Raw genomic sequence first — 54,817 nt, 5'->3', positions numbered from 1 at the left:
AGTGCTCGGCATCGATCAGGGTGATGATCGAATCAAGCCGAAGCTGGTCGCGGAAATCACCGGCCATGAAGGTCATGGCGACCGGCAGGGGATCGGCCAGACCAGTGGTTTCCACCACGATGTAGTCGATCGGATCCGGGCGCTCCAGCACCCGCTGCACGGCCTCCTGCAGCTCGCCGTTGATCGAGCAGCAGATGCAGCCGTTGCTCAGCTCCACCATGGTGTCGCTGGTGGTCACCACCAGTTCGTTGTCGATGCCGACCTCGCCGAACTCGTTCACCAGCACCGCGATGCGCAGCCCCTGCTGGTTGCTGAGGATGTGATTGAGCAGGGTGGTCTTGCCGGCACCGAGGAAGCCGGTAAGCAGGGTGACGGGAAGCTGGGCCATGGAGATGGTGCGGTCAGCCACTCGGCTCCATACCATAACTGAGAACCGTTCTCATTCCGAACCGCCAACCGATCCGACCTCGCCAGCAACGTCAGCAGCCCTGATTCAGGTGCTCCTGCTGGTGGGGTCGAGCCGCTCGCCCAACCAGGCCACCGGCAGCATCAGCAGCATCGGCAGGGCACAGATCAGCAGATCCCCTGAATCGAGGGGTGCCGTGTCAAAGAAGCGATTCATCCACTCCGTCTGGCTGAAGATCCACTGCACCGTGATGGTGCCCGCGATCCCCAGCGGAACAGCTGGAGCCTGGGCGAGGGCTCGCCAGCCCAGGCTCGGCAGAGCCAGCAGGCCTCTGCGCAGCTGGCTGATGCTGACCAGATACACCAGGTGGGCCAGCACCAGGCCTTGCACCGCCATGGTGCGGGCCAGGGACAGGTCACCGCTGCGCCGTTCGCTCCAGAAGAACAGCCCGAAGATCAGCGCCCAGTTGAACAGCGACACCACCAGCACCCGGCGGATCAGCCCGCCGGTGAGCAGGGGCTGATTCGGTGGGCGGGGCGGCTGCTGCATCAGTCCCGGCACGATCGGCTCGAACGCCAGGGCGATCGACATGGTGAGCGAGCAGATCATGTTGAGCCAGAGCACCTGCAGCGCCGTCACCGGCAGGGGCGTGCCCAGCACTGCCCCCAGCAGGATCGTCATCGAGGCGCCACCGTTCACAGGCAGCACGAAGGCAAGCGTCTTGCGGAGGTTGAGATACACCGTGCGGCCTTCTTCCACCGCCGCCTCGATCGTGGCGAAGTTGTCATCGGTGAGCAGCATGTCGGCCGCTTCGCGGGCCACCTCGGTGCCACCAGCGCCCATGGCGATGCCGATATCGGCCTGCTTGAGAGCCGGAGCGTCATTGACACCATCGCCGGTCATCGCCACCACTTCACCGTTCGCCTGCAGGGCCTGAACCAGCTGCAACTTCTGGGCCGGCGCCACCCGGGCGAACACATCCACCCGATCCACCAGCTCGGCGATCCCGTCGGCAGCCATGGCCTCCAGCTGGCGGCCATCGATCGCCGCCACTTCGGCCCCGCCGATGCCCATCTCGCGGGCGATCGCCCGGGCAGTTTCCACATGGTCGCCGGTGATCATCTTCACCGTGATGCCAGCCGCCTGGCAGGCCGCCACGGCCAGGATCGCCTCCGGCCGGGGTGGATCCAGCATCCCCTGCAGACCCAGGAAATCCAGGTCGGCCGCCACGTGGTGGTGCTCTAGCCGCTGCTGGGTGGGATGGGCCTGGCCGATGGCGAAGGCCAGCACCCGCTCGCCGCGGGCCGCCATCGCCGCCACCGCCGCCTCGATCGCCCGGCGATCGAGAGGCTGGGGTTGACCTTCGCCATCCAGTTGACGGCTGCAGCGCCCCAGCACCACCTCCACCGACCCCTTCAACAGGATGCGCTCGCTGCCGTGGAGGGTGGCCATGAACTGCTGTTCCGATTCGAAAGGGATGGCATCTCGGCGGGGATGGCGATCCAGGGCCCCCTGCCGATCGATGCCGGCCTCCTTGGCCGCCACCAGCAACGCCGTTTCGGTGGGGTCGCCCACCAGGAGGCCCTCGCGGCTGCTGGGGCGGGCGTCGTTGCAGAGAAGCCCGGCCAGCAGGGTTTCCTGCAGGGCCACGTTCACGCTGCCGGGGGCACTGCCGGTGGCCTCGCCCGGCCAGAGATCCTCGATCGCCGACAGCTCAGCGCCGGCGTAGAGGTGCTGCACCGTCATCCGGTTCTGGGTAAGGGTGCCGGTTTTGTCGGAGCAGATCACCGTGGTGCTGCCGAGGGCCTCCACCGCCGGAAGCTTGCGGATGATCGCCCGCCGCCGGGCCATGCGGTGAACGCCGATCGCAAGGGTGATGGTCACGATCGCCGGCAGCTCCTCTGGAATCGCCCCCACCGCCAGGGCCACTGCTCCGTCGAACATCTCGTCGGCCCCGCGGCCGCGCGCCAGACCAACCAGAAAGGTGAGGCTGGCCATCACCAGGATCACCTGCAACAAGGTGCGGCTGAACCGCCCGAACTTGCGCGTCAGCGGCGTGGTGAGATCCACCTGATCCTGCAGGGACGTGGAGATCCGGCCCACTTCGGTGGCATCACCGCACGCCACCACCAGGCCCATCCCCTGGCCGGAGGTCACGTAACTGCCGGCATAGGCCATGCCGATGCGCTCCGCCAGGGGCGCACTGGCCTCCACGGAGGTGCTGCCCTTGCCCACCGGCACCGATTCCCCTGTGAGGGCAGATTCATCGGTGTGCAGGTTGCGCCCCACCACCAGGCGCAGATCGGCCGGAACCCGTGCGCCCGCCTCCAGCCGCACCAGATCACCCACCACCAGCAATTCTGAAGGCAGCCTCTGGCGCACCCCACCGCGCACCACCTCCACCTCCGTACGCACGGCCCGCGCCAGAGCCGCAATGGCGCTCTCGGCCTTGCTCTCCTGCACGAACCCGATCACGGCGTTGATCACCGTGACGCTCCAGATCACCAGGGCATCGCGGGGGTGGCCGAGCAGCGCCTTCACAGCGCCCACCACCAGCAGGGTGATCAACAGCGGGTTGTTGAACTGCAGCAGAAACTTGAGCCAGGCGGGCTTGCCGCCACGGTTGGTGAGGCTGTTGGGGCCGAAGGCCACCAGCCGCCGCTGGGCTTCCGCCGGGTTGAGCCCCTCGGCGGCATCGCTGCCCAGGCCGGCGACCACCTCAGCCACCGGCAGAGCATGGGCTGGCGCGGACAGCAGCACCATCACTCGGCGTAGCAAGACTCGCGCTCAACCTTGCCGCAAGCTGGCGGATCCAGCCGAGCGCCTGGCCTGAGGGTTCACGTTGCCACGACGCTTAGCAACCTGTTACAGTTGTCGCAACAATCCGTTACACACATGGCTGACTCCGCTTCCCGCTTCGGTTTCGTCGCTTTCGCCGAAACCTGGAATGGCCGCCTCGCCATGCTCGGCTTCGTGATCGGTCTGGGCACCGAACTGCTCACCGGCCAGGGCATCCTCTCCCAGATCGGCCTGGGCTGATCGCCATGAGCACCGACTACACCGCAGCCACCGCCGCCGTCATCGGCCTTGTCGTTGTTCTGACCGGCATGGTCACTTACCTGCTCAGCCGTCCCAGCGACCTCTCTCAGTCATCACGATGATTGCCACCCTCACCGTCGTCCTGTTCAGCACCTGGCTCGCCGGCGCCCTCCTGCAGCCAGATCTTGCGGACTGACGCTTCAGTCCTTTTCCATTCACCCCAGGAACCCATGACCAACACTCCAGCCGACGGCACACGCTTCCAGCAGCCCACCGAACGGCAGATCCATCTGGACCAGCTCAAGCGCGCCGAGCTCTTCAATGGCCGCGCCGCCATGGTCGGCATCGTGATCGGCGTGGTGGTCGAAGGCCTCACGGGTTTCGGGATTGCCCATCAGATCGGCCTCGGCCCCCTGGTCGACGGTTACGCCGCCTGCCGCACCCAGTTTCTGCCTTTCTGCTTCTGACGCTCACGCCAAATGGCAAACACTTCGAATCCCCGGGCACTGCCTGGGGTTTTGCTGTCTGTGCCGACAGTGCCTCACGGTCGGCATCGCTGAGCGTGGCGATGCGGTAAATCCAGCTTTCATGAGGGACCTCGATACCAGGACATGACCCTGCCCCAGACCCCCGATCTCCTGGTGATCGCCGCCAGCAATGGAGAGAACCTCAAACTGGCTGAGCGCTTTGCCTCCGCTGCCAGGGAACAGGGACATTCCGCCGAGGTGCTCGACCTCACCACCGTTGCGCTGCCTCTGTTCACGCCGCGCGCCCAGGCAGCCGGCACACCGCCTGGGCTGGCCGATCTGGAGGCACTTCTCAGTTCATACCCCCGCTGGGTGATCTGTGCTCCGGAGTACAACGGCTCGATACCGCCGGTGCTCACCAGTGCCATTGCCTGGCTGTCGGTGCAGGGCGACGACTTCAGAGCCCTGTTCAATGGTCGTCCCGTAGCGATCGCCACGCACTCCGGCGGTGGCGGCCACACCGTGCTGACGGCCCTGCGGCTGCAGCTCGCCCACCTGGGTGCCCATGTGGTGGGCCGTCAGCTGGTGAGCAACAGCAGCCATCCAGCCAAAGACGACTCCATTGCCGACCTGATCAAGCGACTGCACCACCTTCGCGTGCCCCACCCCCAACCATGACCCTCTCAGCGAGTGGCGCGTAAGTAAGGACTCGGCGGAAAGGTCAGCTTTGCTTGCCGGTCAGTTGATCGAGAGCATCACCCAAAGCACCTGCAGCCTCGTGGGCTTGCCCTTCAGGGTTCCGGCGGTCGCCTGAAGACAGCTGATGTCTTACAGCTGATGGCTGAACTCTGAACTCTGAACTCTGAACTCTGAACTCTGACAATCAGCCTTGTCCGTGTGCCTCTGCAGGCTGGGAGCGCAGCTGATTCAGGTCAGCCATGATCAGCTCCGCGGCCCGCTCGGCGGCGTCGAGAAAGGGCAGCAAGGTGCGCTGGGCTCCCATGAATTCGAGCTTGGCCACCTCCGCTTCGTCATGGGCGGTGGCGATGAAGTGGCCCTGGAAACCGGCCGTTTCCAGCCCATGGCGGATGGCGGCGTTGGCCTTCAGCGAGGGCAAGGTGCTCACCACCACCGTGGCGGAGGAAAGCGGCAGTGAGGCCGTGAATTCCGGATCCTCGGAATCGCCGTATTGCACCGGCAGGCCATGTGCTTCTGCCAGCCGCAGGGCCTGAGGGTCGAAGTCGATGCCGAGAATCGAGAGGTTGTGGGGCTGCAGCTGGCGATAGATCGCGCTGCCGAAACGGCCCAGGCCCAGCAGGATCACATCCACCTGGACCGGACCGCTGATGGTGTCGCCGAGCTCGCTGAAAGGCATGGCGCGCTGAAACAGGCGCAGCGGCCCCTGCAGCCAGCCGTAGAGCTGTTCGGAGCCAAGGATCATGTAGGTGGAGATGGCGATGGTGATCACCCCCACCAGGGTGATCAGACTCACTTCCGCTTCGCCAAGCTGGCCGAGACGCAGCCCCAGCGCCGCCAGGATCAGCGAGAACTCCGAAATCTGGGCCACGGTCAGACCGGCCAGAAATCCTGTTCTGCGCCTGTAGCCCATCGCGCCCATGATCGCCACCACGATCAATGGGTTGCCCACCAGCACGAACACCGACAGCACCAGGGCCGGTCCGAGCTGAAGGCCAGCGGCCGAGAGGTTGAGGCCGGAGCCCAGGTCAATGAAGAAAAAGAGCAGCAGAAAATCGCGCAGCCCGGTCAGGCGCGAGGCAATCGCCTCCCGGTAGGCCGTGGAGGCGATCGAAACCCCACCCAGAAAGGCACCCACCTCCTTGCTGAAATTCACGCCGTCAGCCAGGGCCGCCAGACCCACCGCCCAGGCCACGGCGAACAGCACCAGCAGTTCCTGGTTCTGGGCCAGGCGGCTCAGCAGCGGCGGCATCACCCAGCGCATCGTGACTGCGGTGCCGAGCACAAAGGCAGTGCCCACCAGCAGCAGCCGGATCGCCTGGCCAACGATTCCGCCATCCGCCTGGCTGGTGAAGGAGGTGAGCAGGATCATCGCCAGGATCACGGCGATGTCCTGCACCACCAGGAAGCCGACTGCAATTCGCCCGTGCAGTGAGTCGATCTCCCGCTTGTCCGAGAGCAGCTTCACGATGATGATCGTGCTGGAGAAAGTGAGGCAGACAGCGATGTAGATCGCCTTCACCGGTGCAAACCCCAGCGCCAGACTCAACAGAAAGCCGAACAGAGCCGTGAACACGATCTGGCCCAGCCCGGTGGCCAGGGCCACTGGTCCCACCGAGCGGATCAAGCCCACATCCAGCTTGAGGCCGACCACAAACAGCAGCACCGAGATGCCGATGCTGGATAACAGCTTCAGTTCGCTGCCGCCCGAGGCCCAGCCCAATCCCGCTGGTCCGACCACGATGCCGGTGAGGATGTAGCCGATGAGCAGGGGCTGGCGCAGTTTCAGCGCCACGATTCCGATGACGCCAGCAATCATCAGGATGGCGGCCAGCTCGTGAAAGACGGTGCTGAAGGTCATCGTCGTCATCGGGGCGGGCATGGCCTCAGCTGCCGGCTGTGGCAGGTGAATGATGAGTGTGGCCTGGATTCCTGATGTTGTGGGGCATCCTTGCTGGGGCTGATCATGATCTGGTCACCGCACGCTGCCTCGTTGATGCGTCTTGACCGTCCACGCCTCCAGAGCCTGTTGGTGATCGTCTGTCTCCTCAGCGGAACCATGCAGCCTGGCCATGCCGAACCATGGAAGGCCTGCGCTTTCAACGACAAGACGATCCCCTGCCGTGACAGCCACTCCCCTGATGGGACGGTGCGCATTGTCTGGCAGGACGGCAAGGCCATGACCTATCGCCTGGTGAAAGCCGGCTTCCCCCTCTCCAGCTTGCGAGACTCCCTCGGCGGGATCTGGGAGCGGCAGATCTTCGTACAGGGCAATGCCGTGTTCACCAACAAGCTGAACGGCAATCGGATCCTTGTGCCCTTGCGCCCAGAAACCAAGAGGCCATGAATGGCCTCGATGCGTTCCTGCGCTGGAGGCAGTGAGTAGCTGCGCAAGCCTGAACAGAGCTGTTGCTGGCAGAGCTCCGGACTCGTTGAGTGAATCGTCAGCCGATGCTGCCTAGATCGGACCCCGGAAGAATGAAGATTCTTGTCTGTACCACTCATCCGTTGATTCGACAAGCCAAGAATTGGTGAATACGGAAGCGAGGAAGAGCACACGGGGGTTCCCCGGGCTTTCTTCGCGAGATGGTCAACACGTTTTTCTTTCAAGCCCAGGAGCTGAGCGCGATGACAACTTCAATCCTTTGTTCCATCATCAATCGTTTTAGCTGATCCAGTTCATATCGGTGCAGTCGAAATTTGCGGCAGACCAGGATCTGCGCGGATTCCCCGGCTTGGATACCGATAGACCCAAGAGATAGTCAGTCGGTGAAGATGCGCAGGCGCATCGGTGGCGATCTTCGTGAGGAGCTGAAAACTCAATTCTCCCAGTGAACCCATGTCAATCCTTCCTCATTCACGCCTGGCTCTCCTTCCCCTGCTGGTGGGACTCACCCTGCAAGCGCCGATCAGCCTTGCCCAGGTTCAAGCACCTCCCCTTTACGACAACCTCGGCTCGCACCACTACCCCCTTTCCATCCGGGATCGCCGGGCTCAGGCGTACTTCAATCAGGGGCTGCGTCTCTACTACGCGTTCAACCACGCGGAAGCGATCCGGGCCTTCCGCCACGCCTCCAGCCTCGATCCGGGCTGCGCACTCTGCCACTGGGGAGAAGCCCTGGCGTGGGGTCCCAACATCAACCTGGCGATGGACCGCGACGCAGGACTGCAGGCGTGGGCCGCTCTCAAGAAGGCACAAGCCAACCTGGCCACAGCCTCTCCGAAGGAGCGGGATCTGATTGAGGCTCTCTCCCGGCGCTACGCGGCTGATCCTCCGCAGGAGCGGAGCATGCTGGACGCCGCCTGGGCAGACGCATTGCAAAAGCTCGTTCGGAAGTACCCGAACGACATGGATCTCCGCACGCTCCACGCGGAGGCACTGATGGGTCTGAGTCCCTGGCAATACTGGAACAAGGACGGCTCAGCCCGTGAGAACACGGCAGAGATCCTGCGCCAACTCGAGACAGTTCTCCGGATCGCACCCAACCATCCAGGTGCCAATCACTTCTATATCCATGCGATCGAGGAAGTGCAGCCCGAGCGTGCACTGCAGGCCGCCGAGCGCCTGGCCGGCTTGATGCCTGGTGCAGGACACATCGTGCACATGCCTGGTCACATCTATGTCAGGGTTGGACGCTATCGCGATGCCATCACTGCCAATGAACATGCAATCCATGCCGATGAAACCTACATTCGGGCTCAACGTCCTGGCTTCGGAGTGTATCTGGCCGGCTATTTCCCCCACAATTACGACTTTCTGGCCTTCGCAGCCAGCATGATCGGCCGGCGCGAGGAGGCCCTGGCCGCCACCGAGACAATGCGCACGCTCGCCCCTGCAGACATGCTGGGCGCACCGGGGATGACCTTCCTGCAGCATCACCTCACCCGCCATCTGCAGATGAAGGTGCGCTTCGCTCTCTGGGAGTCGATCCTGGCGGAGGAGGCACCACCTGCGGATCTCGGACATGCCCGCGGGCTATGGGCCTATGCCCGCGGTCGTGCCCTGACCGCCCAGGGAAACCTTGTGGAAGCACGCGGACTCCTGGCGGAGCTCAAGGCCCTGGCTGCGGACCCCGAGCTGTCCGCTCAGCGGCTCGAGTTCAATACGTCCGGCACCGTGCTCTCCATCGCCTCTGAAGTGCTGGCGGCCCATCTCGCTGCGGCGGCCGGGGACTCCGCTGCGGCAAGGACGCACTTTGAGAATGCGGTATCACTGGAAGACGGGATGGTCTATGGAGAACCACCGGAATGGTCGATTCCCGTCAGACAGGACTTCGGTTTCTTCCTTCTGAAGGTGGGTGAATATTCCGCAGCAGAGCGAATCTTCCGTGAGGATCTGAAGCGCTTCCCCGCAAACGGCTGGTCCCTGCACGGGCTGGCCACGACCCTCCGCTCCGAGGGACGCCCAGACGAAGCCTCCTCCACCAGCGCCGAATTTCAGCGGATGTGGGAGGGAAACGAGCCGCCACCACTCGGGTCAGCCTTGAGCGTGCAAGCACCGGTCAGCGCCAACCTTTCCGCTCGTTGATCACCAGAGGCACTATCGGCTGCTGGCCTTTAGGTGCCCCCAGAGCCGAGCCGTGCCGTGCCGTGGCTCAACGGGCCTGCTAATGCCGACCCCGTGACCCACAGTTAGGCTAGAGATCTGATAAATGGGAATGATGATGGCAAAGAACATGCTCACTCTGCTGAAGTACAGCACCCATGACTGCTCAATCTGCCAGCGGATGGCCACCTTTGATGCCAAAGTAGCCGATGACCTGGGATTGGCTTTTGTGGATGTCGACATGAAGAATCCACTGATCTATGGGCGATACCGCAAGATATTGCTGCATCACTATCCCCTCAAGCAGAATCTGGGGCTGCCCACCTATCTGCTGGTGGAAAGCCCTGAGGGGGATTTCAGCATTCACGGCGAAATCGCCGGTGGCCTGCCTGAGGACAGATTTCAGGCACGCCTGCAGGAACTGTTGCGTGAATCCGCCAACAACTAAGACTGCTCATCAAGAGCGATATGACTCAACAAGGTGGTCACGAAGGCAAACATCAGAAACGGTAACGACAGCACGAAAATCAGCCCGATCACGGCGATGCCTGCCACGGGATGGGTGGCACCCATCAGCGCCATGCCTGCTGCAAGGCTCAGGAAGGTGACCAGCAACCACACAAGGATCTGCCCATAGATATCTCCATAGGTGAGTGTGCAGCGAAATGCGTAGCCTCTTGTTGAAGTCATGTTATCCAGTCCACTGAACGGAATTGATTGTCAACCGAAGATGCAGACCTGAAGTTGCAGGACTGCCGTTTCAGGAATACCAGTTGCGGTACCAGCGCTGCATCGTATTGATCTCGTCACTTTGCACGCGCACCATGTCTTCAGCGAGCTTGCGCATTTCAGGGCGCTGGCTGCTGTTGAGCTCCATGGTCGCCATCATCACGCCCATCTGGTGATGGGGAATCATCTGCTCGATGATCACCCGATCGAAGTCGGACGCCTGCCTGAGAGCCTCGAGGTTGGTACCCATCCAAGGCCCTCTCCCTCGATCAGCACTACCTGGAATTCCAATTCCTCCCATCATCCCGCCATGGTGCCAGCCCCAGCCAATCCCTGGTTCCCACTTGGGGAGATCGGCGTTGAACCACTGCCGGTACCAGCGCCGCATCTGTTCATTTTCGCGAGTCTGGCTGGCCTTGATGCTGCGGGCCATCTCCTTGATTTCCGGTCGGCGGGCGCGGGTCAGAGCCAGATCGGCCATCGCGATGGCTCCATCGTGATGCGAAACCATCATCTCGATGAAACGCTGATCACTGGGACCCATCCGGGCACTCCAGTGTGGTGCAACAACCTGCGCTTGCAGCACAGAGGGTTCTGATGTCTGAGTCCGAGCCACCGGCATCGCTCCGGAGAGCACGGCGAGGGCAAGCCCTGCACCCGCCAGCCGCAGCGTTGTGGATCCAAGTCTGCAGATGGAGCCGCAATTGAAGTCGAGCATGGTCTTCTCCCCAATGACGACCGTTCATCCCTCAAGCGTTGCTGCGCCCCCGGCCAGCAGTTGCGTTGCTTTACAAGATTTAGTGGCCGGATATCCACACGCATGCAATTAGAGAATAGGGCATAGAATTCGCGAAAGCTATTTTTATCTACAGCAGGCTACAGGTGCTGACTCGTCGGGCTCGACGCCTGGGATCTCTTCAAGTGGGTGGGGTTATCCCCTGTGCCACTGCGCCAGTCGTGAGGCACGATGAAAGCAGCCTTGTTGAATGTCAACCAAATGGCCCTACGCGACGAAATCTGTGTGCCTTGCCGAGATGGTGGCCCCACCCTTGAGGCGGAGGAACTGGCCTCCTTGCAGGCCGAGCTGCCCGATTGGGAGGTGCTTGAAGGCCACCACCTCCACAGGCGCATCAGCTTCCCCGACTTCAGTACGGCATTGGCCTGGCTGAATCAGGCGGGCGCCATCTGTGAAGACCAGGGCCACCACGGCGACTTCCGGGTGGGCTGGGGCTACGTGGAGATCGACATCTACACCCACAAAGCCGATGGCCTGACACGAGCCGATGCCGTCCTGGCGGCCAAGTTCGACGCCATCAACACCTGATGGGGCAGCACGCTGTGACACCTATCGCAAGCGGCTCCCCGTTCTGATTGAGTGGTTGGCCCACTGCGACGAGAGGGAGGGAGAACTGGTCCGGGCCGACCACCGGGAATGGGTCCCAGCCTGCTCCTGCGCGCCGAGGGGCTCAAGCGTCAGTTGGGGGATCGACTCCTCTGGAGTCAGCTGAATCTGGTGCTGGCCGCCGGTGATCGCCTGGGGCTGGTGGCACCCTCGGGGGCGGGCAAGACCTTGTTGCTGCGAGCCCTGGCTCTGCTCGATCCCCTGCAGGCCGGCACGATCAGCCTGCAGGGTCGCCCGCCGGCCACCTGGGGGCTGCCACGCTGGCGCTCGATGGTGCTGTATCTCGCCCAGCGGCCCACCGCCCATGGGGGAACGGTGGAGGCGAACCTGCGCTCGCCCTGGGAGTTCCAGGAGCTGCGGGGGCGTGGTGGCTGGCGTTATGAGCGGATCAAGGGCTGGTTGCAGGCCCTGGGGCGCGATCCCTCTTTCCTGGCCTACGACGCCGAGCGGCTCTCCGGTGGCGAGCTGCAGTTGTTGGCGCTGCTGCGGGCCCTGCAGTTCGATCCGAGCGTGCTGCTGCTTGATGAACCAACGGCCTCCCTCGATGGGGCCACCACCGCCGCGCTTGAGGCTCTGCTGATCGAGTGGCTCGCCGCGGGCCAGCGCGCCTGCGTGTTCACCAGCCACGACAGCGAGCAGATCCAACGCTTCGCCACCCGCACCCTGGAGCTCCGCCCATGACGCCCATGACCTCAGGAGCCCTGACGATCAGCGATGGCCGCCTGGCGCTTTCCGCCCTGCTGATCCTGGTGAACGTGGGGCTTTCGGCGGCGTTGCGCCTGGGCCTGACGCGCAGCCTGCTGGTGGCCTCGCTGCGCATGGTGGTGCAGTTGCTGCTGGTGGGCTTCGTGCTCGAGTGGCTGTTCCGCCAGGACCATGCGCCGCTGATCGTGCTGGTGGGTGCGGCCATGGCCATGATCGCGGGGATTTCGGCCGTCCAGCGCACCCGGCGCCGCTTCGCCGGCATCTACCTCAACAGCCTGCTCTCGGTGATGGCCTCCTCGGCGCTGGTCACGGGCCTGGCGGTGACGGGGCTGATCCAGCCCCAGCCCTGGTATGACCCCCAATATCTGATCCCCCTGCTGGGGATGGTTCTGGGCAACACGCTCAACGGCATCTCCCTGGGGCTCGATCGCTTCATGGAGGGTTTGCGCAGCGGGCGCGATCAGGTTGAAACAGCCCTGGCCCTGGGAGCGACCCGCTGGGAGGCCTGCCAGGAGGTGGTGCGTGACGCGATCCGCGTGGCAATGATCCCGACGATCAACTCGATGATGGTGATGGGGCTGGTGAGCCTGCCGGGGATGATGACCGGCCAGATCCTCCAGGGAGCGACGCCGGATGCGGCTGTTCGCTACCAGATCGTGATCCTGTTCATGATCGCTTCGGCGACAGCGCTGGGCGTGTTCGGCGTCGTTGGCCTGGCCTACGGACGGCTCACCAGCGCTGACCATCAGTTGCGGCTCGATCGGTTGGTCGGCTGAACGAGGTGATCGGGGTGGTGAACCTGGCGCTGATGATCTTCTGGAACCCATTCAGGCTGGGTCAGCTACGACAAGCTGCATCGCGAGTTCACAAGCGAGCTCCAGGCAGCGGTCGCCACCATCGAAGGCGGCGACTACGAAGATCTGTTCATTCCCTGAACACTTCAGCGCTGCAGCAGCCAGCGCAGCAGTGACAGGCCGATGATCAGGCCGATGCCGGTGTTCCACAGCAGTGAGGGCCGCTGGGAGAGGCGTTGGAGCCAGCGAGGCATTCGATCATCCCAATGCTCCTGCACCGTAAGCAGCAGCAGGGCCTTGGGGAGTCTGATGGCCTCTCGAGCGTTGAGCCCATGGCCGATCACTTGTGGGGAGCGGCTCTGCGGCGTGGGCGCACCAGCAGGCCATCCTTCGGGGAGGGGCTGGGAATGACCATGAGCGTCAGGTCCTGATCCGGCTCCATCTCCAGGCTCAGCTGCTTGAGCAGCCCCACCGCCAGCAGCCGGATTTCCAGCTCCGCCAGCGCCTTGCCCAGGCAGACCCGCTCACCGCCTCCGTAGGGCAGCAGGAACACTGCTGCGTCTCCGTCAAGATGCCGCTGGGGCCGAAAGGCCGCCAGATCATCCGGGTCGGCACCATGGCGATGGCTGGCGCTGATGTTCACCTGCACCACCCGATCGGCCGGCACCAGGACACCGGCCAGAGCGATGGGCTCCCGGGTGCGTCGAAAGAAGCCCCCCACCGGCGGGGTCAACCGCATCACCTCCTTCACCACCGCATCCAACCGTGGGGCCCGCAGGGCGTCGTAGGCGGTCACCGCTTCCCCCTCCGCCGGTGGCCAGGGCAAGGTGTCAAATTCTTCCAGCAGCCAGGCCAGCTCCGCGGGGTGCCGGAGCAGGGTCAGCAGCAGGCAACTGAGCGAGGAGGCGGTTGTTTCGTAGCCGGCGAACAGCAGGAGCAGAAGCTGCTCCGCCACGTCGTCGTCGGCCAGGGGGAGACCGGCTTCATCCAGGCCTCCGGCCAGCAGATCGAGTCCACCTGCGGCGAGGGGCGCTCCGGATGCAGCGGCGGCCTGGGCCTTCTGGAGCACAGAGCCCAGACGCAGCAACAGGCGCTTGCGGGCCTGACGGGCTCGGGCGAATGGACTGCCGGGCAGGGCGAACGGCAGGGAGAACAGGCCCTGGCACCAGGTTTCGAAGTCCACGAACAGGGCATCGCGATCGACGCCATCAAGCCCCAGCACCGTGCTGGCGATCACGCTGAAGGCAAAGCGCCGCAGCTTTGGCACCAGGGCCACGGGTGGTTCATCGACGAGCAGCTCCTCTGTGAGGCCATCAACCAGCGCCACGATCGCCGGGCTGTACCGCTTCAGGGCAGCGGATGCGAACAGCTGGCCCACCACCCGACGGCGGGCTTTGTGATCGGCACCGTTGCGGTTGGCCAGCGACAGCGGCCCCAGCAGCTCCCGCACACTGTCCGGCCACCAGCCCTGAACCGAATCAGCCTGGGCGAACAGGTCGCCGATCGCCTGCCCGCCGCGAATGAACACGGTGCGCTGCCCCAGCAGGCTGGTTTCGTAGACATCGCCGTAGCGCTCGAAGCGTGAGCGCGCGAAATCAGGATCCCGCAGGAAGGCGAGGGTCTCCAGCACGCCGCTCATTGCTGGCGTGCATGGAACGGGCCGAAGGGTGGCGTAATCGAGGGGCAAGCAATCAGAGCCGGAATGGTGCCCAGGCTGGCAGCCAACCGATAACGGCGCGACGCACAGGGCACTACAGCCCTTGGCTTCCACCTAGGCGAAGCCTTCTCGAAAAGAGGCAGCAAGGCTCGGCCCGTCGATGCCCGGACCCGAGCCGATTCGCTCCATCGACCCAGGCAGCCTGGGGCCTGCACGACAAAGCCCGGTGACGAGGCCACCGGGCTTTGAAGGTGTTTGGGTGTGGGGGCGGAGCTGCTGACGCTGGCACCTGGGGCCAGTTGACAAGTGGGACCTCCCGTTTGGTCCTGGGCACCTGAGGCAGAGCCATTAACGGTGCAGTGGACGGCGACGATGTCACACGCCAGGGAAGTCAGTGATCCGTCGAGATTGTTGGAGCAGGGACCGGATCGTCAGCGCACTCCTGGCTGATGCTCAGGTGGGGTGTCTTCCATGCTCTGGAGCCTCCCGGTTGTCGATGCATTCACAATCGGACGGCAAGCCGCTGCTGGCAATTTCTGCAGCGCGATCAACAACTGTCTTCACCGGGCGCAACGGGGATTCATGAAGAGGGCTTCATGGCTCCGGAACCGGCACCCTCGGCGAGCCTGGCAACACTGCCAGGGCCTGCAGGCTGGAGCTCAACTCTGGGTGTCCGTCGGTTCTGGCGGCAGCCGCCGCTCCACCTGCAGAAACACCAGCCAGGCCACCCCAGCGCTGAGGCCGCCGGTCCAGTCGCTGCGCAGTAGCTCCACGATCGAGATCGTGCTGGCACCGATGCGCAGGCCACGCAGCAGAAAGCGGCCCAGCTTCTCAGGATTTGAGGGCAATGGCATGGGCTGCGGCTGGAGCTTCAGGTTGGCGGGAGGGTAGATCCCGCCAGCAGCTGAGCGATCAACACCACCAGCTGATCCAGTCGATCGAGGCGTTGCTCCAGGTGCTGCAGTGCAGCCCCGCTGGCCCTGATCCCAGCTTGGATCGCAGGAAGTTGTGGGACGCAACTAGACCTGCCGGGAAGTCCCGTTTTGACCGAAAACGGAGAGGGTGGGATTCGAACCCACGGAAGGTTTCCCTTCAAACGATTTCGAGTCGTTCGCTTTCGACCACTCAGCCACCTCTCCAGGACCGACCTTCCATGCCCACAGGCATCGATGGCTCAGCCAGGCGGCACTCTACGGATTCATCAGCACGAATTCATCAACGCGCATGCGTCAGCCTGCTGCTCCCTCCAGCGATCCACTCTTCCCGCTGGCGCTCCAACCCCTTGGCAGGCCGGGGGCCGTGCCGCTGAGCCAGACCCGTCCGGGGCCAGCGGCGCTCAGCAGCTGCTGCTGGCGGGGGCTGGGGCGAAAACCAAGCCACACTCCCGCCAGCGATCCATCATTGGGCTGGCCGCGATCGCTCCAGGCCTCGAGCGACTGGGGATCGGGCAGCAGCCACCAGCGGTGGCGGCCGATACCGAGGGCCATGGCCTGGCTGTCGCCGCTGAGGGGAGCAAGGCTGAGCCCGGGGCTCTCCAGGCGCTGACCCGGCTGCAGGCCGCTCTGCCCATCGTGGCTGGAGACCAGCAGCGAGGTCTGGCCACTCCAGCAGGCTGGATCGGTCGGGGCGACCGGATCGAGCAGGGTGATCCAGTCGTAGCGCTCCAGGCCGAGGCCGCTGGCGAGCTTGCGGGCATCGGCGCAGCTGAAGTCATCGGCGCGGCCACTCACCAGGGCGCCACGCCCCCGGTGGCGGGCCACCAGCAGATCGCCGCTCCAGCGGTGCACCAGCAGCAGGGCATCACCGCCGAGCAGGGCCAGATGAACCGTCAGCACCAGCGCCAGCCCCCCTGCCCCCAGCCGCCGCGGCCAGGCGCCGGCAGCCGGCAGCAGCCAGGGCAGCAGTGAGAGGCCGAAGAGCAGCACCAGGGCGGGCAGTGGGCGACCCAGCTGCCACTGGGCCATCGGCAGGGCCGCAATCGCACGGGTGATCGCCAGCAGCAATCCGCTCAGTGGCAGCAGCGGCCAGGCCAGCAGCGGCAGCAGGGGGGGCAGCAGCACCGCCGTGAGGGCCATCGCCATGGCGCCGAGGGTGAGCGGGGTGAGCAGGGGCGCCACCAGCAGGTTGGCGGGCACGGCATAAAGAGGAACGATGCCGAAATGGTGCAACTGCAGCGGCAGGGTCCAGAGCGAGGCGGCCACGGGCACCGCCAGCCCCGCCGCCGCCCAGGCCGGCAGGCGCCTGGTCAGGGCCGTCTCCAGGGGACGGGCGGTGAGGATCAGCCCGGCGGTCGCCGCCACCGAGAGCTGGAAGCCCACGTCCTGAAGCCACCAGGGCTGGACCAGCAGCATCAGCAGAACGCTCAGCAGCAGCACCCCCAGGGGCCGGCTGCGGCCGCCGCTCTCCAGCACCGCAAAGGCCACCCCACCCATCAGCACCGCTCGCACCACCGAGGGCTGGGGGCCCGCCAGCAGCAGGAACAGCAGCATCGCCCCCAGGGCCAGGAGGCAGCGGGGGAGCCGCGGCAGCCGGCGACCGAGGGCCATCACCGCGCCAAGCAGCACCGAGAGGTGGAAGCCGGAGGCGGCCAGGGCGTGGGAGAGACCGGCGGCGCGGAAGCTGGCGCCCACATCCACAGGCAATGGCACCACGGCGCTGCCGAGCACGAGGGCAGCGAGAATGCCCCCACGGCGCTCCCCGCCCTGCTGAATCAGGGCGGCGGCCATGCGGCGGCGCAGATCGGCGATGGGGGTGGCCGGGCGAGCCAGCACCCTCAGATCCGTGCTGGCCCCCAGGCGCAGCTGGCTCCAGATGCCGCGGCGAGCGAGGCGTTCCGCCGGACCGCTCAGCAGCGGATGGGGGCCGCTGGCCGGCCGCCGCAGGCTGCCGCTGGCCTCCACCAGCCAGCCCTGGCGCAGGGGCGGACAGGGCTCCAGCAGCAGCTCCGTGCGTCCGCCGGCCGTGCGCATGGGCACCGAGCAGCCCCCCGCATCGCCCCGAGGGCGGGGATCGCTGACGAGCTGGCCACGCAGCACCATCTCACGGCCACTTTCGCCCTGCAACAGCTGCACCGGATCGCCGGGGCCTGGCTGGGGCTGGCGCCAGAGCGACCAGAGCAGCAGCGACGGGGCAATCACCACCAGGGTCAGCGTCGGCAATGGCCTGGCCCCCAGCTGCCGTGCCCGCCAGCAGCCGGCCGCCCCGAACAGGAGCAGGAGGACCAGCCGGGGCATGGCGGCCAGGGGCACGGTGCCCAGCGCCAGCCCCGCCAGGGCGAGCGACACCACAAGAAAGGGCATGGAACCAGCGCCAGTCCCCGAAGGGTTCCCCGCTCAAGGGGTTCTGGTCGCCATCAGGTCGCCATCTGTGGTCATCTGGTCGCCAGCGTCAGCCGGGCAGGCTGAGCATCAGCTCACAGAGCTGGGGGCTGGGCAACTCCTGACCCAGCAGCGGAGCCACCAGGGCCGCCAGCGGCCTCAGCCGGCAGGGCCAGATCGCCCGCTCCGTGAGCCGGCCCGTCTGGAAGCTGCCAGCGATCAGCACCAGCGCCAGCAGGTTGCGTTTCATCGGCGGAGCCTCCCTGGAGTGACCTCAGGCCAGAGCCGGTTCAGCCGCGATGGCGCGGCGCTGGTCGTCGCTGAGCAGGGGAAAGCCCAGGGCCTGCCGTTCCTGCAGCCAGGCCTCGGCCACCTGGCGCGCCAGGTGGCGGATGCGGCCGATGGTGGCGGTGCGCTCCGTGACCGAGATCACGCCGCGGGCCTCCAGCAGGTTGAAGGTGTGGCTGCACTTGAGCACGTAATCCAGTGCCGGGGCGGGCAGGCCCGCCGCCACCAGATCGCCGGCTTCCGCCTCATAGAGGGCAAAGAGCTGCTGCAGTCGTTCGGGGTTGGAGGCCTCGAAGTTGTAGGTGCACTGGCCCTTCTCGGAGGCCAGCCACAGATCGCCGTAGCTGCGCTGGCCGTTCCAGCTCAGGTCCCAGATGCTCTCCACATCCTGGAGGTACATGGCGAGGCGTTCGAGCCCGTAGGTGATCTCGATCGACACCGGCCTGCAGTCGAGGCCGCCGCACTGCTGGAAATAGGTGAACTGGGTGACCTCCATGCCATCCAGCCACACCTCCCAGCCCACACCCCAGGCACCGAGGGTTGGCGACTCCCAGTTGTCCTCCACGAAGCGGATGTCGTGGTCACGCTGGCGGATGCCGAGGGCTTCGAGGGAGGCCAGGTAGGTCTCCTGGATGCCGTCGGGGGAGGGCTTGATCAGCACCTGGTACTGGAAGTAGTGCTGGGCGCGGTTGGGGTTGTCGCCGTAGCGGCCGTCGGTGGGGCGGCGGCAGGGTTCGGGGTAAGCCACGGCCCAGGGCTCGGGACCGATCGCCCGCAGCACCGTGTGCGGACTCATCGTGCCGGCGCCTTTTTCCGTGTCGTAGGGCTGCAGCAACAGGCAGCCCTGGTCGGCCCAGAAGCTGTTCAGGGCGGCGATGATGTCCTGGAAGTGCACGGAGCTGACCGGATCTGGGATGGAGTCTTGGGCGTGGCCGTCGCCCGCTGGCAGGGATTCTGAACGGCGACGGCGCCAGGGGGCCGGGGTTCCGCAAACCGCAGCTTTGACGACAACGGACTGCCGGGCCAGAGGTCATCAATTGCTTGAGAATCAGCACGGACATCGCCCATGACGACACTCAAAGCCCTGGGTCTCAGCTGGTTCGCGCTGGCGTCGCTGTCCATGTCCGTTATCGCTCCGGCCACGGCGGCGGAGTGGCGCGACAGCGACTGCCGCTTCGACAGAGACGACGGCGGCAATGCCGTGAAGGTGTGCCGGGACCGGGAGTCGATCGGCATCTTCTGGGATGACGGCTCGTACGTGAATGGATGGTGTGACAGCCGCGACTACGACATCGAATTCGAGGGAATCAGCAAAGCCGATGCTCTCACCTGGGTGAAGGTCTACTGCGGCTGATGCTGCGACCCGGCGAGGGGCGAGGTCTCAGGCCAGCAACTGCAGCAAGCCCATCTGGCCGCCGGCCAGGGGACGGTGACGGGCCCAGCTGAAGCCCGCTGCTCGCGCCAGCTGGTGCTGCTCGCCGCCGCTGGGAAAGCGCTCCAGGCTGGCTTCGAGGTAGGCGTACTGCTCGGGCAGATCGAACAGGCGCGCGGTGGGCACCACCAGCCGGCGCAGGTAGAGGCGCTGGAAGGCCGCTGCCATTGCCCCGGTGGGAGAGCTGGGGTCGGGGCGGTTGAAATCCAGCACCGCCGCCCGCCCGCCCGGGCGCAGCAGCCGGCGCAGCTCCCTGAAGCCCTCGGCTGGATCAGCCAGATTGCGCAGCCCGTAGGCCATCACCGCACCATCGAACGACTGGGGCGGCAGGCCTGTGGCCAGGGCATCGCCCTGGCGCCACTGCAGCGGCAGCCAGGGCTGGCGGGCGGCGCGGGCGGCGGCCACCTGCAGGGGAGCACTGGCTGCATCAAGGCCGATCACCTGCCCGCCTGGCCGCACCTTCCCGGCCAGCACCAGTGCCAGATCACCGGTGCCGCAGCAGAGATCGATCAGTCGCTGACCTGGCCTCGGCCGCAACCACAGCACCGCCTGGCGCTTCCAGAGGCGGTGGAGCCCGAAGGAAAGCAAGTCATTGAGCTGGTCGTAGCGAGGGGCGATGGCCTCGAACAGCTCTCGCACCGCCTTGGGATCACCGGGCTTCAACGGCGGAGATGGAGCGGGGAACTCTCAGGACAATCGCAGGTCGGAGCAGCGGCTGGGATCCACCAGGCAATCGAGGGACCCTTCCCAGGGCAGGTTGACCGAATCGAGGCTGACGCCTGGTTCCTCGATGGGCTGGGGCAACCAGAGAGCTCGGCCGGCGAGGCGGTTTGGACCGGTGAGGGTGAGCACCATCACAGTGGCCAGGCCGACAGCGGCAGAACAGACCATGCAGCCGGCGAGCATCAGCGAAAACTCACGGCGGTCGTTGGCCGCCTGCATCAACTGAAGAGCCCAGGCCACCAGGGCCACCACCACAACCACCATCAGTAGGCCGAGGGCTGTGGAAAGAGGTGGCTGCAGGGCCGGCACGGGAGATAGACGAAAGAGAGCCTAGGTGTAGGCAGTTGAATCAATTTAACGAGAGTTTGCGACCGGCTGTGATCGCAACGCCTCAGCCGGCCAGGGCGGGCGAGTAAGCCTCCAGCGACTCCGCCTCCAGCGGCCGCAGCTCCAGGCCCCGCGCCAGCAGCTCGCTCTTGATCGCCTGCACCGTGAGCACGCCGTCGTGGAGGAGGGAGGCCAGCAGTGCCGCTGAGGCATGGCCCTCATCAAGGGCGGCGGCGATGTGATCGATACTGCCGGCGCCACCGGAGGCGATCACCGGCACCTCCACCGCCTCGGCCACAGCACGGGTGAGGACCAGGTCGTAGCCGGCCTGGGTGCCATCGCCATCCATGGAGGTGAGCAGGATCTCACCGGCGCCGAGGGCCACGGCACGCCTCGCCCAGGCCACGGCATCAAGGCCGGTGTTCTGCCGCCCACCCTTGACGTAGACGTCCCAGCCGCTGCCATCCGGGCGGCGCCGGGCATCGATCGCCACCACGATGCACTGGCAACCGAACTGGCGGGCCCCTTCGCCGATCAGCTCCGGCCGCGCCACCGCCGATGAGTTGAGGCTCACCTTGTCGGCGCCTGCCCGCAACAATTCTGTGATGCCCTCCACGGAGCTGATGCCGCCGCCCACGGTGAAGGGAATGGTGACGGCCTCGGCGGTGCGACGCACGAGGTCAACGAGGGTGCGGCGACCCTGGTGACTGGCGGCGATATCGAGGAAGACCAGCTCATCGGCACCGGCGACGTCGTAGCGGCAGGCGAGCTCCACCGGATCACCGGCATCGCGCAGACCGATGAAATTGACCCCTTTGACCACCCGGCCGTCGGCCACGTCGAGGCAGGGAATGATGCGCCGGGCCACCATGGTCTCGCTGTTAAGGTTGCGCCACCCGATCCAGTCGCGCCGGTCATGTCCCAGGCTGCCACCTCAGGCCCCTCGAGTGCCGTGACGATCGGTTCGAAGGTGCGGATCACGCGGGTGCGTGACCAGATCCCCGCCGAGCTGGTCGAAATGCTCCAGAGCGATGCCACCGGCACCGTCCGCGATTTCAAGATGACTGATGGCAGCGGCATCGGGGTGGTGGTGGAACTCGCCAACGGCAGCACCGGCTGGTTCTTCGACGACGAAATCGCCGCGGTCTGATTTGAGCGACGCCCCCGAGACCAGCAACAGTGGCGGCGGCGCCCGTCAGCTGCTTGGCATGAAAGGTGCCAGCGGCACCAGCTCCACCTGGAAGCTGCGCCTGCAGCTGATGAAGCCGGTCACCTGGATCCCCCTGATCTGGGGAGTGATCTGCGGGGCGGCGGCTTCGGGCAACTTCCACTGGACCCTGCCGGAGGTGGGCGCGTCCCTGGCCTGCATGGTGATGAGCGGTCCGCTGCTGGCCGGCTACACCCAGACCATCAATGACTACTACGACCGCGAGATCGACGCGATCAACGAGCCCTACCGGCCGATCCCATCTGGCGCCATCTCCCTGCCGCAGGTGAAAGTGCAGATCTGGGTGCTGCTGATCGCCGGCCTGGCGGTGGCCTGGGGGCTCGACCTCTGGGCCGGCCACACCACTCCGGTGCTGCTGCTGCTGGCGCTCGGCGGCTCGCTTGTGAGCTTCATCTATTCGGCACCGCCGCTGAAGCTGAAGCAGAACGGCTGGCTGGGCAACTATGCCCTCGGCGCCAGCTACATCGCCCTGCCCTGGTGGGCCGGTCAGGCCCTGTTCGGCCAGCTCACCTGGACCACGGCCCTGCTCACCCTGGCCTACAGCCTGGCGGGTCTCGGCATCGCCGTGGTGAACGATTTCAAGAGCGTCGAGGGTGACCGGGCCCTGGGGCTGCAGAGCCTGCCGGTGGTGTTCGGGATCAAGCGAGCCAGCTGGATCAGCGCTGGCATGATCGATCTGTTTCAGCTGGCGATGGTGGCTGTGCTGATCGCCATCGGTCAGAACTTCGCGGCCGTGCTGCTGGTGCTGCTGATCATTCCCCAGATCACGTTCCAGGACATCTGGCTGCTGCGCGATCCAGTGGCCTTCGATGTGAAGTATCAGGCGAGCGCCCAGCCGTTCCTGGTGCTGGGGATGCTGGTCACGGCGCTGGCGATCGGTCACAGCAGCCTGACCGTGGTGATGTGAGGGACCTGTGAGCAAACGCAGGCGGCGCTTGCTGCTGGTCGCTGCCTTCGCACTCACCGCTGGAGGCGCCACGGCGCTGGGGGTGAATGCCCTGTTCAAGGGGCTGGACAGCCTGTTGCCCGACGCTCGCCGGATCAGCACCTTCAACCGTCCGGGCACGGTGACGATCCTCTCGGCCGACGGGGAGGTGCTGCAGAAACTGGGCCCGGCCACGCGCGAGAAGGTGGCCAGCGGCCAGATGCCTGAGCTGGTGAAGGAGGCCTTCATCGCCGCCGAAGACCGCCGCTTCTATCAGCACAACGGCATCGACCCCACCGGCATTGCCCGGGCGATGCTGCGCAACCTGCGCCAGGGCTCCGTGGAGGAGGGGGCGAGCACGATCACCCAGCAGCTGGCGCGCACGGTGTTCCTCAGCCAGGACCGCACGCTGATCCGCAAGCTGAAGGAAGCGGCCCTGGCCGGAAAGCTGGAGCGGCAGCTGAGCAAGCAGCAGATCCTCGAGCAATACCTCAACTATGTGTATCTGGGCTCCAGCGCCTACGGCGTGGCCGATGCCGCCTGGATCTACTTCTCCAAGACCCCCGACCAGCTGACCCTGCCGGAGGCGGCCATGATCGCGGGGCTGCCGCCGGCCCCCTCGGTTTACTCGCCGCTGGTGAACCCGGAACTGGCCCTGCAGCGCCGCAGCGTCGTGCTGGAGCGGATGGCCCAGGCCGGCTTCATCGATGCTGGGGAGCTGGCCGACGCCAGGGCCACACCGCTGGAGCTGAAGCCGGCCCTGCCGAAGTACTGGAACAGCCGCGCCCCCTTCTTCACCGGCTGGGTGGCGCAGGAGCTGCCCAAGGTGCTGAGCGCCGAGCAGCTGGAAGTGGGCGGTCTGACGATCCGCAGCAGCCTCAATCAGGCCTGGCAGGAGGAAGGCCAGAAGGTGATCGACGCCAGCGCCTACGGCGGCCTGGAGGGGGCGCTGGTGACGGTGGAGCCGGGCACCGGTCTGGTGCGGGCGATGGTGGGCGGCAAGGACTTCAACAAGAGCCAGTTCAACCGCGCCACCCAGGCCCTGCGTTCACCCGGCTCCACCTTCAAGCTGTTTGTCTATCTGGCTGCCCTCAAGGCCGGCATGAAGCCGGAGGACACGGTGGTCGATGCCAAGCGCTGCTTCGCGGGGTACTGCCCCAAGAACTTCAGCGACCGCTACCTGGGGCGGGTGTCACTGGCGACGGCGCTGCAGAACTCGCTCAACACCGTGGCCGTGAGCCTGTTGCAGCAGGTGGGCTTCGACAAGGTGATCGCCACGGCCCAGAGCCTGGGCATCACGCGGGAGCTGGGGCGTTTCTACCCGATGGCCCTCGGCGCCTACGAGCAGACCGTGCTCGACATGACCACGGCCTATGCGGCGGTGATCAACCGCGGCGTATTTGTGCCCGCCACCCCGTTCGAGGAAATCAACGGGCCGAATGGTGAGCTGCTCTGGAGCCGGCGCGTGGATGGCGACAAGGGGCGGCGGGCGGTGAACAGCGACATCGCCGACGCCATGGTGTGGATGCTGGAGAGGGTGGTGAGCGGCGGCACCGGCGGCGCTGCCTCCCTTTCCGGCCGTCCCGTGGCGGGCAAGACCGGCACCTCCGAGGGAGCGCGCGACCTCTGGTTCATCGGCGGCATTCCCCAGCTCACCACCGGCATCTGGCTGGGCTACGACAACAACCGCAAGACCGGCAGCGACAGCGGTTCGGCCGCCGCGGCCTGGGGCCGCTACATGTCGGTGGTGGTGAAGGACCTGCCCGTGAAGCAGTTCCCGCCCAAGCCCGTGCTCACAGGCACTTTCAAGCCCACCAGGGCAGCCAGATCCACCGTCCAGCAGGGTCGTCCCAGCGACCTGCCCACCCCCGGCGAAGACCGCTGGCGGCCGGAGCCATCGCAGACGCCGCCAGCGAGCGAGCGCGGCAGCGACCTGCCTCCCCTGCCCGATCTGCCGACGCTGCCGCCGCCGAGCCGGCCACCCCAGGAGCGTCAACCAAGCCCCGAACCCCAACCCGCTCCGGAGCCCGCGCCAGCCCCGGTGGCACCCTCCTTCCCGGTGGCACCCCCACCCGTGGCACCGCCTCCCCCGGTGGCGCCACCTCCCGTTCCCTGATCCGTCCCGCCCGCCCGCTTCAGCCGGGCGCCTGCAGCACCGCGGCATAGAAGCCATCTCCACCCTGGGGGCCTGGCCAGTGCTGCTGTTGCGACAGCAGCAGCCAGCCAGGGTGGTGCTCCAGAAAAGCGGCGATCAGCTCGCCATTCTCGCTGGGGTGCACGGTGCAGGTGGCGTACACCAACCGGCCACCGGGGACCAGCAGCGGCAGCATCGCCTCCAGCAGGTTGCGCTGCAGGGCCACCAGCTCGCGGATGCCGCCGGGGGTCATGCGCCAGCGAGCATCAGGATGGCGCGCCAGGGTGCCCAGGCCCGAGCAGGGGGCATCGAGCAGGATCCGATCGAAGGGCGGTCCGGGGATGGCGCCGGGGAGGGCGGCATCGGCGGTGAGCGGCTCGATCGCGCTCAGCCCCAGGCGGCGGGCGTTGTCGCGCAGGCGGCGGAGACGGCCCTCGGAGCGATCCACCGCCAGCACGGTGCCGGCATCGCCGATCAACTCGGCCAGGTGGGTGCTCTTGCCGCCGGGGGCGGCGCAGGCATCGAGCAGGCGCTCCCCGGGCTGGGGGTCGAGCAGGGGGGCGATCACCTGGGCGGTGCGGTCCTGCACGCTCCAGTGGCCTTCGGCGTAGCCGGGCAGGGCACGCAGATCACCGCTGCGCCCGCCGAGGCTGAGGCCCCAGGGCAGATCCGGCAGGGGTTCGGCGCTCACGCCAGCGGCGGCGAGGGCCTCGATCACGCCCTCGCGATTGGCGCGCAGGCGATTCACGCGCAGATCGAGAGCGGGCGGCTGGTTGGCGGCCAGGGCGAAGGCCTCGGCGCCCTCACTGGGCAGCCACTGCAGCAATCCGGCAGCCAGCCAGGGGGGCAGGGAAGCGCGCAGGGCCAGGCTGGCGGCGGGATCGGCGGGAAGGGGCAGGGGCTCCCAGGGGGCGGCGCCGGGGGGGAGTGCCTGCCGGCGGCGCAGACAGGCCCGCAGCAGGCCATTGACCACCGGTGCCAGGCGGGCGAGACCGTCGCGCTTGGCCAGCTCCACCGTGGTGCTCACCGCCGCCGAGGCCGGCACCCGGGCTGTGAACAGGAGCTGATACAGGCCGAGGTGCAGCAACCAGCGCAGCGGCGGCGGCTGGCGCTCAGCCCGCACCTTGCCGAGGGCGTCGATCCAGCCGTCGAGCAGGCCCCGCTGGCGGATGGCACCGCAGGCCAGCTCGGTGGCCAGGCCGCGGTCGGCCGGCGCCAGGGGGGAGCGGCGCAGCTCCCGCTCCAGGGCCAGGTCGGTGTAGGCGCCGGCCGCCACGGCCTGCAGCACCCGCCAGGCAACGCGCCGGGCCTCGAGCCCGATGGCGCCCTGGTCTGCTGCCGGCGGGGCTGGGGTGGCGGGGGAGGCGCTCAAACGGCAGGGGGCGGCGGCCTCCACAGATAGCGCCGCAGGGGCAGCCGGCCCTGCTCATCCACGGGGATTCCCTCAGCGAGCAACAGCTGACGCTGCATCCAGTCGCTGCCTTCACGCGCCAGGCTGAGGCTGATGCAGCCGCGGGCATTGACGATCCGATGCCAGGGCACCTCCGATGGCAACGGCAGTCGGCGCAGGGCCCAGCCCACCTGACGGGCGCAGCCGTAGGCACCGATCAGCTCAGCGATCTGCCCGTAGGTGGCCAGCTGGCCGGCTGGGACAAGACCAACCGCCGCCCACACCCGCTGATCGAAGCCCGGAGTGCCATCAACCATGACAAGGGCTGACCGTAAGCAGCGGCAGGAAGATCCTGTCATCAGCGCTGGCGGAAAGCCGATCCGAGCGGACAGATCGCGGCCATAGAACTGAGTTCACAACTCCTTTGAGCCCCCACACGGGCCACCAAGATGCAGAGCACCAGCAGGATCAAGAGGGCCGCCTGGGGGCTGACGGCAGGGGCCGCCGGCCTGGCGCTCACGCTCAGCGGCTGCGGCCTGGTGCGCGCCACCGCCGAGGCACCGTCGGCCCGGGCCGCGGCCGCCACCCTGCCAGCTCCTGCCGCCGCAGCTGATGCTGCGGATGCTGATCAAGCCCGCGCCTGCGCCACGGGCCGTCAGAGCGCCGAGGAGGTGTTCCGCTCAGCCCGGGAAGGGGTGGCAGTGGTGTCCACGGGCAGCGGCATGGGCAGCGCCTTCGTGGTGGCCCAGCAGAACGGCCTCACCTACCTGGCCACCAATGCCCATGTGGTGAACGGCAGCGAGGTGGTGCGGCTGAAGTGGGTGGATGGCAGCAGCGACCGGGCCCGGGTGGTGGCGCGCGGATCAGGAGAGGATCCCACCAGCGACCTGGCCCTGCTGGCGGTGGAGGGCACGCGGGGCAAGGTGCTGCGCCTGCGCGATCAGGCCTCTGCCGTGGGGCAGGAGGTGTTCGTGATCGGCGCCCCGAAGGGCCTGGAGTTCAGCCTCAGCCGCGGTGTGGTGAGCAGCCTGCGCGGCAACGAGCAGATCCTGCAGATCGACGCGGCGGTGAACCCGGGCAACTCCGGCGGGCCGGTGCTGGATGCGGGCCAGTGCGTGGCGGGCATCGCCACCTTCAAGTTCGGCGACAGCGAGGGGTTGAATTTCGCGGTGTCGTCGAAAGTTGTGCGCGAGTTCCTGGCTCAGCTGCCGGCCGCTGGCCAGCCTGCGGCGGAGCCTCCCGACCAACGCCAGGCCCGGCGGCCACAGCAGCCGCAGCTGCCGTCGCGGCCTTCGCGGCCTGATCTGAACCCCAGACAGGATGCGCTCTGCCTGTTCCGCGCCGCCGGTGGCCGCGATGAACAGATCCCCTGCCGCGTCAGCCGCGTGCGTGGCCGCGGCGGCGGCACCCTCTACGACCTGGCCTGGGCTGACGGCTCCCGCAATGCCTATGCCTTCTTCGCCGATGGGCGCGTGGCGATCCGCGCCGAGGACGGCAGCGGCCAGACCCAGGAGGATGAGGGCAGCTTCCGGCGGTTGCAGGGTGGGGTGGCGGTGCTCAGCAGCGGCAACAGCCTCGCCTTCATCCCCGGTCTGGATCCGGTGCTGAACTGAGGCGCGGCAGGCGGCCTACGGTCGCCCCTGCCGCGCCGCGCCCATGCCCCTGCTGCCCCGCCGCTTCGAGCGGATCCGCGCCGTGCTCGATCGGCGCATGGCCGATCTCAGCGTGGTGCTGGAGGCGGTGGACAAGCCCCACAACCTCTCGGCGATCCTGCGCAGCTGCGATGCGGTGGGGGTACTCGAAGCCCACGTGGTGAGCCTGAAGGGCCGTCCGCGCACGTTCAACAGCACGGCCCAGGGCAGCCAGAAGTGGGTGCCGCTGCGTCCTCACGACACGGTGGAGGAGGTGCTGGGCCAGCTGAAGCAGCAGGGCTTCCGGCTCTATGGCACCCAGCTGGGCACCAGCGCTGTGGATTACCGCCAGTGCGACTTCCGCGGCCCCACGGCCTTCGTGCTGGGGGCGGAGAAATGGGGCCTGAGCGAGGCGGCGGCGGCGATGGTGGATCAGGCCCTGTTCATCCCCACCGGCGGCATGGTGCAGTCGCTGAATGTGTCGGTGGCGGCGGCGGTGCTGCTGTTCGAGGCACTGCGGCAGCGGCAGGCGGCGGGCCTGGTGCCGCAGGCCGGCGAAGGCTTGCCGAAAGGAGCGCGCGACAAGCTGCTGTTCGAGTGGGCCTATCCCCAGGTGGCGGACTGGTGCCGTCGCCAGGGGCGCCCCTACCCAGCGCTCACCGCGGAGGGGGAAATCAGCGAGGAGCTGCCGCGAACCCTGAAACTGCGCTATTGAGCTGCTGAGCCTGCCCAGGGTTCAGAGGAACGGGATCTTCAGAGGAACGGAATAAGCACGTCGTTGTGGTTCGGCAGCGGCGGCGGTGCCTGGCCGCTGTGGGCCCTCGGCAACCAGAGGGCCAGGCCCACACCGAGAAGTTCCAGAAGCAGGGGCCGTGCCACGAACAACACCACGGCCAGGGCCCCAAGGGACAGCAGGCGCTCAAGCAGGCCGATCACGTCGTCGCTGTTGGCCGTGCCCAGCAACCAGAGCAGCACTGAAGCTGCCAGCAGGAGTGCCATGACCCAGATGGGCATCACGGGTACCGGGACTGTTTCTCCGTCCTACTCAGAACCGGAGCCCCACGCAGCGGCTGGCAGGGTTGGCCAGCAAACCAACAAATCGGGGCGATTGCCAAGATCCAGGAGCTTGTGAGGAGCTGGTGAGATCGCCCGCCCTCACGCAGCCCTGCCCCCATCCCCGCCGCTCACCCAGGCCTCCAGGCCTTCCCCCAGAAACGACAGGCCAAGCACCAGCACGAACATGGCCAGGCCGGGGTAGAGGGCCGTCCACCAGATGCCGGTGGGCAGGGCGGTGAGGGCCTGCTGCAGATCACCGCCCCATTCGGGAATGGTTTCGGGCAGGCCCAGGCCGAGGAAGCCCAGACCTCCGAGCACCAGCACCGCATCGGCGGCATTGAGGGTGAGCAGCACCGGCACCGAGGTGATCACGTTGCGGAAGAGGTAGCGGCGCAGGATCCAGATCGGACCGGCCCCCAGGGTGCGGGCGGCCTCGACGTAGAGCTCGGCCTTCACCTGGGCCGTCTGGTTGCGCACCACCCGGAAGTACTGGGGGATGTACACCACGCAGAGGGCGGCGGCGGCATTGGGCAGGCCGCGGCCGAGCAGGAAGGCCAGCACCACCGAGAGCAGCAGCACCGGCAGGGTGTAGAGCGTGTCCATCAGCAGCACCAGCACCCGGTCGAACCAGCCGCCGAGGTAGCCGCTGAGCATCCCCAGGGGCACCCCGATCACCAGGGCCACCACCAGCGCCAGCAGCACCACCTGCAGGGCGACGCCGGCGCCGGAGAGGGTGCGCACGCACACATCACGTCCGAGCCGGTCGGTGCCGCACCAGTGCTGCAGCGACGGGGTTGAGTAGATCGGATTCTCCAGGCCGGTGTTGGGGTCGGCCAGCAGACCCAGATGGATCAGCAGCGGCGTGAGCAGGGCGATCAGCCCGTAGATCAGCACGATCACCAGGCCCCAGCGGGCCATGCGGCCGGAGAGGTCGGTGGGGCGCCAGCGGCGCAGCAGCCCGGAACGCGGCAGGGTGGTCATCGGCGGCGGTCCTGCGCTGCGGTCCTGGGCGCGGCCAGTCTGGGGCAGGACGGCGCTGGCGGCAGCACTGGCAGCGGCACTGGGCAGGCCGGCAGCTGGGTGTGGTCCGTAGGGTGAAACCGCTGAAGCCCCGCGAGAGCCGGCCCCTTGACGCGCTCCCCCCTGCAACCGGTGATCGCGGCGATCGGGGAAGTGCTGCTGGGTAAGGAGCGGGCGGTGAAGCTGGCGCTGGCCTGCCTGCTGGCCCGCGGCCATCTGCTGATCGAAGACCTGCCGGGGGTGGGCAAGAGCACGCTGGCGGAGGCGCTGGCCCGCAGCTTTGGGCTGGGCTTCAAGCGGGTGAGCTTCACCAGTGATCTGCTGCCGGCCGATCTCACCGGCATCAATGTGTTCGAGTCGGCCAGCGCCAGCTTCCGCTTCCACCCCGGACCACTGTTCAGCGAGGTGCTGCTGGCCGATGAGATCAACCGGGCCAGCCCCCGCACCCAGAGCGCCCTGCTGGAAGCGATGGCGGCGGGGCGGGTGAGCGTGGATGGCACCAGCCATCCGCTGCCGGATCCGTTCCTGGTGATCGCCACCCAGAACGGCCTGGATCAGGGCGGCACGGCGCCGCTGCCGGAATCCCAGCTCGACCGCTTCCTGATGCGCCTCAGCCTGGGCTTTCCGGAGCGGGCGGCGGAGCAGGCTCTGCTCACGGGAGCGGGCGGCCATCCGGACACGATCGCCACCGGCCTGGGGCCAGCCGACCTGAGGGCCCTGCAGCAGCAGGCGGCAGGCCAGCACTGCAGCGCAGCCCTGGTCGACTACGTGCTGGATCTGCTGGCCCGCAGCCGCAGCAGCGGCATGGGCGGGATGCCGCTGTCGCCGCGGGCGGGGCTGGCCCTGGTGGCGGCGGCCCGGGCCTGGTCGCTGCTGGAGGGCCGCGACCACGTGCTGCCCGATGACGTGCAGGCGGTGCTGGCGCCGGTGTGCGAGCACCGGCTGGACGGGGGCCAGCCCCGCCACGAGCCAGGCGAGCTGAGCCGGGAGCTGGGGCGTGGGGTGGATGGACTTCGGTGAGCCGCTGCGGGGCGAGCGGGTGCGGCTGGGGCTGCGCAACCTTTACATCGTGCCGACGCGCTTCGGCTGGCTGTGGCTGGCGGGGGCGGGTCTGCTGCAGGTGGTGGGCATCCAGCTGCAGCGCAATGGGCCGCTGCTGCTGAGTTTCCTGATGCTGGCGCTGCTGCTGCTGGCGCTGCACCTCACCCACTTCAACCTGATGGGGCTGGAACTGCGCTGCGGCCGTCCGGCGCCGGGCTTCGCCGATGAACCACTGGCCTACCCGCTCTTGCTGCGCTGCCCCAGCCGCTGCGAGGGTCTGGAACTGCGCTTCGGGGACGGCCCGATGCTCCGGCCCGGAGCGCTGATGGCGGGGGAACACGGGCTGAGCGTGCCGTGGCGGGCCAGCGGCCGGGGGCGACAGCGGCCGGGGCGGCTGCGGATCCGCACCACGGCACCCCTGGGGCTGTTCGTCTGCTGGACCCGCTGGGATCCAGCCGCATTCCAGCTGGTGTGGCCGGCGCGGGTGGCGGGCCCGGTGGCGCAGGTGGGGCGGCAGAGCCTGGGGGCGGAGGCCACAGCGCTGGCCGCCAGCCCTGGCAGCGCCGACTGGCATGACCTGGAGCCCCACCGACCCGAGGACGGCCAGGGGCGGCTGGCCTGGAAGCTGCTGGCCGCCGGACGGGGCCGGCACACCAAGACATTCCGCTCCGACGCCGAACCGGCCCCCTTGCTGACGGTGGCGGCGGCGGTGCCGCTGGAGCAGGCGCTGGAACACCTCAGCGAGCGGATCTGGCGCTCTCAGCGCGAGGGGCAGACCTATGGGCTGGTGGCCGGCGGGCGGCTGCTGGCGGAAGGCCGGGGGATGGGGCACCGCGACCGCTGCCTGGAGGCGCTGGCCCTGTGGCGCTGAAGACCTGGCGGAACTGGCGAGGCTGGCAGGGGCTGACACTGGCCCTGCTGGCGGCGGGCCTGCCGGGGCTGCAGGGGGGAACCCTGGCCTGGATGACGGTTGCGATGCTGGGCCTCGCTTGTCTGAAGCTGCTGGAGGCCAGGAGCCTGGGCGAGCGGCGCCTGGTGGCGCTGCTGCAGCTGGTGGTGGCCGGGCTGCTGGCGGCGCAGCGGCCGGAGCTGGGACCGACGCTGCTGCAGGGGACCGCCACGGTCACGGCGTTGGCGGGGCTGCTGGCGCTGGAGCTGGATGCGGGGCTGAACGCCAGGGCGCTGCTCAGCCGCAGCCTGCAGGTGGCGCTGGCGGCCCTGCCGATGGCACTGCTGCTGCTGGTGCTGGTGCCGCGGCTGGATCCCCTGGTGCCGCTGCCGGCGCCGGAGGATCGGGTGGCCGAAACGGGCCTGAGCGCCGATCTCGATCCAGGCGGCATCGCCCGGCTGGCCGGCAACGACGCGCCGGCGGCCCGGCTGGCCTTCGCGGCGGGCGGGCCGCCGGCGCCGGCGGAGCGCTACTGGCGGGTGCTGGTGCACGAACGCTTCGATGGCCGGCGCTGGCAACGGGGCGAGCGGTCACTGGAAGCGAACACGATCCCGCTGCCGCCGGCCGCGGGTCCGGCTAACCAGCTGTGGCTGATGGAGCCGAGCCGGTTCGCGGCGGTACCCTGGGATGGGACCTCACGGGCACCGGCCGGCGGCGACGAGTCGCTGCGGCTGCACGGCAGCGGCGAGCTGCTGCTGCGGCAGGCGGCGGCGGAGCGGCGCACCTACCGGCTGGCGGGGCAGGAGCGGGGGGTCAGCTGGCAACAACTGCCGCCCGGGCCGGTGGATCTGGCCTTTCCAGCGGGCCGCCAGCCGCGCCTGGAGACCCTGGGGCGAAGCTGGGCGGAGCTGCCCAGCACCGAGGCGCGGCTGGCGGCGGCCGAGAGCTGGTTCCGCAGCCGGCCGTTCCGCTACAGCCTCAGCCCCGGAGCCCTGCCTGAAACGGCCGGTCTGGATGCGTTCCTGTTCGAGCGGCAGGAGGGCTTCTGCGGGCACTACGCCAGTGCCTACACGGCCCTGATGCGGGCAGCGGGAGTGCCGGCCCGGGTTGTGAGTGGCTACCTGGGCGGCACCTGGGTGCAGCCGTTGGGCGGCAGCCCCTTCCTCGACGTGCGCCAGAGCAATGCCCATGCCTGGAGCGAGGTGTGGGTGAGCGGCGAGGGCTGGCGGCGGGTGGATCCCACCGTGTGGGCGGGGGGCGGTGGCGGTGCCGTGGCGGGAGCAGTGGCAGAAGCGGCGGCGGCCCGGACCAGTTGGTGGACCTGGAGCCAGCGCCAGTGGTGGGGGCTGGATGTGGCCTGGAGCCGCTGGTGGCTGGGGTTCGATCGCGCCGAGCAGGAGAACCTGCTGCAGCGGCTGCTGGGCAACCGGCGCGACTGGCTGGGGGCCCTGGTGCTGCTGGCGGTGGGGCTGACCCTGGCGGCTGGTCTGGGCCTGCTGGCGGTGCTGCAGCGGCGGGGCGGCGACCCGGCGCGGCGCCAGCTGGAGTGGGCACTGATGCCACTGCGCCGCGGCGGCCTGGAGCCGGAGCCGGGCGAGAGCCTGGAGCACTTCTGCCGGCGGGCCGCAGCGGCCAGGCCGGAGCTGGCGGCTGGACTGAGCGAGCTGGCCGCGAGCTACCAGAGCCTGCGCTTCGCGCCGCCGGGGACTGGGGGAAGCAACAGCCGCGCCCGGCTGGCACGGGCGGCGCACCGGCTGCGGCACAACACCACCCTTACTGTTCGGCCATGGATGCAGATGTGCGCTGGCAGCAACGGTTCTCGAACGATTGCCGGGCCCTGGAGCAGCTGGATCGAGCCACCGCCGCCTTGATCACGTCCCATATCCGCGAGAGGTATCTCACTTGTTTTCGTCAGCTGCGCACCACGCTCGAGAAGCGCCTGCCGTAACCCAACCGGTGCCTGGGTTGCCCGTGGAGGCGAGCCAGAAGCTGCTGGGTGTGCTGGCGGCATGTCCAGCGGTTGAAGAGGTGTGGCTGTACGGGTCGCGGGCGATGGGCCGACACCGCCCCGCCTCCAGAGATCTGCTGCGGCTGATGGAGGCGATCGATGATCTGCCGCTGCCCTGGCAGGTGGATCTTTCGCTGGAAGCCCACCTGAACGAGGATCTGCGCGCCCATGTGGAGCGCGTGGGTCTCTGCCTGCTGAGCCGTGGGTCGATGCGGAATCCGGACACTCGCCGTCGCGCTGCCGATCAAAAGTAAGGGCTTACTGCCTTACGATGGCTTTGCCTGCTGAAGCCCGATGCCAACCCTCACCGTGACCAGCAAGGGGCAGGTCACCCTGCGCAAGGACCTGCTCGGCCATCTGGGTGTCAGGCCTGGTCAGCGGGTTGAGGTTGATGTGTTGCCTGGGGGCCGCATCCAGATCCAGGCGGAACGCCCCCCAGGCACGATCGATGCCTTCATCGGGCTTCTGGCCGGCAGGAGCAGCCGCTCGGCCTCTCTGGAGGAACTCGATGCTGCCGCTGCCGAGGGCTGGGCAGGCCATGAACAGGCAGGGCCGCAGAACGCGCCGCAGTCATCGTGAAGATCACGGCCGACACGAATCTGCTGGTGCGGGCCGTCGTCCAGGACGACCAGCACCAGGCTCAGCTGGCGGCGGAACTTCTTCGGGAGGCCGAATTGATTGCGGTTCCGCTACCGGTGCTTTGCGAATTCGTCTGGGTTCTGCGCCGGGTGTACGGCTTCACGAATCACGATTGCATCGCAGCGATCGAGACGCTGGCGGCCTCCCCACCGGTCGTCCTTGATCGGCCGTGTGTGGAGGCGGGGCTGGCGATGTTGGCCGCCGATGGTGATTTTGCTGATGGGGTGATCGCCCACAGCGGCCGTTGGCTCGGCGGCGAAGTGCTGGCCAGCTTCGACCGCAAGGCTGCGGAGCTGCTGAAAGCTCAGGGACAGCCAACGCTGCTCCTGAACGGGCCGGCTGCCACAGCTAGGTTTTCGCCATGACCCCCCAGCCCCAGCCCCAGCCGAATGTGCTGATCGTCGACGACGACCCGGAACTGCGCCGCTTCCTGGCCGGTGAGCTGAAGGCCGACGGCTACGGGGTGGAGAGCGCCGGCACGGGCCAGGAGGCGCTCACCCGCATCCGCGGGGGCGAGTGGGATCTGGTGCTGCTGGACTGGACCCTGCCGGACTTCAGCGGTGTGGAGGTGTGCCGGCGGATGCGCGCCAGCGGGCTGGATACGCCGGTGCTGATGCTCACGGCCCGCGATGCGGTGAGCGAGCGGGTGGAGGCGCTGGATGCCGGCGCCGACGATTACCTCACCAAGCCGTTCTCGATCGAGGAACTGCTGGCGCGGGTGCGGGCGCGGCTGCGGCGCGATGGCCGCAGCGGTGGCGGCAGCGCGGAGATGCTCAGCCTGAATGGCCTGCTGGTGAACACCGCCAGCCACGAGGTGAGCCGCGACGGGCAGCCGATCCAGCTCACCGTGCGTGAGTACGACCTGCTGCTGTGCCTGCTGCGCCAGCCGAACCGCGTGCATGAGCGCAACGCGATCCTGAGGGAGGTGTGGGGCGAAACCTTCGTGGGCGACGACAACCTGCTCGACGTTTACATCCGCTATCTGCGCAAGAAGGTGGAAGCGCCCGGCCAGCCCACACTGATCCAGACGGTGCGAGGCGTGGGGTTCATGCTCAAGGAAGGCGCGGTGAAGGCCTGATCAGGCGCGCCTGGTTCGACCGGGGGTTGGTGCAGTCAGCAGAAGTTACACGATGCCTCAGCGAAGTTCTTCGATGTCATCGATGTGGTCCTTGGAGATCCAAATTTCATGGGGCGAAGGATGCAGGTGCTGCCTCGTGGCCATGCCACTTCGGAATCAGCCTGGCAAGAGTTGAATCGGGCACTCGAGGCCAGGTGCAGCAGCGAGACGACGATCGGCCGTGAGCAGCGGGCAGCCGAGGGCTTCGGCCAGGGACACATAGGTGGCGTCGTAGGCGCTGAGGTTGTGGCGCAGCACCCAGATTCGCGCCAGCAAGGGTCGATGGCCACTGCGCCGGATCCCCATGGCCTGGAAAGCATTCAAGCAACTCTCGATCTCCACCTCAGTCAAGGTGCCGGCCAGATTGAGGCGCCTGAACACCGACATCACCTCCACATCGAGCAGATGGGGAGCGTGGATGGTTGCCGTGGCCAGCAGCCGCCGGGCCGGGCCCTTGTGCAATAACGCCGCCACCACGGCCGACGCATCAGCCACGATCACCGCTCCTGCCGCCCTGCCGCAAGGGCTTCGGTGATGGCCGAGGTGGGCACTGGCAGGTCGGGCAGAGCGTCGAGGAGGGGGGCGTTGTCGGCACGGCGCGACGCCTCGATCAGCTCCCGCACAGCAAAGACGCTCACCGGCAGGCCCGCCAGGGCGGCGAGGCGCTCCAGGCGCTGCACGGCGTCGTCGGGAACATTGCGAAGGTAAAGCGTTCGCATGGCGCCAATCGCTTGCTAGCCATAAGCAAGTCTAGAGCAAGCCAGTGGCCGTTAGCACGCCGGTGCTGATGCTCACGGGGCAAAGGGATTGATCAGGCTGATGCTGGTGTCGATGAAATGGCGCGTGTTGCGGGTGGCCAGCTGGGCGCCACGGGCCAGGGCAATGCCGGCAATCAGGGTGTCGCGCAGATCCACCTGGCGCCCCCTGGCCTTGCGATCGGCGGCCAGATCGGCGGCCCTGCAGGCAGCCAGGCCATCCAGCGGAGCGATGCGATCCTGAACCAGTTGCTCCAACAGCTGATCGAGCCCTCGCTGGAGCGCGCGGCGACGTTGACCTGCCGGCAGGATTGCCACGCCGTACCGCAACTCAACCACCACCACGCTGGGCAGCCAGACCTCCTGGATGCCCTGGTCATCCAGCCAGCTCACCACCGCCGGATCCGGACGGGACTGCATCACCGCCGAGATCACGTTGGTATCGAGCAGGATCACAGATCAAAGGCGGCGGGTGCGGCCTCGTGGCCCTGCCACTCGGGAATCGGCTGCTCCAGCCCTGCGCCAGCGAACAGAGCAGCCATCTGCGATCCAAGCCCAACTCCTTCGGGCTGAACCTGCTCCGCTTCCGCTGCCTGGCGCAGGATCAGGCGGGCTTCCTCCTCCATGCTGCGGCCATGGCGGCGGGCGCGACGCTGCAGCGCTTCCTTCACCGACAACTCCAGATTGCGAACCAGCAACTGCGCCATCACGCCATCTCCGACCAAGCCGCTATCACGCTAGCAATATCGGCGCAGGTGCACCTGGCGCTGGCATCGATCAGTCGTAGACCGCCACCCCAGCCGCCGCCGCCGCGGCGAGCAGAGCCCGATCGAAGCTCGCCAGCCCTGAACCCAACCGCAGGGCCAACTCCAGGTAAGAGGCGTTATGGCTGCTGAGCTGGAAACTGCGACCCAGGCTGGTGATGCGCTCCGTTGTTTCAAGAGGCGATGCAGGATCGGTGCGGCTGGGCACCAGATCAGCCACGGCCTTGCCACGCACCGTGATCGTGACGCTCTCCCTCTGCTCCACCTCACGCAGGAGGCGGGAGAGGTGGATCTTGGCCCAGGGATTATTAAAAAACTGGCTCAGTAGGCCTGGCTGATCCCGTCAGCATGGGAGTCGGTCCACGTTAATAGACCTTTTCCACGTTCCGATATCTGTTCCTAGAGCTCGATGTGGAGGCGTTCGAGGCCCAGCTGCTCAAGTGGATGAGTCAGCGGCCTGCCTTGGTGGACGGCCCACACACTCTGGTGCCAGGCGGCAAGACACTGCGCGGCTCGATCGACCAGAAGGCTGGTGCTGCAGCGACTTTCATGGCCCGGGTGAGTCCATGCTCCCAACAAGTGGGGGTGGCGATAGCCCAGACCACTTACGCCACTGACGAGAGCAGCGAGACCGCTTCACTCCGAAGGCTCCTCCGAGGCAGCAAGTTCACCGACGTCCTGGTGCAGGCGGATACCTGCACGGGAATCGCCCGCATTTCGCTTCCTTGCGGAGCAGGGCACCGACCTCAGATTGCCATCAAAGTCAGTCGGCGAATGGCTTTTAAGCTGATCCGCTGGCTCACCACCCCAGCAAGGGCCGGCAGGGGTCCTCTTTCCTGCTCAGGACGCAGTGGCAAGTGGCGAGAGGTGGAGAGCCTGGGTAAGTTTGCTGATTGCTCGTGAAGATGGAAGTTTCCCGGAAAGTGATCGTCGGGGGGAATGCTCTGATGCGGTGCTAGTTTTTTCAACATTGACGTGTTGCACTGGCTTGCCACCTTCAGGTTCAGGGTGGCCCGAGGCGTTGCTGCCCCTTCATCGTGGCTATCTTTGTGGCCATGAGCACCGCTTACTGGGCGAAGTTCTGGCAGAAGGGCTGCCTGCCAATGGGGGACGATTCTCCACAGCTTGTCGAAAGTGGATTGAAGGAGAGTTGGGGGCTCGACGCGTCATCCTCACGACCTCTGCTACAGCAGCCCTGGAGATGGCCGCGCTGCTTTGCGAGATAGAGCCTGGGGACGAAGTGGTGCTGCCTTCGTTTACCTACGTGGCTACCGCCAACGCCTTCCTGCTCCGCGGCGCCACCCTTCGCTTCGGAGATATCCGAGCCGACACATTAAATCTTGATGAGCAGGCTCTGCGATCTCTCATAACTCCCCGCACCAGGGTAGTTGTACCCGTGCACTATGCCGGTGTCGGTGCGGCCACGGAGGAGATGCAGAGCATGACCCGCCCCCATGGGATTGACATTGTTGAAGATGCGGCCCAGGGACTGCTGGCAAGCCGAAACGGACGTGCGCTTGGTACAGCTGGAGAACTAGGGGTGATCAGCTTTCACGCCACGAAAAACATCAGTTGTGGGCAAGGGGGTGCCCTGCTCGTGAATGATCCTCGCTTTGATGAACGTGCCTCTATTCTGTCTGAGGAAGGTACAGATCGAATCAGATTTCGCCAAGGTACGGTGACTTCTTACCAGTGGCACGATATTGGCTCGGCCTTCCAGCTGTCTGAAATGGCTGCTGCCATGTTGTTGGCCCAGCTTCAAGCAGCCTCGTTCATCACGATGCGACGCAATGAGATCCTGACGTCCTACTCAAAGGCGCTGTCGCCACTTGCACAGAAAGGATTGCTGCAGCTGCCAGTTGTTCCAGGTAATTGTCTGTCAAATGGCCACATTATGTATGTCATTCTGCCGGATCGCGAAACACGTCATCGTCTTTCTGGGGATCTCAGGGCTCTTGGAATTGAGGCGGTTGGGCATTTCATGCCTCTTCATGCTTCTCCGATGGGTCAGAGGCTGGGATATAGAAGCGGTGATTTACCGGTGACCGAAGATCTGGCGTCACGCTTGCTCAGGCTTCCCTGCTGGCCTGATCTTTCTGACGTTGACATTGAGAGAGTCGTCAACGCGCTTGAGACATGTCTCACAGCAGGCTCGGATTGAACATGTAAGGTCAGATGATGTTCACCAAGAGTGGAGCAGCGATGAGTAAAGCTTCTGCCAAGGAGTATCAGGAATGTGGCTATGTTGTTGTCCGTGGCCTTTTCGGCTCTCAGGAGATCAAGGCGCTCCGTGCATGCTTGGATATCGCGCAGACTCGAAAACCTGGGGAGGATTGGCTAACAAAGGATAAGATGGTATTTCGGAGCAATCTGTTCCAACGAAGCACTGCACTGCAGGCATTTATCAGTCAGCCACGAATCGTTGATCTTGTCAGTACGCTTATTGGCCCAGATTTCTGGGTTCGCTGGGACCAAATGGTCAATAAGCTCCCTGGTGGAGGAGAGTTCCCCTGGCATCAGGACAATGCATACAATAATCTACTGACAGCACATTGTCAGTTGTGGGTTGCGCTCACTCCAATTAACCTGGATATGGGAGGCTTCTGGGTTCAACCCGGAAGCCATCGACAGGGGTTGCTGCAGCATCGATTCATTGATCGCTATGCCGTCTTCGCGGGAGAGGTGATGAACCCAGTCCTTATTGAGGCGGAAGCAGGCGACGTGATCTTATTCTCTTCGTACTTGCTTCATTCCACGTCTGTCAATATTTCTCAGCATGAGCGCTGTGCTTATGTGGTGGAGTTCGTTCCCAGCCGTGACATTGACCCATACATTCGCTCCCCCTACTTTAGGGTGGCTCTTCACGGTCGCCCAGCACCCAGGTTTCAGTCTTTCCTGCCTTCTCATTTCAGTCTTCGCAATCAGTTGCTTTACCTCGGGCCTCGATTGGCTCGTGTTGCGCGCCGGATGATACAGGCCAGTCAATCACTCGGCATCAGCCAATGAACCGACAGATTCTTGACAAGCTGCTGGGAGCGGCAAAGCGACGCCTGGGGTGGGTGTTGCGACCTCCGCTCGTCCAGGGTCGGATGCCGAGGATGTGTCCTGGTGGTCACCGTCTTGGGCTGGAAGAAGAGGAGGCTGCGGTGGCAGCCGTTCGAGAGGTGATGCGATCAAAGAAGCTGTTTCGTCACTTCGGAGTAACTCGCAACCTCTTGCAACCCTCACGCGTTCTCCAGCTTGAGAACGCCTTTGCCAGGCGGATGCGGGCTCGCCACGCCCTGGCTGTGAACTCCGGTACCAGCGCCATCGTCTGCGCGCTTCGAGGTTTAGGAATTGGCCCAGGCGATGAGGTGATCCTCCCTTCTTACTCCTGGGTGTCGACCGCGTCTGCGGTTGTTTCGGTTGGAGCTGTTCCCATTCTGGCTGAGATCGACGAATCCCTGACGCTTGACCCAGCTGATGTGGAGGCGAAGATCAGTCCGCTGACAAGGGCCATACTTGCTGTGCACATGCGAGGCGCTCCCGCACGACTGGATGTACTCCTCGATCTCGCATCCCGCCGAGGTCTTTTCCTGATTGAGGATGTGGCCCAGTCCCTAGGGGCGAGTTTCTTTGGCAAGCAACTCGGAACACTCGGTGATGCTGGTGTCTTCAGCTTCCAGATGAGCAAGATCCTTACAGCGGGTGAAGGTGGAATGCTCCTGAGCGCTGAACAGCTGACCCATGAACGTGCTGTGATGTATCACGACTCAGCCGTTTGCCTGCACCGCGGTGTGGAGCTGGAGGATTGGATCGCCGGCTTGAACCTACGCATGTCTGAGCTACATGCAGCGATTCTGCTGGTGCAGCTTGATCGGTTAGACGATATTCTCAACGCCATGCGCGAGCGAAAGAAACAGTTGTTAAATGTGATCAAGAATCCACTGGAAAGGCGTGGCATATCTTTTCGAGCTCTTCACGATGAACAGGGCGACGCTGCCACTTCTCTGGTGTTCTTTTTGCCTGATGCCAGCAAGGTCCAACCTGTCATTGATGGTCTGTTGAGGGAGAACGTTCCCGCGAGTCGAATGTATAATGATCTGGCATTCCTGCCCAGAGATCCGATTGATTTGCATGTGTATACTTCGTGGGCTCCGATCCTGAAACAGCGGGCATGGTCCGCGTCAGGAGCGCCATGGAGTGGCCATCCTCGGCCCCTGGATATTGATTCGAATCCATGCCCGCGAACTCTTGCCCTGCTGAGGCGGGCTGTACATATTGACATCAATCCAGAGCTTAGTTTCTTGCAGGTTGATCAGATCGGGAAAGCACTTTTGCGCACTGTCCATTGATAGCTTGATACTTTATCATCAGTTCTGAGCATGACATCCGGTCATTGTTACGATGTGATTGTTGTGGGTTCCGGAGCAACGGGAGGATGGGCGGCGAAGCAGCTTACGGAACAGGGGCTGAGTGTCTTGCTGTTGGAAGCGGGGCGAATTCTGGATCCAGAGCTGGATTATCCACATCGCCCACCGCCGGAGCGACGCATTCTCTCTCGCCTTGGCAATATATTCAACCAGCCGGTGCAAATGAGGTGCGGCATTTATAATGGACGAAATCACCGCTTCTTTGTTAACGATCGCAAGAATCCCTATTCAACTCCTTTTCGGCGCCCGTTCAATTGGTTCCGAGGCCAGCAGGTGGGTGGGCGGCTTCACCTATGGTCACGGCTGGCATTTCGGCTTTCAGATCTTGAGTTGAAGCCTTGTTCACACGATGGCTACGGAGTTGACTGGCCCCTGGCTTACACTGATTTGGAGCCCTATTACAATCATGTCGAAGCGTTTCTTGGACTAGATGGAAGTGCAGGCGGCATTCCAAACCTTCCCGACGGTCTTTATTCTGGCGAGTTTGTAATGACGGAGCCTGAGCGGTCATTCCGTTCAGCGGTTGAGAATAGATTTCCGGATCGTCAGGTGGTTGCCGCCCGAGTGGTGCACCATGATGTGGAGAGGGTGCCCAAAACCCTGCGCACCGCGCTTGGAACGGGTTACCTTCAGATCCGCACAGAGGCTGCCGTGCGGCGCATCAACACCGATCCTTTGACGGGCAACGCGACGGGGGTCACCTATATCGATCGCTCCGACTCTACTGAACATCAGGTCAGCAGTGAACTTGTTGTTCTGTGTGCCAGCACAATTGAGAGTGTACGGATTCTTCTCAACTCTGCCTGCTCTCGTCATCCTCGTGGGCTCGGCAATTCATCGGGTCAGCTGGGTCTGGGCCTGATGGATCACCCAATGATTGCCCTAGCGGGACCATCCTCAGGTGCGAGCTCAAGGTTCGAGAACCCTGCCGACCCCTACGACTCCGGCTATCACACAGGCTTCTATATACCGCGATTCCGCAATCAACGTGCATCACAGGGGTCATTCCTGCGCGGCTATGCCGTGCAAGGAGGGATCGGACGAGGGCCTGGATGGTATCTGCTTGCTCATGGCGAGATGCTGGCACGTCCGGAGAATCGCATCACCCTACACCCCTACAAAACAGATGCATGGGGCATACCCATTGTCCACATTCGTTGTGCCTACGCAACCAATGAATTGGCCATGATCCGCGATGCGTTCAAGGCCCTGCGGGAGATGGCAGATGCTGCCGACCTTCCCATTCGGATGCCGCCATCGGGACGCTGGATTGATTCCCTGGCCTATCGGCTGTGGAAACCTTTGATCCTGGATCCTTCCGGCGCCTTTGTTCCCGGCAGCGCGGTGCATGATCATGGTGGAGCTGCCATGGGGATGGATCCGGCATCGTCCGTGCTGAATCCTTATGGTCAGTGTTGGGATGCACCGAATGTGGTAGTTGCCGACGGGGCAGCTTTTCCTTCAGGTTGTAGTCAAAACATTACGCTTACGTTGATGGCACTGGTTGTTCGTGCCTGCGACAATCTCGTCAAAGAATATCGACGAGGCCACATCATCTAAGGCTCGCATCTGCGCAGCAGTTCATCATAGTGCTCTTCAAGTCTAAGAACCTCTATGGAAATATCATGATTCCTGGAGACAAAGCTGCGACCGGCTTCTCCCATTCTGCTCCTGCGATCGGGGGCATCAAGAAGCGACACCAGTGCGGCGGCCAGTTCGGCAGGATTGCGCTCATTGACCAGAAGTGCACTGCTGCCTGGCAGCGTGATGTTGGGAATATCGCAGTGCTGCGTGGCAACCACGGCCACTCCCATGGCCTGGGCTTCAAGAATGGTTGTGGGTGCACCGCCCTCCGTCAGCCCATGAGAATCGACGTGGCTGGGATGAAAAAAAATGTCGGCTCGGCTCAGCTCCTGAAGATAGCGCTGATGGTCCACGAAACCTAGCAAACGTACGCAGTCTTCAAGTCTAAGCCGACGGATGGAATCATGAACCCTTGAAGCATATAGTCCATCCGTGAGCGTATCATCCCCAATCATCACAAACTCAAAGTCCTGGCGTACCATCCACACACGGCTAATGGCATCTAGAGCATCAAGAATCCCTTTCCGTTCACAGAACCGACCTGCAAACAGAATGGTTGTTCGTTGCTTGGCTTCATGGGTGGCCTGAGAGTATGGCAGGGAAGCGAGAGGCAGGGCAATGCGTTGCACGGCAACCTTGGAGGGATCTGCCCCCAGGCCAATCAGTTTCTGCCGGAGGTATTCGCCTTCCACAAGGATAAGATCAGCTTCTGAAAACAACTCCTGCAGCCGTTCAGGCCAGTTGGGCTGCTTGTCCCGGCGGTTCTTCTGCACAAGCCACCACCACCATGGATCGAGTGACGGGGCAACATCATCACCAAGCAAGGTTACGACCAAAGGGAGATTTAACTGACGCTTCAGTGTCAGCATCCTCCAGCCAACGGGGCCGAAGTAGGCATGGATAATCTGAACCGACTCACTGATAAGAATATCGCGTACCCAAGCAAGATACGCATCGGAATTGGAATCATTCCGCAGCCTGGGAATCACCCACCGGTTCAGCGCATGAAATCCCAGCTGCGCCAATCCGAGAGGCATGTGGCTCAGGGTTCTGCGCAGAAGGCGACCACAACGCCAGATCAGGCTCTCACTGTCGGCACCATCCTTCTGCCCGTAGATACGGAGACAATGTCGAATCCTGTTGGGTGTCGTCTTCCTGATGGCATCGGTTTCAGGAGTCCGGGTTAAACAGATCGGCCGATAGCGGTTCAGACTATCGAGATAGAACGAAATGAATGACTGCGTGGACAGGAAGTAATGATAGTTGACGTGGGCAACATTCGGGCGTGCGCTCATCTTGATAAGGGATGGTACCAGCTAGCTATTGCTTCTCGGCTGTACTCATGCACCCTTCATTATCAGGGAGCGGTGACAAAGAATTACGTAGATCAACCACCGAATGAGTTTTCAATCCCTTGGGAAAGCCGGTCACGATTTCAGCTTTGACTTCACAGCCACCAAGCCAGTCCTCAAGTTCTTGGCAGATCTCATGGGCATTTTTACCAGGGAAGAGACCTTGGGACGTGATCCGAAGTAGAAACTGGTGTTCACTGATCCTCTGAAGACAGTACTCTCCTGTCCTGAGGGATGAGGAAAGATGATTCATGATCCCAAGTGGTGTGATCGTGGATCCATCGGGGCGGACAATGGCCTGCCGGGCGCGACCTTCCAATGGACCAATGCTTGGTAAGCTGCGGCCGCAGACACAAGGTTCGCTTGCCCTAGCAAGATCGCCTGTATCGTAGCGAATCGCAGGCATCGTTCTTCCCCGTAGATCCGTAACGACTACTCTTCCAAGCTCTCCAGGTTGGGCTGGGCCATCTTCACCAAGAATCTCGACTATAACCAGCTCAGCATTGACATGCATCTGCTGATGGACTTCACATTGCCATGCGATAAAACCTACTTCTGTCATCCCATAGACATCAGTTGGATCCACGCCGAATCCAGCACGAATGGTGTCGCGGCTATCTTTATCCAGGAGTTCGGCCACACTAAAGATGGTCAAGGGGTTATGCAACTGGCAACTTCGATCGATCAAGGCCTTCGCCATGGCTCTTAGAACCGTGACATGGCCATGAATAACAGAAGGCTTAGCTTGCAGCAGAAGATCCATTTGAACCTCGATGGGCAGCTTCGGATCGATCCAGATAGAGGGAGCGATCCCTAGTTTCTGCAATGGATGGGGTTGGTGAGGTGCAACATCGAACTGAACGGTAGTGTCGGACCAGCTGAAGCCATGCTCAAGCTGCATGCTCAGTCCAGCGGTGCGCCAAAGCCTGGCTTCGACAGATCCGCGGCGGACTTCTAGCGGGATTCCTGTTGATCCACCGGTTGAGAAGCGCTGCCCTTCGCCTGCTTCTACCGACGTTGCCAGAGTTTCGCCTCGTTGTGTTGCTGCACGAAACTGATCGGCTGTGATAATCGGTAGGCGCTTAAGGTCATTGATGGAGTTGATGGTGGACAAGACAACACCTGCCTCTGACCAAATCTTTCGGTAGAAGGGGATGTAGGAATTGGCATGTGCCAAGGAGAGCCGAAGCAGGTGACTCTGACGCCTGATCGTGCTGTCTGGATGCCGACGTACGCTTAACCTCTGGTCTTTCAGTAAAGAGAGTGTTTTCAGGGATTCCATCATGATGGCTGTCGGCGATACAGGAAGCCGTGGCAGTGGCCACGTTCTGGAGCACCGCGCACCACCCAGTCTTCTGCATAAACAAACTCCCGTTCCAATTCAAGCCCTGTTCCCTCAAAACAGGCAAGGAGATCTCTACGGCTGATGAACCAGCTTGGATACTCGGTGTCATAGCCCGAATGGTAAGGGCGTTGAATGACAGCGTAGGTGCGACCATTCCTGACGGTTTGCAGGCGAGCGAGGTAGAGGCTGTCCAGAGTGGCAGCAGCTAACTGGCGAGCGCAGCTTTCCCATTCCTTGAAGTAGTGCAGTGCGCTGCTGGATATCACCAGGTCATACTGCCGACTAAGCGCCGCTGCAGGATCGTTAAGGTGACTCACCTGGGGGAGCACTCTCCTGCCAGCCTCATTGAGAAGGGAGACATCAAAACATGTGTAATCGATATCAAGGTCTGGAAGAAGCGCCCGGCTGTACAAATAGAAGTGTCCTAGTGAGCCACCCCAGTCCAGAATGGAGAGTTTTTGTTTGTATCTTGCCGCCTTGGCCAGTACGTAGCCAAAAGACATCATGGCGTTATGGTCGCCGGTATGCTCGCGGCCATCGCTACGAAGAAAATGAGAAACGCCCAAAGGCCCTGGCCCCTGGAGATTCCGATGCAAAGTCTGCCAATGATTCTCCTGGGCCACGGCAACACTGGTCACATTCCACCCTTGATCGCGGCCAATTCGGTGGGGCCAGCCGTTCGGGAGGTATTCCCATTCGGAAAGAGTGAGCTGGATCAGCCTCTTGGCTGCTGGTGGTAGCCAGTTGTCGACGAGCCCATGCAACCGCTTGCTTGCTGTGGGCAGTAATCCCTTTTGCCAGAGTGCGTAGAGCTTCACAGCATTTGACGGGCAGATTCGGCGGCGAGAAAGGAGTGCTACTTGTCGTCACATGGACTTGATACAGAGGAAACCAGCGAAGTTGTACCACTGGAAGAATGTCTCCACGTGCTGAAATCCATTGCGGCGGAATAGCTCATAATTCTCGTCGAGCCGATAGGGAACCAGAACGTTTTCCAGGGCTTCTCGCTTTCGCATGATTTCCGTGTCTGAGTATTGATTACGCCGCTTGAAGTCGTGATAGAGGTCCACGAAAAAGCGATTCATATGCGAATTGATCGTCAGGATTTTTTCCGTGACGATCAGCACTCCTCCAGGCCGCAGTGATTGATAGATCTGGTTAATCAGCAGATCGCGATTGAGTGGTCGAACAAACTGAAGTGTCCAACAGAGAAGAGCAACACCTGCGTTCTCAAGATCAAGAGAAGATGGATCGTCGTTCAGATCACACGTTCGTAACTCTATTCTGGTGCTGTGCCCAAGCTGTTCCAGCTTTAGCCTGGCTTGGTCCAGCATTGGGGCTGAGCTGTCGTAGCCGATGAGTTTGGCAGTGGGTGGCAGTCTTGTGGCCAGGTGGGCCAGAGTTGTTCCGGTTGAACAGCCGAGATCGTAAATACTACTATCTTTCGGGTAAAACTTGCTGCACAGCTCCATAACCATGGACTGTTGCTCAGGGTATAGGGGGACGCTGCGTTCCACCATCTCGTCGAAAACCTCGGCTACTGCTTCGGTGAATTCGAAGTCGCTCGTGCGAGATGTTGTTTGCGCGAACAATCGATCCCGGAGGGTGATCTGCTCCTCGTTCTGGGGCCTATCCATGCCGGGACCTCTCACCTGTGCCTTGCCGATGGGTGGCTGAAATGAACATGCCTCGCATTGACGGTGATCCCACCGGAGTAGGCGTACGTTAATATGGGATTCTGCCAGCCCCTATGGGTTCGCGTCCCACCATCAACCCATTATTGTCCTGAGATGGCGCGAGTCGGTGGAAGCCCCGGCCGTCTCTGGAAGATGGGCCAAGTTTTGAACCTCTGGGAACTGAGCAGCCTGGCGATGAATCTGGACCCAGTCAAGGTCATTGATGCTGCTCTTGTCTTGGCGCGCACAGCTCTCCACTGGTTCAACGGCCAGGGGATTGAGTGCCGGCGGGTGCTGCTGATCACTGAATGACCTTGTTAGCAAACACAGCGAGACGTCAACGACGGAGGCTCAAACGCGCCCCTCACAGATCCAGTCGGTGATCTGATCAGCGGCGACATCCCGCACGCAGGAGGCGGGAGAGGTGGGTCTTGGCCTCAAAGGTCCCAACGAAGCGACTAGGAGCGCTCATGGCTTGGGACGACACCATATATGGTGTGCCGAGCGTCTCTGGGATGGGAGGCACTGCCTGAATGCCTTAGCAAGTGCTGCACATGATCAAACCCCAGCTCGATGCGAGGGATCTCAAAGGGCGGTGATGAGCGCGCCACAGAGCGTGTAGCGGTGTTGATGACGCCCACAGAAAAAGCCGCGTTCACCGATCGCGCCAGCAGCATGGGGCTCTCGCTGGGGCAGTTTTTCCGAGAGGCTGGAGCCGCCTATGCCTCCAGCTCCAGCGACGAGCTGGCCTAGCACGACAGCTTGGAAGCGGCCTTGAAGCAGCTGGAGCTCACCACCGTGATACGGATGAACGACAAGGTGGAGGAAATGGCCGGCCTGATGAATGAACAGCAGCGCCGCATCGATGACCTGAACGGCCGGGTAATCCGGCTGGAAACCGTCCTGGAGATGGGTCTGAATCGGCCTTCGGCTCATGGCTTTCACCCACTGGATCAGATCGATCACGGCAGGCCTGGCTGATCCGCCAGCCGCAGCAGCAGCTGGAAATCGGCGCCGCCGCCGGGTGTATCTGCCACGCGCACGCCGCCGCCCATCCGCTCCATCAGCAGCCGCACCATCGACAGACCAATGCCGCTGCCGCTGACACTCGACTGCAACGTGCCGCGGGCAAAGCGTTCGAAGATCCGCTCCTTCTCGGCGAGGGAAATCCCAGGGCCGTGATCGCGCACGTGGGCGATCAGCTGATCCCCATGACGGCTGGAGAACAGTTCAATCGGTGTGGCTTCGGGGGTGTATTTGAGGGCGTTCTCCACCAGGTTGGTGAGGCACTGCTGCAGGCGATCGGCATCGCCGGCGGCGACGGGTGCCTGCTCCTCTGTAGGAGCCTGCAGCTTCAGGCGGCCGGCCGCCAGCGGCTGCAGCCGCTCGAAGGCAACCAGCAGGGCGTCGTCGAGATCGACCCGGCCGCTGCGCAGCTTGAGGCGGCCGGCATCATCGCGGGCGATATCGAGCAGATCGCTCACGAGCCGGCCCATGCGCAGGGCTTCTGAGGCGATCAGCCGCAGGGGCTGCCGAACAGCGGGGCCGATCGAGGCCGAAGCATCGGCCTGGCGCTGGAGGCTCTGGGCCTGGCCGCTGATCAGGGTGATCGGTGTGCGCAGCTCATGGGCCACGCCATCCACGAAGATCCGCTGCCGCTCCCACGAACCGGCCAGGCGGCCCAGCAGTGCGTTGAAGGAGACCACGATCGGCTGGAGTTCCCGCGGCTGCTCCTCAGGATCCAGCCGTTCCAGCTCAAGGCTCTCCGATGACATCGCGGCCAGCCGGCGGCTGAGCTGATCGAGTGGGCTGAGGCCGCGGCGCAGCACTGGCCGCAGCAGGGCGCTGGTGAGCAGCGATGACACCCCCGCCGCCACGAACAGCAGGCTCTGCGTGAAGCGCTCCCGTTCGGCGGCTGCGCTCACGTCCTGCACGATCCGCAGCACCGCGACGCTGCCATCGAGATCGAGCGCCCGGGTACTGGTGAGCGTGGCAGTGCCATCGCGGCGGCGGAACACCGGCTGGGACTCTGTGCTGACGGGCGGCCGCTCCAGGCTCAAGGTGAGGCCTGGCGTGATCATCCGGTTCAGCAGAGCCTGCAGGCCAGCTGCATCGAGGCGGCTCCCCGCTGCCGTGAGTGGCTGCATCACCCTGTCCACGGCCTGGCGGTGGGCCTGCAGCCTGGCTTGCCAGGAGAGCGCCTGGTTCGCCAGCAGCAGCACCCCATAACCAGCCAGCACCGCCATCAGGCTCGTGGTGAGCAGCTGCTGGCGAATCGAGCTGGGCCTGTTTGAGCGAGGCAGCGGTAACGCCACGGGGTGGCCTCAGGAACGCAGCAGGGATTGAAAGGCCGGATCGGAGGGTTCGGGTTTGCCGGCCGCCAGCCAGCGGCGCTCGAGCGCAGCAAGGGCCTGACGGTAACGCCGATCCCTGGGAACAGCCCAGGCCAAGTACAGAAGGCCGGGGAGCAGGCCGAGTGCGAGCAGCAGCACCGCCAGAACCCAGGCGCACGGGCCCATCCGGCCCGGCGGGATCGGCTGCCCCGCAGCGATCGCCCAGGCCAGCGCACGGCGCCGGCGCGGCAGGCGCCAGAACTGTTTGCGGCGAGCCTGAACGGGCAGGCGCTTCAGGGCCTTTAGCCGCACCAGCGACTCGAATCGCCGCCGCCGCCGGGTCGCCAGTTTCAACACCTCCGCCAGAGGCAGGCGCACAATCAACAGACCATCCGTTGCCACAAGCGCATAGCTGCTGACGCTGCGGTGTGAGAGCTCGAAGCTGGCCTGCGACCTGGTCTTCAGGCGCCCGCTCTCGAAGGCACTCTGAACCGCTGCGTCAAACAGGGCGGAGGGGAGATGGGCGGTCATGCCATCGGTTTAGCGGCGCCAGCCGCCATGGCCAACAGCGCCTCGCCGAGGTGATGGGCCAGATCGGGCGCATCAAACAGGGGCCCGGCGAGAGCCCGCCGTTGCCGCTCAGCGCGTGCGGCTCGCAACCCCGACAGATCAGCGCTGAGCTCACGGGCGATCCCGGCGAAGGCTTCGGGTGAATCGGCGATCCAGCCAAGCTCCCCCACGCCCGCCAGGGCGGCGCTGCTCCAAGGGTGGCATCGAGGGCCACATCCACCTGGTTGTAGGTGCGGATGTGATCGGCCCAGCTGCTGGCAAAGCCCTCGAAGCACAGGCGGTTCGCCTCATGCCGGCGGCGCCGAGGGCCACGGTGATCCGCTCGCGCACGGCTGGATCCGGGGCGTAGCGATCCTTGATCAGCATCTGGGCGGAGGGCACGGCGCGCAGGGCCTAAATGGCCTGTTCAGGCGCCTTGAGCTCGGCGTAAGCAATCGCGAGATGGGCCCACAACTGCGGCTCAGAGGTGCCAGCGTCGACATGGAGACCGCTTTGCCACACCACCTGCTCGAAGCAGGCACGAGCGGCCTCGGGATCGCCCATCTGGCGGTGGATCTGGCCGATGGCGAGCAGGGGCCGGGGGTCGGCGGGATCGGCCGCCAGGGCCCGCTCAAACCAGGCAATGGCCCCCACCCAGCGGCGCACGGCGCGCAGCCCCTGGCCCTGCAGAGCAGCAAGCTTTGCGGATGGCTACCGGACTACTGATTCCACATGCGATCCAGAAGCATTTCAGGCTGGGCAAGATTCCAGCTGACGGAGGCCTGTAGAACGGCTTTGAGTTTGGTTAAGCGTGAAATTCGGATTAACTTGCCAGAGCTCATACTCGGGGCGCCTCAATCGCCAGCCCCCAGCTTGCCGAGTTGGCCCCTCAGCCAGGCTGACACCAAGGTGCACCAAGGGGCAGCGGGGGATTGGAAGGCACGTTCACCACATCGAGGGGATTGGGAGCCCAGGGTCGCAAAGGCAGGGTGTTCCGATCCCGCCGGTAGTAGGTGAGTTCAAGCACCCGAGGTACCGTCACAGGTCCGAGATTCACAGTGCCACAGCAGTTGTTGGCGTGGGCATGTACGCAGTCGAATGCCAGGTTGAGCTTGCGCAACATCGGCAGTGCGCGCTGATTAAGAAAACGAGCGCTGCCAAGCAGATCGAGCCAGTGCAGCTCTATCACGATCACTCGGAAGCATTGGAGCACTGAATCGGATGCGGCCAAGAGAGAATTGTATTCCGCACCTTCAATGTCCATCTGCAGCAGGAGATCACCTGCTTCGGCATGCTTACTGCCGAGCACCCAGGCATCGAGGCTCTGGGTCTGTCCGCCATCGAAGGAGCCGATCCAGCGCTGAGTGAAGAACTGCCTGCTGGGATCAAGGGCCAGGCATGCAGGATCCACCGAAGCATCGCAGAGATAGGAGGGGATGTTCCAACGCTTCGCCAGATCCTGCTCGAAGCCGATCTGATCAGCGACCCCCGGTGAGAAGCAGGCAACCACTCCGTCGAGATCATCCGGCACCAGATAGGAGCCGTCACCGTCACCGCCGATCCGTATCAGAGGATGACGACAGCCGACAGGAACCATCAGATTCACTGCCGCCAAGATGTCCTCCGCAAGGGCAGGGCGATCCCAGTCGCAGAACGCCAGCAATCGATCGATCACATCTTCCTGCTGCAGCAGCACGGAACTGTCAAGCGCAATCTGCAGGGGGAGGGACCGACTCATTGCCAGCTGGCCAAACCCGATGAAGCTAGCCGGCATTTCCAGAGTTCTTAGCCGCTATTGGCGAGTACGCTCTTCAACCATGGCCATCAGCGCCTGCCCGAGGTGATCGGCCAGATCGGCTGCATCGAAGAGGGGGCTGGCCAGGGCCCGCCGCTGCAAGTTCGGCTTGCGGGATCGACATCCCGGCAGGTCGGCTACCAGATCTGCGGCAATGCGCGCGAATGCTTCGGGTGTGGCCGCCACCCAGCCAGGCTCCCCCAGCCCGGCCAGCACGGCGGTGCTCATCCGGGCGGCCAGGACGTTGCCGCGGATCGCCACCAGGGGCACGCCCATAGCGAGGGCTTCGAAAGCCGTGGTGGCACTGCTCCAGGGGGTGGCATCGAGGGCCACGTCCACACGGTTGTAGACCTCCATGTGGGCGCTCCAGCTGGGGGAGTAAAGCTCGAAATCGAGCCGGGAGGGATCGATGCCTTCGGCCTCCAGAAAAGAGGTGATCCGCTGCCGCACGGCTGGATCAATGGTGCATTTGTCCTTGACGAGCAGGCGGGCCAGCGGCACCTGCCGCAGGGCCTCAGCCCAGAACCGCAGGGTTTCGGCGCGGAGCTTCGCCACCTGGTTGAACGAGCCGAAAACGGGCCGATCGAGGCTCTGGGTGGAGAGGGCCATTGGGATGGGCTCCGGGGCTGTGTAGGCGGCCCAGGGGCGGTTTAAGCGCCAGATCCGTTCACGGAACTGCGCTTCGAGGTCGGGGGGGAGCAGGTGTGGATCGGCGATGAACCAATCGATAGTGTCAAGTTCGGTAGTGGCGTGGAAGCCGATGTAGTGGCACTGCACAGGGGCCAGGCGTCGGACTAGAAGATCTAGGCTGGAGGCCGACGTAAAACCTGAGGTTTCCAGTATTACCGCATAGCGGCGTTGCTCAATCATGGCCCAGCTCCGTTGGTGATCGCGCTCGGGCAGGAGGAAGGCATGATCCGCCAAGCCGCGGAGGGTCTGGTTCTGGGTCTCCCCGCGGGCCTGAGTTTCGATCAGCTCCACCTCCAGGCGGTCACGCTGGTAGTGACGGAGGAAGGATTCCAGGAACCGGCCCACCGCATGGTTGCCCAGTTCGGCGCTGAGAATGCCGACCCGCAGCCGTTGGTTGGGAAGGGAAAGGGGCAGCGGATCTGGAGCCGAAGGGAGAGCGGCGCGCAGCCGCTGCCAATGCTCACGGGCCGTGGCCCGCAGGCGGGGCAGCAGGGAGCCCCCGCCAGTGGAACAGGCGAAAAGCAGGCCATAGGTGATATTCCAATCCGCAGGAGTGATCGCCCGGCCACAAACCAGCCGTTCGAGGCCTTCCTCGAGCAGGCCCCTGGCATGGCAGCCCATGGCGGCGTTTACCAGCGCGTTGCAATCGCCAGGGTTAAGCGCCAGCAGGGCCTCGAAGCAAGTGGCTGCATCGGAGTGGCGGCCCAGCTTGCTGAGCAGAGCACCCAACCGCTGGTGGGTTTCCGCATGGCCGGGGTTGATCGTGAGAGCAGCCCGGAAGGCCTCGATGGCCTGGTCAGGGTCGTCCAGCTCGGCATAAGCCAGGCCCAGATCGGCCAGCAGGCTGGCCTCGGCAGGGTTGGCAGCCAGCAGGAAACTGGCATGAAGCACAGCCTGCTCGAAGCAGGAGCGCGCCGCTCCTTCCTCACCCTGCAAGCGATGCAGCTGCCCGATCGCGATGCGGGGTTCGGGATCGGCTGGATCCCGCTCCAGCGCCCTTTCTAACCAGCTGATGGCCTCCGGCCAGCGGCCAGCCGAACGCAACACCTGGCCCTGCAGGGCCGCCACTTCCGCTCGGTTGGGGTCGCTCACCTCCAGCGCGTTGAGCTGGCGCTCGGCTCCCGCCAGATCGCCACACTGGAAGCTTCTCAGGGCATCCTCCAGCAACTGCAGAGTGATGATTTCGTCTCCCGCCCTTCCATTGGCTTGATGGTAACGCCTCGATTCCAAGTAGAGCACCTACAGCAGTTCCGGCCACTTCAGCGGCATTTCAATAAATGCTGATGGGCACTCCGGCAAACACCGTCTCACTGGTGTCTGCAAAAATCCTAAACTTGAAAGCCTGGAAATATGAATATATCCCGTAGAGCCCAGAAACTCCCTGAGAAATTTCTAATCCAAGCCCACGAGGTGGTAGTCACAAGAATCTACATGGCCCCCAAGGATCATGCGCATCACCATGATTCGGCTATCAACATTCATCAGATCCATGTACATAATCAGCCGCGCCAAGACATCCAGATCAGGTACACTAATATAGATTTAGCCCCCCCCTGGCACGAGCTTTCGATTCCACTCGGCAAGTGTCTACGGCAGTTTGCTGACGTGGCCGAAGTGCTCAAAAACGTGGGAAGCGTAGATCTTGTCGAAGGTGTTGCCTGGAAACAGTGAAAGGTCATTGGCATTCCCCAGGTGATCCACATGGGGTCTCGCAATGGCATTGAACACCTCCCAGCCATCCGACGGCTCAGTTCCACCGATGTGAAGATTTCGAGGCGACTCCATCTCAGCGTCTGCCAATCAGCCTACAAGCGCACAAATAGGGACTACTGAAAAAGGCTGATCCATTGCGGCGCAGCTTGTTTCAGCAATCAAGAGTCGATAAACTGGCCTTGATCAGGGCAATCAACGATTGCTACAACTGCTGAAAGCCGCAGATGTACCGGAAGCACCATA

General features: G+C 64.5%; 60 protein-coding genes and 1 tRNA gene (1 of these 61 cut by a window edge). 27 read left to right on the top strand and 34 right to left on the bottom strand.

What is annotated here, in order from left to right; translation table 11 throughout:
* Together KBY77_RS13095 and KBY77_RS13090 are read right to left on the bottom strand one after the other, a co-directional pair.
* Positions 1-388, bottom strand: partial view of a GTP-binding protein gene (locus KBY77_RS13095; RefSeq protein ID WP_255105242.1) — the start only. The gene continues 647 nt to the left of window position 1, outside the view; 388 of the gene's 1,035 nt are visible here — the first part of the coding sequence; the start codon lies at positions 386-388; its stop codon lies off the left edge, out of view.
* A gap of 105 nt (positions 389-493) precedes the next feature.
* The gene (locus KBY77_RS13090) at positions 494-3,169 is read right to left on the bottom strand and encodes an HAD-IC family P-type ATPase (protein WP_255105240.1); all 2,676 of its coding nucleotides are present in this window, start codon (positions 3,167-3,169) and stop codon (positions 494-496) included.
* 132 nt (positions 3,170-3,301) lie between these two features.
* Here KBY77_RS13090 and KBY77_RS13085 point away from each other — a divergent pair, with 132 nt between their 5' ends.
* The 3 genes from KBY77_RS13085 (at position 3,302) to KBY77_RS13075 (ending at position 4,590) form a co-directional block, all read left to right on the top strand.
* Positions 3,302-3,445, top strand: coding sequence for a chlorophyll a/b-binding protein (locus KBY77_RS13085; RefSeq protein ID WP_094554169.1), 144 nt, complete (start codon positions 3,302-3,304; stop codon positions 3,443-3,445).
* A 230-nt stretch (positions 3,446-3,675) separates the two neighbouring features.
* The gene (locus tag KBY77_RS13080) at positions 3,676-3,912 is read left to right on the top strand and encodes a chlorophyll a/b-binding protein (protein WP_255105238.1); all 237 of its coding nucleotides are present in this window, start codon (positions 3,676-3,678) and stop codon (positions 3,910-3,912) included.
* Positions 3,913-4,056: 144 nt separating this feature from the next.
* Positions 4,057-4,590 (top strand): NADPH-dependent FMN reductase, encoded by a 534-nt coding sequence (locus KBY77_RS13075; protein WP_255105236.1) that lies wholly within the window; start codon positions 4,057-4,059, stop codon positions 4,588-4,590.
* A gap of 205 nt (positions 4,591-4,795) precedes the next feature.
* On the opposite strand, the gene KBY77_RS13070 is transcribed toward KBY77_RS13075, so the two are convergent.
* Positions 4,796-6,490, bottom strand: coding sequence for a cation:proton antiporter (locus KBY77_RS13070; protein WP_255105233.1), 1,695 nt, complete (start codon positions 6,488-6,490; stop codon positions 4,796-4,798).
* Positions 6,491-6,574: 84 nt separating this feature from the next.
* On the opposite strand from KBY77_RS13070, the gene KBY77_RS13065 reads away from it, so the two are divergent.
* The 3 genes from KBY77_RS13065 to KBY77_RS13055 all read left to right on the top strand — a co-directional run bounded on the left by KBY77_RS13065 (position 6,575) and on the right by KBY77_RS13055 (position 9,602).
* The gene (locus KBY77_RS13065; protein WP_255105231.1) at positions 6,575-6,955 is read left to right on the top strand and encodes a hypothetical protein; all 381 of its coding nucleotides are present in this window, start codon (positions 6,575-6,577) and stop codon (positions 6,953-6,955) included.
* Between the two features lie 492 nt (positions 6,956-7,447).
* Positions 7,448-9,136 carry a hypothetical protein gene (locus tag KBY77_RS13060; RefSeq protein ID WP_255105229.1) on the top strand — a complete coding sequence of 563 codons (1,689 nt, stop codon included), beginning with the start codon at positions 7,448-7,450 and terminating at the stop codon, positions 9,134-9,136.
* Between the two features lie 148 nt (positions 9,137-9,284).
* Positions 9,285-9,602, top strand: a complete 318-nt coding sequence (locus tag KBY77_RS13055) for a thioredoxin family protein (RefSeq protein WP_255105228.1) — start codon at positions 9,285-9,287, stop codon at positions 9,600-9,602.
* On the opposite strand, the gene KBY77_RS13050 is transcribed toward KBY77_RS13055, so the two are convergent.
* Positions 9,599-9,769 carry a hypothetical protein gene (locus KBY77_RS13050; protein ID WP_399212855.1) on the bottom strand — a complete coding sequence of 57 codons (171 nt, stop codon included), beginning with the start codon at positions 9,767-9,769 and terminating at the stop codon, positions 9,599-9,601. The genes KBY77_RS13055 and KBY77_RS13050 overlap by 4 nt on opposite strands.
* Before the next feature lie 145 nt (positions 9,770-9,914).
* Positions 9,915-10,427: a DUF305 domain-containing protein gene (locus KBY77_RS13045; protein WP_255105223.1), complete on the bottom strand. Its 513-nt coding sequence runs from the start codon at positions 10,425-10,427 to the stop codon at positions 9,915-9,917.
* 453 nt (positions 10,428-10,880) lie between these two features.
* On the opposite strand from KBY77_RS13045, the gene KBY77_RS13040 reads away from it, so the two are divergent.
* From KBY77_RS13040 to KBY77_RS13030, 3 genes are all read left to right on the top strand, one after another.
* Positions 10,881-11,207, top strand: coding sequence for a 4a-hydroxytetrahydrobiopterin dehydratase (locus tag KBY77_RS13040; RefSeq protein WP_255105219.1), 327 nt, complete (start codon positions 10,881-10,883; stop codon positions 11,205-11,207).
* A gap of 108 nt (positions 11,208-11,315) precedes the next feature.
* Positions 11,316-11,966, top strand: a complete 651-nt coding sequence (locus tag KBY77_RS13035; RefSeq protein WP_255105217.1) for an ATP-binding cassette domain-containing protein — start codon at positions 11,316-11,318, stop codon at positions 11,964-11,966.
* Positions 11,963-12,766 carry an ABC transporter permease gene (locus KBY77_RS13030; protein WP_255105214.1) on the top strand — a complete coding sequence of 268 codons (804 nt, stop codon included), beginning with the start codon at positions 11,963-11,965 and terminating at the stop codon, positions 12,764-12,766. Before KBY77_RS13035 ends, KBY77_RS13030 begins: the two co-directional genes overlap by 4 nt.
* Positions 12,767-13,124: 358 nt before the next feature.
* Here KBY77_RS13030 and KBY77_RS13025 read toward each other — a convergent pair whose 3' ends face one another.
* The 6 genes from KBY77_RS13025 to glyQ form a co-directional block, all read right to left on the bottom strand.
* A complete protein-coding gene (locus KBY77_RS13025) occupies positions 13,125-14,423 on the bottom strand; it encodes a cytochrome P450 (RefSeq protein ID WP_255105347.1) in 1,299 nt (432 codons plus the stop codon).
* Positions 14,424-15,100: 677 nt separating this feature from the next.
* Entirely contained in the window at positions 15,101-15,295 is a 195-nt protein-coding gene (locus tag KBY77_RS13020; protein ID WP_255105212.1) for a hypothetical protein, read from the bottom strand.
* A gap of 200 nt (positions 15,296-15,495) precedes the next feature.
* Positions 15,496-15,580 (bottom strand) — tRNA-Ser (locus KBY77_RS13015).
* Positions 15,581-15,670: 90 nt separating this feature from the next.
* Positions 15,671-17,740 (bottom strand): ComEC/Rec2 family competence protein, encoded by a 2,070-nt coding sequence (locus KBY77_RS13010; RefSeq protein WP_255105209.1) that lies wholly within the window; start codon positions 17,738-17,740, stop codon positions 15,671-15,673.
* 88 nt (positions 17,741-17,828) lie between these two features.
* Entirely contained in the window at positions 17,829-18,008 is a 180-nt protein-coding gene (locus tag KBY77_RS13005; protein ID WP_255095008.1) for a hypothetical protein, read from the bottom strand.
* 24 nt (positions 18,009-18,032) lie between these two features.
* Positions 18,033-18,941, bottom strand: a complete 909-nt coding sequence (glyQ, locus tag KBY77_RS13000) for a glycine--tRNA ligase subunit alpha (RefSeq protein WP_255105206.1) — start codon at positions 18,939-18,941, stop codon at positions 18,033-18,035.
* Between the two features lie 171 nt (positions 18,942-19,112).
* Between glyQ and KBY77_RS12995 the strand changes: the two genes are divergently transcribed.
* Complete coding sequence (locus KBY77_RS12995; protein ID WP_255105203.1) at positions 19,113-19,400, top strand: hypothetical protein; 288 nt, start codon at positions 19,113-19,115, stop codon at positions 19,398-19,400.
* Between the two features lie 27 nt (positions 19,401-19,427).
* On the opposite strand, the gene ubiE is transcribed toward KBY77_RS12995, so the two are convergent.
* From ubiE to hisF, 3 genes are all read right to left on the bottom strand, one after another.
* On the bottom strand, positions 19,428-20,141 hold the full coding sequence (gene ubiE / locus KBY77_RS12990; protein WP_255105200.1) for a bifunctional demethylmenaquinone methyltransferase/2-methoxy-6-polyprenyl-1,4-benzoquinol methylase UbiE: 714 nt from the start codon (positions 20,139-20,141) through the stop codon (positions 19,428-19,430).
* A gap of 24 nt (positions 20,142-20,165) precedes the next feature.
* A complete protein-coding gene (locus tag KBY77_RS12985) occupies positions 20,166-20,510 on the bottom strand; it encodes a hypothetical protein (RefSeq protein WP_255105197.1) in 345 nt (114 codons plus the stop codon).
* Positions 20,511-20,592: 82 nt separating this feature from the next.
* Positions 20,593-21,399: an imidazole glycerol phosphate synthase subunit HisF gene (gene hisF / locus KBY77_RS12980; RefSeq protein ID WP_255105194.1), complete on the bottom strand. Its 807-nt coding sequence runs from the start codon at positions 21,397-21,399 to the stop codon at positions 20,593-20,595.
* Between the two features lie 45 nt (positions 21,400-21,444).
* Here hisF and KBY77_RS12975 point away from each other — a divergent pair, with 45 nt between their 5' ends.
* The 3 genes from KBY77_RS12975 to KBY77_RS12965 are packed head-to-tail and all read left to right on the top strand — an operon-like array spanning position 21,445 to position 24,797.
* Positions 21,445-21,678 carry a DUF2862 domain-containing protein gene (locus KBY77_RS12975; RefSeq protein WP_255105191.1) on the top strand — a complete coding sequence of 78 codons (234 nt, stop codon included), beginning with the start codon at positions 21,445-21,447 and terminating at the stop codon, positions 21,676-21,678.
* Between the two features lies 1 nt (position 21,679).
* Positions 21,680-22,663: a chlorophyll synthase ChlG gene (chlG, locus tag KBY77_RS12970; RefSeq protein WP_255105189.1), complete on the top strand. Its 984-nt coding sequence runs from the start codon at positions 21,680-21,682 to the stop codon at positions 22,661-22,663.
* Between the two features lie 7 nt (positions 22,664-22,670).
* Positions 22,671-24,797: a transglycosylase domain-containing protein gene (locus tag KBY77_RS12965; RefSeq protein ID WP_255105187.1), complete on the top strand. Its 2,127-nt coding sequence runs from the start codon at positions 22,671-22,673 to the stop codon at positions 24,795-24,797.
* 19 nt (positions 24,798-24,816) lie between these two features.
* Here the strand turns inward: KBY77_RS12965 and KBY77_RS12960 are convergent, their stop codons facing one another.
* The gene (locus tag KBY77_RS12960; RefSeq protein WP_255105184.1) at positions 24,817-26,187 is read right to left on the bottom strand and encodes a 16S rRNA (cytosine(967)-C(5))-methyltransferase; all 1,371 of its coding nucleotides are present in this window, start codon (positions 26,185-26,187) and stop codon (positions 24,817-24,819) included.
* Positions 26,184-26,522: an MGMT family protein gene (locus KBY77_RS12955; RefSeq protein ID WP_255105181.1), complete on the bottom strand. Its 339-nt coding sequence runs from the start codon at positions 26,520-26,522 to the stop codon at positions 26,184-26,186. Before KBY77_RS12955 ends, KBY77_RS12960 begins: the two co-directional genes overlap by 4 nt.
* A 132-nt stretch (positions 26,523-26,654) precedes the next feature.
* Between KBY77_RS12955 and KBY77_RS12950 the strand changes: the two genes are divergently transcribed.
* Both KBY77_RS12950 and trmH read left to right on the top strand, forming a co-directional pair.
* Positions 26,655-27,818: a S1C family serine protease gene (locus tag KBY77_RS12950; RefSeq protein WP_255105178.1), complete on the top strand. Its 1,164-nt coding sequence runs from the start codon at positions 26,655-26,657 to the stop codon at positions 27,816-27,818.
* Positions 27,819-27,861: 43 nt separating this feature from the next.
* Positions 27,862-28,551, top strand: a complete 690-nt coding sequence (trmH, locus tag KBY77_RS12945) for a tRNA (guanosine(18)-2'-O)-methyltransferase TrmH (RefSeq protein WP_255105175.1) — start codon at positions 27,862-27,864, stop codon at positions 28,549-28,551.
* Between the two features lie 38 nt (positions 28,552-28,589).
* Here trmH and KBY77_RS12940 read toward each other — a convergent pair whose 3' ends face one another.
* Both KBY77_RS12940 and KBY77_RS12935 read right to left on the bottom strand, forming a co-directional pair.
* Positions 28,590-28,850, bottom strand: a complete 261-nt coding sequence (locus KBY77_RS12940) for a hypothetical protein (protein WP_255105174.1) — start codon at positions 28,848-28,850, stop codon at positions 28,590-28,592.
* A 141-nt stretch (positions 28,851-28,991) separates the two neighbouring features.
* Positions 28,992-29,873, bottom strand: a complete 882-nt coding sequence (locus KBY77_RS12935; protein ID WP_255105172.1) for an ABC transporter permease — start codon at positions 29,871-29,873, stop codon at positions 28,992-28,994.
* Positions 29,874-30,020: 147 nt separating this feature from the next.
* On the opposite strand from KBY77_RS12935, the gene KBY77_RS12930 reads away from it, so the two are divergent.
* From KBY77_RS12930 to KBY77_RS12900, 7 genes are all read left to right on the top strand, one after another.
* Positions 30,021-30,932: a MoxR family ATPase gene (locus tag KBY77_RS12930; protein WP_255105170.1), complete on the top strand. Its 912-nt coding sequence runs from the start codon at positions 30,021-30,023 to the stop codon at positions 30,930-30,932.
* Complete coding sequence (locus KBY77_RS12925; RefSeq protein WP_255105168.1) at positions 30,919-31,824, top strand: hypothetical protein; 906 nt, start codon at positions 30,919-30,921, stop codon at positions 31,822-31,824. The genes KBY77_RS12930 and KBY77_RS12925 overlap by 14 nt, the downstream gene beginning before the upstream one ends.
* A complete protein-coding gene (locus KBY77_RS12920) occupies positions 31,815-33,713 on the top strand; it encodes a transglutaminase domain-containing protein (protein ID WP_255105166.1) in 1,899 nt (632 codons plus the stop codon). The genes KBY77_RS12925 and KBY77_RS12920 overlap by 10 nt, the downstream gene beginning before the upstream one ends.
* Positions 33,714-33,798: 85 nt before the next feature.
* Complete coding sequence (locus KBY77_RS12915) at positions 33,799-34,104, top strand: nucleotidyltransferase family protein (RefSeq protein WP_255105164.1); 306 nt, start codon at positions 33,799-33,801, stop codon at positions 34,102-34,104.
* 40 nt (positions 34,105-34,144) lie between these two features.
* Positions 34,145-34,429 carry an AbrB/MazE/SpoVT family DNA-binding domain-containing protein gene (locus KBY77_RS12910; protein ID WP_255105162.1) on the top strand — a complete coding sequence of 95 codons (285 nt, stop codon included), beginning with the start codon at positions 34,145-34,147 and terminating at the stop codon, positions 34,427-34,429.
* Positions 34,426-34,854 (top strand): type II toxin-antitoxin system VapC family toxin, encoded by a 429-nt coding sequence (locus KBY77_RS12905; RefSeq protein ID WP_255105159.1) that lies wholly within the window; start codon positions 34,426-34,428, stop codon positions 34,852-34,854. The genes KBY77_RS12910 and KBY77_RS12905 overlap by 4 nt, the downstream gene beginning before the upstream one ends.
* Positions 34,851-35,567 carry a response regulator transcription factor gene (locus KBY77_RS12900; protein WP_255105157.1) on the top strand — a complete coding sequence of 239 codons (717 nt, stop codon included), beginning with the start codon at positions 34,851-34,853 and terminating at the stop codon, positions 35,565-35,567. Before KBY77_RS12905 ends, KBY77_RS12900 begins: the two co-directional genes overlap by 4 nt.
* A gap of 156 nt (positions 35,568-35,723) precedes the next feature.
* Here the strand turns inward: KBY77_RS12900 and KBY77_RS12895 are convergent, their stop codons facing one another.
* The 5 genes from KBY77_RS12895 to KBY77_RS12875 all read right to left on the bottom strand — a co-directional run bounded on the left by KBY77_RS12895 (position 35,724) and on the right by KBY77_RS12875 (position 37,417).
* Positions 35,724-36,101, bottom strand: coding sequence for a type II toxin-antitoxin system VapC family toxin (locus tag KBY77_RS12895; protein ID WP_255105154.1), 378 nt, complete (start codon positions 36,099-36,101; stop codon positions 35,724-35,726).
* Between the two features lie 2 nt (positions 36,102-36,103).
* Complete coding sequence (locus tag KBY77_RS12890; RefSeq protein WP_255105153.1) at positions 36,104-36,325, bottom strand: hypothetical protein; 222 nt, start codon at positions 36,323-36,325, stop codon at positions 36,104-36,106.
* Positions 36,326-36,397: 72 nt separating this feature from the next.
* The gene (locus KBY77_RS12885; protein ID WP_255105151.1) at positions 36,398-36,817 is read right to left on the bottom strand and encodes a type II toxin-antitoxin system VapC family toxin; all 420 of its coding nucleotides are present in this window, start codon (positions 36,815-36,817) and stop codon (positions 36,398-36,400) included.
* Positions 36,814-37,068, bottom strand: coding sequence for a FitA-like ribbon-helix-helix domain-containing protein (locus KBY77_RS12880; protein ID WP_255105148.1), 255 nt, complete (start codon positions 37,066-37,068; stop codon positions 36,814-36,816). The genes KBY77_RS12885 and KBY77_RS12880 overlap by 4 nt, the downstream gene beginning before the upstream one ends.
* 70 nt (positions 37,069-37,138) lie before the next feature.
* Positions 37,139-37,417: a type II toxin-antitoxin system prevent-host-death family antitoxin gene (locus KBY77_RS12875; protein WP_255105334.1), complete on the bottom strand. Its 279-nt coding sequence runs from the start codon at positions 37,415-37,417 to the stop codon at positions 37,139-37,141.
* A 558-nt stretch (positions 37,418-37,975) separates the two neighbouring features.
* On the opposite strand from KBY77_RS12875, the gene rffA reads away from it, so the two are divergent.
* The 4 genes from rffA to KBY77_RS12855 all read left to right on the top strand — a co-directional run bounded on the left by rffA (position 37,976) and on the right by KBY77_RS12855 (position 43,097).
* Positions 37,976-39,286 (top strand): dTDP-4-amino-4,6-dideoxygalactose transaminase, encoded by a 1,311-nt coding sequence (gene rffA, locus KBY77_RS12870; protein ID WP_315856587.1) that lies wholly within the window; start codon positions 37,976-37,978, stop codon positions 39,284-39,286.
* 41 nt (positions 39,287-39,327) lie between these two features.
* On the top strand, positions 39,328-40,131 hold the full coding sequence (locus tag KBY77_RS12865) for a phytanoyl-CoA dioxygenase family protein (RefSeq protein ID WP_255105147.1): 804 nt from the start codon (positions 39,328-39,330) through the stop codon (positions 40,129-40,131).
* A 92-nt stretch (positions 40,132-40,223) separates the two neighbouring features.
* A complete protein-coding gene (locus KBY77_RS12860) occupies positions 40,224-41,459 on the top strand; it encodes a DegT/DnrJ/EryC1/StrS aminotransferase family protein (protein ID WP_255105145.1) in 1,236 nt (411 codons plus the stop codon).
* Positions 41,460-41,489: 30 nt separating this feature from the next.
* The gene (locus KBY77_RS12855; protein ID WP_255105143.1) at positions 41,490-43,097 is read left to right on the top strand and encodes a GMC oxidoreductase; all 1,608 of its coding nucleotides are present in this window, start codon (positions 41,490-41,492) and stop codon (positions 43,095-43,097) included.
* Here the strand turns inward: KBY77_RS12855 and KBY77_RS12850 are convergent.
* From KBY77_RS12850 to cmoA, 4 genes are all read right to left on the bottom strand, one after another.
* Positions 43,094-44,416 carry a glycosyltransferase gene (locus KBY77_RS12850; RefSeq protein WP_255105141.1) on the bottom strand — a complete coding sequence of 441 codons (1,323 nt, stop codon included), beginning with the start codon at positions 44,414-44,416 and terminating at the stop codon, positions 43,094-43,096. The two genes, KBY77_RS12855 and KBY77_RS12850, sit on opposite strands and share 4 nt — an antisense overlap.
* A 25-nt stretch (positions 44,417-44,441) precedes the next feature.
* The gene (locus tag KBY77_RS12845; RefSeq protein ID WP_255105139.1) at positions 44,442-45,587 is read right to left on the bottom strand and encodes a phenylacetate--CoA ligase family protein; all 1,146 of its coding nucleotides are present in this window, start codon (positions 45,585-45,587) and stop codon (positions 44,442-44,444) included.
* Positions 45,588-45,754: 167 nt separating this feature from the next.
* Entirely contained in the window at positions 45,755-46,636 is an 882-nt protein-coding gene (locus KBY77_RS12840) for a class I SAM-dependent methyltransferase (protein ID WP_255105136.1), read from the bottom strand.
* Between the two features lie 48 nt (positions 46,637-46,684).
* Positions 46,685-47,455, bottom strand: coding sequence for a carboxy-S-adenosyl-L-methionine synthase CmoA (gene cmoA, locus KBY77_RS12835; protein WP_255105134.1), 771 nt, complete (start codon positions 47,453-47,455; stop codon positions 46,685-46,687).
* A gap of 192 nt (positions 47,456-47,647) precedes the next feature.
* On the opposite strand from cmoA, the gene KBY77_RS12830 reads away from it, so the two are divergent.
* Positions 47,648-47,806 (top strand): hypothetical protein, encoded by a 159-nt coding sequence (locus tag KBY77_RS12830; RefSeq protein WP_255105131.1) that lies wholly within the window; start codon positions 47,648-47,650, stop codon positions 47,804-47,806.
* Between the two features lie 273 nt (positions 47,807-48,079).
* Here KBY77_RS12830 and KBY77_RS12825 read toward each other — a convergent pair whose 3' ends face one another.
* The 7 genes from KBY77_RS12825 to KBY77_RS12795 all read right to left on the bottom strand — a co-directional run bounded on the left by KBY77_RS12825 (position 48,080) and on the right by KBY77_RS12795 (position 54,028).
* Entirely contained in the window at positions 48,080-48,460 is a 381-nt protein-coding gene (locus KBY77_RS12825; protein WP_255105129.1) for a hypothetical protein, read from the bottom strand.
* Positions 48,457-49,809: a sensor histidine kinase KdpD gene (locus KBY77_RS16650; RefSeq protein WP_255105126.1), complete on the bottom strand. Its 1,353-nt coding sequence runs from the start codon at positions 49,807-49,809 to the stop codon at positions 48,457-48,459. The genes KBY77_RS12825 and KBY77_RS16650 overlap by 4 nt, the downstream gene beginning before the upstream one ends.
* Positions 49,810-49,818: 9 nt before the next feature.
* Positions 49,819-50,358: a hypothetical protein gene (locus KBY77_RS12815; protein ID WP_255105124.1), complete on the bottom strand. Its 540-nt coding sequence runs from the start codon at positions 50,356-50,358 to the stop codon at positions 49,819-49,821.
* Positions 50,355-50,567 carry a hypothetical protein gene (locus tag KBY77_RS12810; protein WP_255105121.1) on the bottom strand — a complete coding sequence of 71 codons (213 nt, stop codon included), beginning with the start codon at positions 50,565-50,567 and terminating at the stop codon, positions 50,355-50,357. The genes KBY77_RS12815 and KBY77_RS12810 overlap by 4 nt, the downstream gene beginning before the upstream one ends.
* A 223-nt stretch (positions 50,568-50,790) precedes the next feature.
* On the bottom strand, positions 50,791-51,051 hold the full coding sequence (locus tag KBY77_RS12805; RefSeq protein WP_399212872.1) for a tetratricopeptide repeat protein: 261 nt from the start codon (positions 51,049-51,051) through the stop codon (positions 50,791-50,793).
* A 214-nt stretch (positions 51,052-51,265) separates the two neighbouring features.
* A complete protein-coding gene (locus KBY77_RS12800) occupies positions 51,266-52,114 on the bottom strand; it encodes a hypothetical protein (protein WP_255105116.1) in 849 nt (282 codons plus the stop codon).
* A gap of 54 nt (positions 52,115-52,168) precedes the next feature.
* Positions 52,169-54,028 carry a glycosyltransferase family 41 protein gene (locus KBY77_RS12795; RefSeq protein WP_255105114.1) on the bottom strand — a complete coding sequence of 620 codons (1,860 nt, stop codon included), beginning with the start codon at positions 54,026-54,028 and terminating at the stop codon, positions 52,169-52,171.
* Between the last annotated feature and the right edge of the window lie 789 nt (positions 54,029-54,817).

This window comes from Synechococcus sp. Cruz-7E5 (assembly GCF_024345995.1).
Lineage (GTDB): Bacteria > Cyanobacteriota > Cyanobacteriia > PCC-6307 > Cyanobiaceae > Regnicoccus_A.
Note: the sequence above shows the minus strand (reverse complement) of the source record. Positions and strands in the feature narration are given on the sequence as shown.

Coding starts and splice junctions, on each gene's coding strand:
- KBY77_RS13090 (WP_255105240.1), bottom strand. CDS start 3,169: ATGGTGCTGCTGTCCGCGCCAGCCCATGCTCTGCCGGTGGCTGAGGTG.
- KBY77_RS13085 (WP_094554169.1), top strand. CDS start 3,302: ATGGCTGACTCCGCTTCCCGCTTCGGTTTCGTCGCTTTCGCCGAAACC.
- KBY77_RS13080 (WP_255105238.1), top strand. CDS start 3,676: ATGACCAACACTCCAGCCGACGGCACACGCTTCCAGCAGCCCACCGAA.
- KBY77_RS13075 (WP_255105236.1), top strand. CDS start 4,057: ATGACCCTGCCCCAGACCCCCGATCTCCTGGTGATCGCCGCCAGCAAT.
- KBY77_RS13070 (WP_255105233.1), bottom strand. CDS start 6,490: ATGCCCGCCCCGATGACGACGATGACCTTCAGCACCGTCTTTCACGAG.
- KBY77_RS13065 (WP_255105231.1), top strand. CDS start 6,575: ATGATCTGGTCACCGCACGCTGCCTCGTTGATGCGTCTTGACCGTCCA.
- KBY77_RS13060 (WP_255105229.1), top strand. CDS start 7,448: ATGTCAATCCTTCCTCATTCACGCCTGGCTCTCCTTCCCCTGCTGGTG.
- KBY77_RS13055 (WP_255105228.1), top strand. CDS start 9,285: ATGCTCACTCTGCTGAAGTACAGCACCCATGACTGCTCAATCTGCCAG.
- KBY77_RS13045 (WP_255105223.1), bottom strand. CDS start 10,427: ATGGGTCCCAGTGATCAGCGTTTCATCGAGATGATGGTTTCGCATCAC.
- KBY77_RS13040 (WP_255105219.1), top strand. CDS start 10,881: ATGGCCCTACGCGACGAAATCTGTGTGCCTTGCCGAGATGGTGGCCCC.
- KBY77_RS13035 (WP_255105217.1), top strand. CDS start 11,316: ATGGGTCCCAGCCTGCTCCTGCGCGCCGAGGGGCTCAAGCGTCAGTTG.
- KBY77_RS13030 (WP_255105214.1), top strand. CDS start 11,963: ATGACGCCCATGACCTCAGGAGCCCTGACGATCAGCGATGGCCGCCTG.
- KBY77_RS13025 (WP_255105347.1), bottom strand. CDS start 14,423: ATGAGCGGCGTGCTGGAGACCCTCGCCTTCCTGCGGGATCCTGATTTC.
- KBY77_RS13020 (WP_255105212.1), bottom strand. CDS start 15,295: ATGCCATTGCCCTCAAATCCTGAGAAGCTGGGCCGCTTTCTGCTGCGT.
- KBY77_RS13010 (WP_255105209.1), bottom strand. CDS start 17,740: ATGCCCTTTCTTGTGGTGTCGCTCGCCCTGGCGGGGCTGGCGCTGGGC.
- KBY77_RS13005 (WP_255095008.1), bottom strand. CDS start 18,008: ATGAAACGCAACCTGCTGGCGCTGGTGCTGATCGCTGGCAGCTTCCAG.
- KBY77_RS12995 (WP_255105203.1), top strand. CDS start 19,113: ATGACGACACTCAAAGCCCTGGGTCTCAGCTGGTTCGCGCTGGCGTCG.
- hisF (WP_255105194.1), bottom strand. CDS start 21,399: ATGGTGGCCCGGCGCATCATTCCCTGCCTCGACGTGGCCGACGGCCGG.
- KBY77_RS12975 (WP_255105191.1), top strand. CDS start 21,445: ATGTCCCAGGCTGCCACCTCAGGCCCCTCGAGTGCCGTGACGATCGGT.
- KBY77_RS12955 (WP_255105181.1), bottom strand. CDS start 26,522: ATGGTTGATGGCACTCCGGGCTTCGATCAGCGGGTGTGGGCGGCGGTT.
- KBY77_RS12950 (WP_255105178.1), top strand. CDS start 26,655: ATGCAGAGCACCAGCAGGATCAAGAGGGCCGCCTGGGGGCTGACGGCA.
- trmH (WP_255105175.1), top strand. CDS start 27,862: ATGCCCCTGCTGCCCCGCCGCTTCGAGCGGATCCGCGCCGTGCTCGAT.
- KBY77_RS12940 (WP_255105174.1), bottom strand. CDS start 28,850: ATGCCCATCTGGGTCATGGCACTCCTGCTGGCAGCTTCAGTGCTGCTC.
- KBY77_RS12935 (WP_255105172.1), bottom strand. CDS start 29,873: ATGACCACCCTGCCGCGTTCCGGGCTGCTGCGCCGCTGGCGCCCCACC.
- KBY77_RS12925 (WP_255105168.1), top strand. CDS start 30,919: ATGGACTTCGGTGAGCCGCTGCGGGGCGAGCGGGTGCGGCTGGGGCTG.
- KBY77_RS12910 (WP_255105162.1), top strand. CDS start 34,145: ATGCCAACCCTCACCGTGACCAGCAAGGGGCAGGTCACCCTGCGCAAG.
- KBY77_RS12900 (WP_255105157.1), top strand. CDS start 34,851: ATGACCCCCCAGCCCCAGCCCCAGCCGAATGTGCTGATCGTCGACGAC.
- KBY77_RS12890 (WP_255105153.1), bottom strand. CDS start 36,325: ATGCGAACGCTTTACCTTCGCAATGTTCCCGACGACGCCGTGCAGCGC.
- KBY77_RS12880 (WP_255105148.1), bottom strand. CDS start 37,068: ATGGCGCAGTTGCTGGTTCGCAATCTGGAGTTGTCGGTGAAGGAAGCG.
- KBY77_RS12865 (WP_255105147.1), top strand. CDS start 39,328: ATGAGTAAAGCTTCTGCCAAGGAGTATCAGGAATGTGGCTATGTTGTT.
- KBY77_RS12860 (WP_255105145.1), top strand. CDS start 40,224: ATGTGTCCTGGTGGTCACCGTCTTGGGCTGGAAGAAGAGGAGGCTGCG.
- KBY77_RS12855 (WP_255105143.1), top strand. CDS start 41,490: ATGACATCCGGTCATTGTTACGATGTGATTGTTGTGGGTTCCGGAGCA.
- KBY77_RS12850 (WP_255105141.1), bottom strand. CDS start 44,416: ATGAGCGCACGCCCGAATGTTGCCCACGTCAACTATCATTACTTCCTG.
- cmoA (WP_255105134.1), bottom strand. CDS start 47,455: ATGGATAGGCCCCAGAACGAGGAGCAGATCACCCTCCGGGATCGATTG.
- KBY77_RS12830 (WP_255105131.1), top strand. CDS start 47,648: ATGGGCCAAGTTTTGAACCTCTGGGAACTGAGCAGCCTGGCGATGAAT.
- KBY77_RS12815 (WP_255105124.1), bottom strand. CDS start 50,358: ATGACCGCCCATCTCCCCTCCGCCCTGTTTGACGCAGCGGTTCAGAGT.
- KBY77_RS12800 (WP_255105116.1), bottom strand. CDS start 52,114: ATGAGTCGGTCCCTCCCCCTGCAGATTGCGCTTGACAGTTCCGTGCTG.